General features: G+C 69.8%; 47 protein-coding genes and 1 pseudogene. 33 read left to right on the plus strand and 15 right to left on the minus strand.

Going from position 1 to position 56,032, the window contains the following annotated elements:
- The 3 genes from ACFVYN_RS09665 to ACFVYN_RS09675 form a co-directional block, all read left to right on the plus strand.
- Window positions 1–309: SCO6880 family protein (locus tag ACFVYN_RS09665; protein ID WP_389995000.1), on the plus strand; the 309-nt coding region annotated here is incomplete at its 5' end.
- Window positions 306–2,108, plus strand: coding sequence for an ATP/GTP-binding protein (locus ACFVYN_RS09670; RefSeq protein ID WP_389995003.1), 1,803 nt, complete (start codon window positions 306–308; stop codon window positions 2,106–2,108). The genes ACFVYN_RS09665 and ACFVYN_RS09670, both read left to right, overlap by 4 nt.
- Window positions 2,105–3,907 carry a type IV secretory system conjugative DNA transfer family protein gene (locus ACFVYN_RS09675; protein WP_389995006.1) on the plus strand — a complete coding sequence of 601 codons (1,803 nt, stop codon included), beginning with the start codon at window positions 2,105–2,107 and terminating at the stop codon, window positions 3,905–3,907. The genes ACFVYN_RS09670 and ACFVYN_RS09675 overlap by 4 nt, the downstream gene beginning before the upstream one ends.
- Here the strand turns inward: ACFVYN_RS09675 and ACFVYN_RS09680 are convergent.
- Together ACFVYN_RS09680 and ACFVYN_RS09685 are read right to left on the minus strand one after the other, a co-directional pair.
- On the minus strand, window positions 3,816–5,030 hold the full coding sequence (locus ACFVYN_RS09680) for a DUF418 domain-containing protein (protein WP_389995009.1): 1,215 nt from the start codon (window positions 5,028–5,030) through the stop codon (window positions 3,816–3,818). The genes ACFVYN_RS09675 and ACFVYN_RS09680 overlap by 92 nt on opposite strands.
- 8 nt (window positions 5,031–5,038) lie before the next feature.
- Entirely contained in the window at window positions 5,039–5,434 is a 396-nt protein-coding gene (locus tag ACFVYN_RS09685; RefSeq protein WP_389995012.1) for a hypothetical protein, read from the minus strand.
- A 164-nt stretch (window positions 5,435–5,598) separates the two neighbouring features.
- Here ACFVYN_RS09685 and ACFVYN_RS09690 point away from each other — a divergent pair, with 164 nt between their 5' ends.
- On the plus strand, window positions 5,599–6,633 hold the full coding sequence (locus tag ACFVYN_RS09690) for an NlpC/P60 family protein (RefSeq protein ID WP_389995015.1): 1,035 nt from the start codon (window positions 5,599–5,601) through the stop codon (window positions 6,631–6,633).
- Window positions 6,634–6,707: 74 nt separating this feature from the next.
- Here ACFVYN_RS09690 and ACFVYN_RS09695 read toward each other — a convergent pair whose 3' ends face one another.
- Window positions 6,708–7,193 (minus strand): DUF4913 domain-containing protein, encoded by a 486-nt coding sequence (locus tag ACFVYN_RS09695; protein ID WP_389995018.1) that lies wholly within the window; start codon window positions 7,191–7,193, stop codon window positions 6,708–6,710.
- 205 nt (window positions 7,194–7,398) lie between these two features.
- The gene (locus ACFVYN_RS09700) at window positions 7,399–9,021 is read right to left on the minus strand and encodes a hypothetical protein (protein ID WP_389995021.1); all 1,623 of its coding nucleotides are present in this window, start codon (window positions 9,019–9,021) and stop codon (window positions 7,399–7,401) included.
- 1,011 nt (window positions 9,022–10,032) lie between these two features.
- On the opposite strand from ACFVYN_RS09700, the gene ACFVYN_RS09705 reads away from it, so the two are divergent.
- Window positions 10,033–11,610 (plus strand): glycosyl hydrolase, encoded by a 1,578-nt coding sequence (locus ACFVYN_RS09705; RefSeq protein WP_389995024.1) that lies wholly within the window; start codon window positions 10,033–10,035, stop codon window positions 11,608–11,610.
- A 106-nt stretch (window positions 11,611–11,716) separates the two neighbouring features.
- On the opposite strand, the gene ACFVYN_RS09710 is transcribed toward ACFVYN_RS09705, so the two are convergent.
- Entirely contained in the window at window positions 11,717–14,626 is a 2,910-nt protein-coding gene (locus ACFVYN_RS09710; protein WP_389995026.1) for a BTAD domain-containing putative transcriptional regulator, read from the minus strand.
- 191 nt (window positions 14,627–14,817) lie between these two features.
- Between ACFVYN_RS09710 and ACFVYN_RS09715 the strand changes: the two genes are divergently transcribed.
- The 4 genes from ACFVYN_RS09715 (at window position 14,818) to ACFVYN_RS09730 (ending at window position 18,681) form a co-directional block, all read left to right on the plus strand.
- Window positions 14,818–16,431: a hypothetical protein gene (locus ACFVYN_RS09715; RefSeq protein WP_389995029.1), complete on the plus strand. Its 1,614-nt coding sequence runs from the start codon at window positions 14,818–14,820 to the stop codon at window positions 16,429–16,431.
- On the plus strand, window positions 16,428–16,619 hold the full coding sequence (locus ACFVYN_RS09720) for a hypothetical protein (protein WP_389995031.1): 192 nt from the start codon (window positions 16,428–16,430) through the stop codon (window positions 16,617–16,619). Before ACFVYN_RS09715 ends, ACFVYN_RS09720 begins: the two co-directional genes overlap by 4 nt.
- A gap of 353 nt (window positions 16,620–16,972) precedes the next feature.
- On the plus strand, window positions 16,973–17,635 hold the full coding sequence (locus ACFVYN_RS09725) for an RNA polymerase sigma factor (protein WP_389995034.1): 663 nt from the start codon (window positions 16,973–16,975) through the stop codon (window positions 17,633–17,635).
- Entirely contained in the window at window positions 17,635–18,681 is a 1,047-nt protein-coding gene (locus ACFVYN_RS09730) for a hypothetical protein (RefSeq protein ID WP_389995037.1), read from the plus strand. Before ACFVYN_RS09725 ends, ACFVYN_RS09730 begins: the two co-directional genes overlap by 1 nt.
- A 234-nt stretch (window positions 18,682–18,915) precedes the next feature.
- On the opposite strand, the gene ACFVYN_RS09735 is transcribed toward ACFVYN_RS09730, so the two are convergent.
- Complete coding sequence (locus ACFVYN_RS09735; protein WP_389995040.1) at window positions 18,916–19,746, minus strand: L,D-transpeptidase family protein; 831 nt, start codon at window positions 19,744–19,746, stop codon at window positions 18,916–18,918.
- Window positions 19,747–19,869: 123 nt separating this feature from the next.
- On the opposite strand from ACFVYN_RS09735, the gene ACFVYN_RS09740 reads away from it, so the two are divergent.
- Window positions 19,870–21,450, plus strand: a complete 1,581-nt coding sequence (locus tag ACFVYN_RS09740) for a methylmalonyl-CoA mutase (protein WP_389995043.1) — start codon at window positions 19,870–19,872, stop codon at window positions 21,448–21,450.
- Between the two features lie 179 nt (window positions 21,451–21,629).
- Here ACFVYN_RS09740 and ACFVYN_RS09745 read toward each other — a convergent pair whose 3' ends face one another.
- The 3 genes from ACFVYN_RS09745 to ACFVYN_RS09755 form a co-directional block, all read right to left on the minus strand.
- Complete coding sequence (locus tag ACFVYN_RS09745; protein WP_389995046.1) at window positions 21,630–22,790, minus strand: acyltransferase family protein; 1,161 nt, start codon at window positions 22,788–22,790, stop codon at window positions 21,630–21,632.
- 180 nt (window positions 22,791–22,970) lie between these two features.
- Window positions 22,971–24,314: an alpha-2,8-polysialyltransferase family protein gene (locus ACFVYN_RS09750; protein ID WP_389995048.1), complete on the minus strand. Its 1,344-nt coding sequence runs from the start codon at window positions 24,312–24,314 to the stop codon at window positions 22,971–22,973.
- The gene (locus ACFVYN_RS09755) at window positions 24,314–25,300 is read right to left on the minus strand and encodes a glycosyltransferase family 2 protein (RefSeq protein ID WP_389995051.1); all 987 of its coding nucleotides are present in this window, start codon (window positions 25,298–25,300) and stop codon (window positions 24,314–24,316) included. The genes ACFVYN_RS09750 and ACFVYN_RS09755 overlap by 1 nt, the downstream gene beginning before the upstream one ends.
- Window positions 25,301–25,498: 198 nt before the next feature.
- Between ACFVYN_RS09755 and ACFVYN_RS09760 the strand changes: the two genes are divergently transcribed.
- The 10 genes and pseudogenes from ACFVYN_RS09760 (at window position 25,499) to ACFVYN_RS09805 (ending at window position 38,460) form a co-directional block, all read left to right on the plus strand.
- Window positions 25,499–26,842 carry a DUF6716 putative glycosyltransferase gene (locus ACFVYN_RS09760; RefSeq protein ID WP_389995054.1) on the plus strand — a complete coding sequence of 448 codons (1,344 nt, stop codon included), beginning with the start codon at window positions 25,499–25,501 and terminating at the stop codon, window positions 26,840–26,842.
- A gap of 35 nt (window positions 26,843–26,877) precedes the next feature.
- On the plus strand, window positions 26,878–28,128 hold the full coding sequence (locus tag ACFVYN_RS09765; RefSeq protein ID WP_389995057.1) for a cytidylyltransferase domain-containing protein: 1,251 nt from the start codon (window positions 26,878–26,880) through the stop codon (window positions 28,126–28,128).
- A 14-nt stretch (window positions 28,129–28,142) separates the two neighbouring features.
- Window positions 28,143–29,084: an N-acetylneuraminate synthase family protein gene (locus ACFVYN_RS09770; protein ID WP_389995060.1), complete on the plus strand. Its 942-nt coding sequence runs from the start codon at window positions 28,143–28,145 to the stop codon at window positions 29,082–29,084.
- Between the two features lie 103 nt (window positions 29,085–29,187).
- Entirely contained in the window at window positions 29,188–30,252 is a 1,065-nt protein-coding gene (locus ACFVYN_RS09775; protein ID WP_389995133.1) for a hypothetical protein, read from the plus strand.
- Between the two features lie 65 nt (window positions 30,253–30,317).
- A complete protein-coding gene (locus ACFVYN_RS09780; protein WP_389995063.1) occupies window positions 30,318–30,725 on the plus strand; it encodes an SseB family protein in 408 nt (135 codons plus the stop codon).
- Window positions 30,722–31,327, plus strand: coding sequence for a hypothetical protein (locus ACFVYN_RS09785; protein ID WP_389995066.1), 606 nt, complete (start codon window positions 30,722–30,724; stop codon window positions 31,325–31,327). Before ACFVYN_RS09780 ends, ACFVYN_RS09785 begins: the two co-directional genes overlap by 4 nt.
- Window positions 31,327–36,056 (plus strand): annotated as a pseudogene (locus ACFVYN_RS09790) (putative T7SS-secreted protein). The gene ACFVYN_RS09785 and the pseudogene ACFVYN_RS09790 overlap by 1 nt, the downstream one beginning before the upstream one ends.
- A gap of 20 nt (window positions 36,057–36,076) precedes the next feature.
- The gene (locus ACFVYN_RS09795) at window positions 36,077–36,430 is read left to right on the plus strand and encodes a hypothetical protein (protein WP_389995069.1); all 354 of its coding nucleotides are present in this window, start codon (window positions 36,077–36,079) and stop codon (window positions 36,428–36,430) included.
- A 236-nt stretch (window positions 36,431–36,666) separates the two neighbouring features.
- Entirely contained in the window at window positions 36,667–37,071 is a 405-nt protein-coding gene (locus tag ACFVYN_RS09800; protein WP_389995072.1) for an SMI1/KNR4 family protein, read from the plus strand.
- A gap of 738 nt (window positions 37,072–37,809) precedes the next feature.
- Window positions 37,810–38,460, plus strand: coding sequence for a DUF1266 domain-containing protein (locus ACFVYN_RS09805; protein WP_389995075.1), 651 nt, complete (start codon window positions 37,810–37,812; stop codon window positions 38,458–38,460).
- 293 nt (window positions 38,461–38,753) lie between these two features.
- Here ACFVYN_RS09805 and ACFVYN_RS09810 read toward each other — a convergent pair whose 3' ends face one another.
- Window positions 38,754–39,632, minus strand: a complete 879-nt coding sequence (locus ACFVYN_RS09810; RefSeq protein ID WP_389995078.1) for a helix-turn-helix transcriptional regulator — start codon at window positions 39,630–39,632, stop codon at window positions 38,754–38,756.
- 105 nt (window positions 39,633–39,737) lie between these two features.
- On the opposite strand from ACFVYN_RS09810, the gene ACFVYN_RS09815 reads away from it, so the two are divergent.
- Window positions 39,738–40,436: an SDR family NAD(P)-dependent oxidoreductase gene (locus ACFVYN_RS09815; protein ID WP_389995081.1), complete on the plus strand. Its 699-nt coding sequence runs from the start codon at window positions 39,738–39,740 to the stop codon at window positions 40,434–40,436.
- 51 nt (window positions 40,437–40,487) lie between these two features.
- Here the strand turns inward: ACFVYN_RS09815 and ACFVYN_RS09820 are convergent, their stop codons facing one another.
- A complete protein-coding gene (locus tag ACFVYN_RS09820) occupies window positions 40,488–41,147 on the minus strand; it encodes a class I SAM-dependent methyltransferase (protein ID WP_389995083.1) in 660 nt (219 codons plus the stop codon).
- Between the two features lie 168 nt (window positions 41,148–41,315).
- On the opposite strand from ACFVYN_RS09820, the gene ACFVYN_RS09825 reads away from it, so the two are divergent.
- Entirely contained in the window at window positions 41,316–41,768 is a 453-nt protein-coding gene (locus tag ACFVYN_RS09825) for an SRPBCC family protein (RefSeq protein WP_389995086.1), read from the plus strand.
- On the plus strand, window positions 41,765–42,118 hold the full coding sequence (locus ACFVYN_RS09830; protein ID WP_389995089.1) for an ArsR/SmtB family transcription factor: 354 nt from the start codon (window positions 41,765–41,767) through the stop codon (window positions 42,116–42,118). The genes ACFVYN_RS09825 and ACFVYN_RS09830 overlap by 4 nt, the downstream gene beginning before the upstream one ends.
- Before the next feature lie 13 nt (window positions 42,119–42,131).
- Here ACFVYN_RS09830 and ACFVYN_RS09835 read toward each other — a convergent pair whose 3' ends face one another.
- Both ACFVYN_RS09835 and ACFVYN_RS09840 read right to left on the minus strand, forming a co-directional pair.
- Window positions 42,132–42,332 (minus strand): DUF397 domain-containing protein, encoded by a 201-nt coding sequence (locus ACFVYN_RS09835; protein WP_389995091.1) that lies wholly within the window; start codon window positions 42,330–42,332, stop codon window positions 42,132–42,134.
- 8 nt (window positions 42,333–42,340) lie between these two features.
- Window positions 42,341–43,192 carry a helix-turn-helix domain-containing protein gene (locus ACFVYN_RS09840; RefSeq protein WP_389995093.1) on the minus strand — a complete coding sequence of 284 codons (852 nt, stop codon included), beginning with the start codon at window positions 43,190–43,192 and terminating at the stop codon, window positions 42,341–42,343.
- Between the two features lie 203 nt (window positions 43,193–43,395).
- On the opposite strand from ACFVYN_RS09840, the gene ACFVYN_RS09845 reads away from it, so the two are divergent.
- The 9 genes from ACFVYN_RS09845 to ACFVYN_RS09885 all read left to right on the plus strand — a co-directional run bounded on the left by ACFVYN_RS09845 (window position 43,396) and on the right by ACFVYN_RS09885 (window position 53,505).
- Window positions 43,396–43,803 carry an ATP-binding protein gene (locus ACFVYN_RS09845; RefSeq protein ID WP_389995095.1) on the plus strand — a complete coding sequence of 136 codons (408 nt, stop codon included), beginning with the start codon at window positions 43,396–43,398 and terminating at the stop codon, window positions 43,801–43,803.
- Window positions 43,804–44,322: 519 nt separating this feature from the next.
- Complete coding sequence (locus tag ACFVYN_RS09850) at window positions 44,323–45,543, plus strand: M20 family metallopeptidase (RefSeq protein WP_389995136.1); 1,221 nt, start codon at window positions 44,323–44,325, stop codon at window positions 45,541–45,543.
- Between the two features lie 287 nt (window positions 45,544–45,830).
- Window positions 45,831–46,889: a BMP family protein gene (locus tag ACFVYN_RS09855; protein WP_389995098.1), complete on the plus strand. Its 1,059-nt coding sequence runs from the start codon at window positions 45,831–45,833 to the stop codon at window positions 46,887–46,889.
- A gap of 167 nt (window positions 46,890–47,056) precedes the next feature.
- Window positions 47,057–48,649 (plus strand): ABC transporter ATP-binding protein, encoded by a 1,593-nt coding sequence (locus ACFVYN_RS09860; protein ID WP_389995139.1) that lies wholly within the window; start codon window positions 47,057–47,059, stop codon window positions 48,647–48,649.
- Window positions 48,646–49,773: an ABC transporter permease gene (locus ACFVYN_RS09865; RefSeq protein ID WP_389995101.1), complete on the plus strand. Its 1,128-nt coding sequence runs from the start codon at window positions 48,646–48,648 to the stop codon at window positions 49,771–49,773. Before ACFVYN_RS09860 ends, ACFVYN_RS09865 begins: the two co-directional genes overlap by 4 nt.
- Entirely contained in the window at window positions 49,773–51,056 is a 1,284-nt protein-coding gene (locus ACFVYN_RS09870; protein WP_389995104.1) for an ABC transporter permease, read from the plus strand. Before ACFVYN_RS09865 ends, ACFVYN_RS09870 begins: the two co-directional genes overlap by 1 nt.
- Window positions 51,053–51,454 carry a cytidine deaminase gene (locus tag ACFVYN_RS09875; protein ID WP_389995107.1) on the plus strand — a complete coding sequence of 134 codons (402 nt, stop codon included), beginning with the start codon at window positions 51,053–51,055 and terminating at the stop codon, window positions 51,452–51,454. The genes ACFVYN_RS09870 and ACFVYN_RS09875 overlap by 4 nt, the downstream gene beginning before the upstream one ends.
- A 27-nt stretch (window positions 51,455–51,481) precedes the next feature.
- Window positions 51,482–52,759 carry a thymidine phosphorylase gene (locus tag ACFVYN_RS09880; RefSeq protein WP_389995142.1) on the plus strand — a complete coding sequence of 426 codons (1,278 nt, stop codon included), beginning with the start codon at window positions 51,482–51,484 and terminating at the stop codon, window positions 52,757–52,759.
- A 71-nt stretch (window positions 52,760–52,830) separates the two neighbouring features.
- Window positions 52,831–53,505, plus strand: a complete 675-nt coding sequence (locus tag ACFVYN_RS09885; RefSeq protein ID WP_389995109.1) for a Uma2 family endonuclease — start codon at window positions 52,831–52,833, stop codon at window positions 53,503–53,505.
- On the opposite strand, the gene ACFVYN_RS09890 is transcribed toward ACFVYN_RS09885, so the two are convergent.
- A complete protein-coding gene (locus ACFVYN_RS09890; protein ID WP_389995112.1) occupies window positions 53,409–54,332 on the minus strand; it encodes an AEC family transporter in 924 nt (307 codons plus the stop codon). The genes ACFVYN_RS09885 and ACFVYN_RS09890 overlap by 97 nt on opposite strands.
- Before the next feature lie 133 nt (window positions 54,333–54,465).
- Between ACFVYN_RS09890 and ACFVYN_RS09895 the strand changes: the two genes are divergently transcribed.
- Window positions 54,466–54,852, plus strand: a complete 387-nt coding sequence (locus tag ACFVYN_RS09895; RefSeq protein ID WP_389995145.1) for an STAS domain-containing protein — start codon at window positions 54,466–54,468, stop codon at window positions 54,850–54,852.
- On the opposite strand, the gene ACFVYN_RS09900 is transcribed toward ACFVYN_RS09895, so the two are convergent.
- Window positions 54,736–55,749: a sigma-70 family RNA polymerase sigma factor gene (locus ACFVYN_RS09900; protein ID WP_389995115.1), complete on the minus strand. Its 1,014-nt coding sequence runs from the start codon at window positions 55,747–55,749 to the stop codon at window positions 54,736–54,738. The genes ACFVYN_RS09895 and ACFVYN_RS09900 overlap by 117 nt on opposite strands.
- Between the last annotated feature and the right edge of the window lie 283 nt (window positions 55,750–56,032).

A 56,032-nucleotide genomic window follows, 5' to 3' on the forward strand; every position in this document is an offset into this window, starting at 1 on the left:
GCCACGTCCGGCAAGGGCATGGTGCAGGCACGCGCGGCCTCCGAGGTGCGGGCGGCCGAACAGACCGCCAACGAGGAGGCGTCCGGCGCCGGGCTCGTCGAGTTCTCGCTGATGCTGACGGTCACCGTCGACACCATGGCGGAACTGGCCGACGCCAGCGTCACCGTACGCAACCTGACCGCGGCCTCCCGGGTGCTGATGCGCCCCGCCGACCGGATGCAGGCGGCGGCCTTCAGCTGCACCCTGCCCGCCGGGATCCTTCCGTGGGAGCAGACCCTCGTCCCGCACGAACTTCAGGAGGCGCTGTGAGCCGCCGTAGCGAACAGAAGCAGGCCGAGCGGGAGGACCGCCTGGCCGAGGAACAGTCGTTCGGGGAACTGGGCGGCGGGCCGGTCCTGTTCGGCCCGGACGTGTTCGGGTCGCAGACCTCCGGGAAGAAGTCCGCGCAGGCCAAGGCCACCTCCGATACCAAGCGAGGCGGCAGGCAGAAGGCCCCGGCCAAGCCCAGGGAGCCGTACGTCCCGGCCCGCGGCTGGCAGGGTGCGGGCGGCGGACGCGTCGGCTACATGGATCCGCCCACCATGTGGCGTGCCACCACCGTGCAGGCCTGCGGTATGTGGCCGTTCGCCGCCGGATCGGGCTCACCCATGACTGGAGTGCCGCTCGGACAGCACCTGTTCACCGGAGCCACGGTCTGCGGCGACCCGCTGAACTGGTTCACCCGGGCCCGCTACATCTCCAACCCCTCATTGTTCATGCTCGGCATGCCGGGCCTGGGCAAGTCCACCCTCATCAACCGGATGCTGATCGGGCTCGCCGCGACCGGTGTCGTCCCGCTGGTCCTCGGCGACCTCAAGCCCGACTACGCCGACACCGTCCGCGCGCTGGGCGGCCAGGTCATCTCCATCGGCCGCGGCCGGGGAGGCATCAACGTCCTCGACCCGGGCGCCATGGGCGAGGCCGCCGCGAAGATCGGCGGCGAGGCCGGCGAGGTCCTCAAGGCCGAGGCCCACGGCCGGGTCCTGAACATGGTCGCCGCCCTCATCACCATCGTGCGCGGCCGTCCCATGGACGACCACGAGCAGTCCGTACTCTCCGCGGTCCTGCACCACCTGCGCGAACGCACCCTTCCCGGCCGTACGGTGCTGCTGCCGGACGTGCTGCGAGTCCTCACCGAGGGTCCCGCCCGGGTCCGCGCGGTCACACTCGACCGGGGTGACGACTCCCGCTACCGGGACGCTGTCGACCCGCTGCACCGCTCCCTGCTCGGCATCCTCGACGGCCCGCTCGGCGACACCTTCGCCTCCGAGACGTCCACCCGGATCGACTCGAACGCGTCCGCCGTGTGCATCGACATCTCCGGCATCGGCGAGGCCGACACCCAGCTCACCGCTGCCGCGATGCTCGCCGCCTGGTCCGACGGGCTGGGCACGGTGGCGGCCTCGCACGCTCTCGCGGACGCCGGACTCGCGCCCCGGCGCTGGTTCTTCACCGTGCTCGACGAGCTGTGGCGCCCGCTGCGCGCCGCCTCCGGCATCGTCGACCGCATCGACGCCCTCACCCGCCTCAACCGCTCCCTCGGCCTCGGCGACGCCAAGATCACCCACACCCTCAAGGACGCCGAGGCACTCGGTACCGACGCCGACCGCGCCAAGGCGCGCGGCTTCGTCGAGCGGGCCGGGATGGTGGTGTGCGCCGGTTTGCCGAAGACCGAGATGGTGGACCTCGGCAAGGTGGTCGGACTGTCCCGGCGCGAGATCGAACTCGTGTCGTCCTGGTCCTCGCCCCCGGGCTGGGGCGTCCGGGGCGAGGACGAGGAACCTCCGGGCCGGGGCCGCTTCCTCATCAAGGTCGGTGGTCGCCCCGGCATCCCCATCAAGGTCGCCATCACCGACGCGGAGCGCGAACTGCACAACACCAACACCCGCTGGACGACCAACGAGGCGGCCATCGAGCAGGCCGCGGCCCGCGCCGCAGCCGATGTCGCACGGGCCGCCCAGGAAGGGCCCATTCCGCTGGGCTTCCCCGGAGACCCGGCTCCCCTCGGCGTCCCCGGCGACCCCGGGTTCTCCGCCGTCGAGGCGTCGGCCGGGGGGTGGACCGGATGAGCGGGCCCCGCAGCGGCGACCTCGGTGAGCAACTGCCGTGGGCCATCACCGCCGTCGCCGGCACCAGCCTCCTCGCGTTCACCATCGCCTGGGCCGGCGGCACCTTCGGCGCCGGGCTCTCCGGCCACGGCTGGAACGCCCCGCCGTTCACCAGGTCCAGCATCGCTACCCTGGTCGTCCACGGACCGACCGCGCTGTGGCCCGGCACACCGGCCGCCGTGCTCTACGCGGGCATGTTCGGCATGCTGGCGCTCATTGCGGTGCCCGCCGCACTCCTCGTCAACTTCTTCATCGACCGCGGCAGAGCGCCCAAGGGCCTCGCAGGCCGGCGCGAACTCGCCGCCATGTGCCCCAAGGGCATCGAGGCCCGTGCCCGCGAACTCCGCCCCACCCTCAAGAGCCGCGAACACCTCCACCCCGACGAGACCGGCAACCTCCTCGGTGACCTCGACCCCAAGGGCCCCGAACTGCGGAGCAGTTACGAGGACGTGGAGCTCGACCTGATGGCGCCCCGCGCCGGCAAGTCCACCGGCATCGCCGTCCCCCGGGTGCTGCGCGCCCAGGGCGCGGTCCTGCTGACCTCCAACAAGTCCGACGTGTATGCCGTCACCCGCGTCGAGCGCGAGAAGGCGGGCACGGTATGGACGTTCGACCCGCAGGGCATCGCCCACACCCCGCGCGCCATGTGGTGGAACATCCTCGGAGAGTGCCACACCATCGAAGGGGCCCGCCGGATGGCCGGCCACTTCGTGGCGTCCGTCAACGACGACACCGCGAAGAAGGACTTCTGGATCTCGGCCGCGCAGAACACCCTGACGGCTCTCTTCCTGGCCGCCGCGCGCAGCCGGACCCCGTTGCCGGAACTCCTCGGCTGGCTCGCGGACCCGGCCGACCGCACCCCGGTCGACCTTCTCCGCGAGGTCGGACTCATCGCGATGGCCGAGCAGCTGCAGGGCACGGTACGAGGCGCGGTCGAGACCCGGGACGGCATCTACGAGACCGCCCGGCAGACCGCCTCCTGCCTCCTGGACCCCGAGATCCTCGCCTGGGTCACACCCGACCCCGAACTCCCGGAGTTCCGCCCGGACCGGCACGTCCTCGGCACCGACACCCTCTACCTGCTGTCCAAGGACGGCGGTGGTTCCGCGGCGGGTGTCATCGCGGGGCTCGCCGACGCCACGATGCGGGCCGGCGTCGTCGCCGCCGAACGCATGGGCGGCCGGCTCGACCCGCCGCTGACCGCGGTCCTCGACGAGGCCGCCAACGTGTGCCGCATCTCCGATCTCCCCGACCTCTACTCGCACTTCGGCTCGCGCGGCATCAACGTCGTGACGCTGCTGCAGAGTTACCGCCAGGGCGCCCGTGTGTGGGGCGAGGTCGGCATGGACGCGCTGTGGAGTGCGGCGACCATCAAACTCCTCGGCGCGGGCCTGGACGACGCCGACTTCGTCCAGAAGATCTCCACGCTCGTCGGCCAGCACGATGTGAAGACCCCGAGCGTCTCCCGCAGCAAGGACGGCACTTCACGCTCGTACTCCTACCGTCAGGAGTCCGTCCTGCCGCCCGACAGGATCCGCGCCCTCCCCAAGGGCACCGCCCTGCTCCTCGCCACCGGCGTCAAGCCGGCTCTGATCCGGCTGCGCCCCTGGTACAAGGAGCCCGGCGCCAGCGAGATCTCGGCGGCGGCGAGGGCGGAGACGGCGGCCATCACGGAACGCGCGGCGGCTCGTCTGCTGCCGGGGCTGACCTTGGAGAAGGAGAACGCCGTGCAGAGCCACCGGGACACCGCGTCGGCGTGACCCTCCGCAGTGCCAGCTCGGCCGGTGCGTACCGGACCCGATCCATCAGCCATGCCCCGAAGGCGAGTTGGGCGCCGTACAGCATCACGCACCCGCCGAGGACGACGGCCGTGCCGACCCGGTCGTAGAGACCGAAGCCGTACCCGGTGAAGACGAGCGCGAGGACCAGCGACTGGGTGAGGTAGTGGGTGAGGGCCATGCGCCCGGAGGCGGCGAGCACGCGGGTCGCCGCCGGGTGCACGACGCTCAGCAGCAGAAGCAGCCCGCAGGCGTACGACGCGGTGAGCGCGGGCGCGGTCAGCAGGGACACCGCGTGTCCGACCAGGAACCACCGGTTGTCCAGCGGCCCGTTCGCACAACACGCGGTTACCACACCACCGGCCAGGCCGACCGGCAGCCACCGTACGACGACGCCTCGCAGCCACCGCCGGTCCCGCCCACGCCGCTCCAGCAGCCCCGCCTTGGCGGCCGCGAGGCCGGCCAGGAACGCGGCCAGCATGTCGGGGGTGTACATCAGGTTCGCGCCGAGAGCCGTCGGCAGCTCGCACAGATGGGCCCCGACCACCGACAGGAAACCGCCGCGGTAGGCGGCCACGGAGCGCGCTGCCTCGGGTGCGTACTGAGCCGGGGTGACCGGCTCGGTGAAGGCGACGGTCAGCAGCCCGTACCCGAGCAGCAGTACGGCGAGGCCCGCCACCAGACAGACCGCGACCCGCAGGGCGGCCCGGGGGGAGAGGCCGCGCAGGCCGTACAGGATCAGCCCCAGAGCGGCGTACGTCATCAGGATGTCGCCGGGAAAGAGCAGCACGGCGTGGACGAGACCGAGGCCGAACAGTCCTGCGGTACGTCGGAGATGGTGCGGGGCGGACGGGCTTCCCGACCCCCGGGCGGAGCGCTCCCGGAGGGCGAAGCTGTAGCCGAAGAGGAAGGAGAACAGCTGGTAGACGGTGGTGGTCGCGGTCACCGCCCAGGCGGCGGCCCGGTCGACGCCGGAGGCGTGCGGACCACCCCCGAAGGCCGTGTAAGGCCCCGCCATCAGCTGGGCGTTGACGAGCAGGATGCCGAACAGGGCGAACCCGCGCAGCACATCGACGTCCTGGACCCGCCCGGAACGGACCGCCACGCGCTCCCTCACCGCGTCACCAGGGTGGTCCCGCCGGCGAAGGCCACGGTCGACGAAAGGAACCACCCGAGCGCCGGTGACAGCAGATACCGCGGGGTCCACAACCTGGCCGCCGCGGGCTGGTCGCGCGGATAGACCACGGGCACGGTCCCGCCGACCGGCGGCATTCCGCTCAACGACCCGTACGCGCCCGGGTCGATGACGAAGGTCCGCCCCAGGTGGTCGTCGAACACCACGAGTCCGGTCCGCCGTCGGTCGCCCGACACTCGCGGTGTCACGACACCCGTCACGAGCACTCCACGTGCCCACAACCGTGCCGCGGTCACCAACTGCCGGACGGCGAGCAGGAGAAAGCCGAGGCCGAGCCCCGTGCTCAGGGCAAGCAGCAGCAGCTTGGCGTTCATACATTCCCCTTCACCGACCCGTGCACCTCTTCTCGGCGCACAACGGATGCCGTGGTGCCACTGGTTCACTCCCCCCTTGAACCCCCGGACGGGTGGCCCCCGTTGTGCGGACGGATCGCACGGTCCAACCCCGACCGACGCATACGAAGGGAGCTCCGGCCCAGATGAGACGGCCCCTGCGCACCCACGGCTACCGGGCGGCGGCAGCAGTCGCCCTGGCCTGCGCCCTCACGGCGGCGACCCAACAGGGCGCCCAGGCCGACCCCCAGACCCTCACCGAGGTACAGAAGGAGCTTGAGAGCCTGTACCACCAGGCGGAGGTGGCGACCGACAGGTACAACGCGGCTGACGGCAAGGTGAAGGCGCAGAGGAAGCGGGTCGGTTCACTCGACTCCCAGGTCCGCACGACCGAGGAGAAACTGACCCGCCTCAACGCCCTTGCCGGAGCGGCGGCCAGGGCCCAGTACCGCAACGGCGGCATGCCCGCCGAGCTGCAGTTCGCCCTGGCCAGCGAACCCGGACGGGCCCTGGACAACGCGGGGTTGGCTCTCCAGGCACAGCAGAGCACGCAGAATTTGCTGACCGACCTGAAGACGACGAAGTCGGCCCTGCGCACCCGCACGGACGAGGCGGCGGCCGAACTGAAGCGGTTGCAGGCGAGCCGCCGCGCGATGGCGAAGCAGCGCAGGACGATCGAACAGCACATCGCCGAGGCACAGCAGTTGGAGTCCTCGCTGGCGGCGAAGGAACGCCAACGCCTCGCCGACCTGGAGAACAAGCAGTCCGAGCAGGCCCAGGCGAAGTGGGAGGGCACGGGCATCCTCAAGAAGGTCGGCACCGACGCGACGACCGCCGGGCAGAAGGCCATCGCCTTCGCCACGCAGCAGATCGGCAAGCCCTACGTCTGGGGCGCCGAGGGCCCCGACTCCTTCGACTGCTCCGGCCTCACGAGCCAGGCGTGGCTGGCGGCGGGCGTCACCATCCCCCGCACGTCGGAAATGCAGTGGGCCCAGCTCAAGCACGTCCCGGTCGAGGACATGCGACCCGGTGACCTGATCATCTACTTCTCCGACGCGAGCCATGTGGCGATCTACGTCGGGGGCGGGAACATCATCTCGGCGCCGCGGCCGGGGCGGAACGTGTACGAGTCGCCGGCGGCGTCGATGCCGATACTGGGGGTGGTGCGGCCGGAGGCGTAGATCGGTTACCCGACTACGACGAGGGGCGGACCCGGGAGGTCCGCCCCTCGTTCTTCGGGCCCTCGGCTCGTTCGTCAAGCCCTGGCAGGCCGACGTGCAGGCGGTGGCGCGAAGGGATCCGGCAGGTCGACGGTAGGAGCCTCTTTCGGACGGTGGGTACCGGCCTTGCAGCCGGCGAACGGACCCGACTGATCCCGCAGGGTGTTCATGACCGGTGACAGGAAGTCCCGGTGCCAGGTGGCGGGACCGTTCACGCCGGAAGAGGCACTTGTGTCGGTCAAATTCGTCCACGCGAGCCACAGACCGTGCATCTGGGCCACCGCCTCCGGGTGTTCCCACCAGCTGGAGCACCACGGGGCCGTCGAGGTGACCTCACGGCCATACACCGGCAGCAGTACATGGTGCACCCAGAGCGTCAGACTCCGTAGTGCCCGCCCGTACTCCTCTCCCTGCAAATAGAGGATGAACGCCGGTACGCCAGGGCGTGGTTGTGAGGCCGTGGCGGAGGGTTGCGGGGACGCACCGGTCGCCTGGCCGGTGCTGGTGGTGTCGGCCGTCATAGTGCTCCTTGCAGGCGTGCGCCAGGGGTTGCCCAACCATGTGCCGAGGCAGCCGTTGAGCATGAGGTCGAGGTCCGGATACGAACCACGACGGGCCGTCGTCGTCAACGGTTCAACCGGCCGCCGCGTACCGGGCGGCGGAGGACGGAGGCGGGGAACGAGAGCCTGCCGACCTCCGCCGACAGGCCCTCGAACAAGACCGGTACTACCTCCTCTGCATCGCGCGGTGGGTCGCGCTGTGGTCCGTGGCGGGAGAGGCCGGCGGGGGAGTGTGCCCCTCGTGCGCGTCGGTCCGGGCCAGAGGTGCACCGAAGTCGCTACTGGCCGAGTCGGTGCTGCCCTGACTGCCGTAGCCCCCGTAGCCGCCGTAACCAACCGGGTTGGCGCTGCTGGTGCTGCCGTAGTAGCTGCCCGTCGGATTCGTCAGGGAAGCCAGGGGCCTGGTGTAGGTGCTTGCAGGGGTGGTCGACGCCGTGTCCCCGCTGCGCGTGTAGTGGTTGGTGTCGTCGGGCGCGATGGTCATCCTGCTCATGTTGGTCGTGGTGCGGTTCAGCACCCAGTTCGGGTCGGTGAAGACGGGCGCCGGCCTGGTGTCGGTGGTCGAGTAGTAGAGCTGCTGACCGCCCGTCGGGAGATGCCCGGTGTTCGTGTTGGTCGCGTAGAGCCCGGCCGAGGCCGTGGTGTTCACCGGAACGAGCCCCGAGCCGCGGGAGGAGATGGAATCCATGCTGTGGAGACCCTGGACCGGGGCGGAGGACGTGGACGCGGACGACATGCTCCCCGTCCCCTGCTGCTGCGAGATGCTGTAAAGCCTCTGGTGCAGCTTCTGGAGCGGTTTGTAGTCCTGCAGAGCCGCGATCTGGTCGCGGGACGCCGACATCTGGGGCAGTTCCTCCCCCTTGGGCGTCACGAAGACGAGCCTGTCGGGGTGGATGAAACTTTCGAATCCGTCGAGCGAGGTCTGGAGGCCCTGGCGGTTACGAATAATCGCACGCCCCACCTGCTGGGTTATGTACTCCCTGTTCTGCCTCTGCCGGAAGTCGTTCATCTCCTCCGGCGACTGGTACCTCTCCGACACCGTCGGAAGGGCGTCGAAGGACGCCTGAGAGTGGACCGTGAAAGTCTGGACCTCCTTCAGGATCGATGTCTCCGCATCCCGCTCGCGCACGTGGATGGTCACGCCGTCGACTTTGTTCTGATCAATCAGTTTCTCCAGTTCCTTGATTTCGATCTTCGCCAGGACGCTGTTGGGATCCACAGCCTCGAAGATGTCCGCGTCGACGTGCCCATGAGCCTGACCCATGAACGTGGCGGAGAGGGTGCCCCACGCGTAGCCCATAGTGGGCGACGGAGCACTCCGGGGGAATCCGTCGGGTATGGCGTCGACCACCGCCGCTGCCGGTGAGCCTTCGAGCGTGACGCCGTCCTGCGCGTCCGCCCTGGATTCCGCGGGCAGCCCGGTCAGTTTCGACCATGCGCCGACGTGAGCGGTGTGTCTCTTCGCCGCCTTGGTCAGTTCGGCCTGGAAAGAGCTCGTCCTGAGGTGATCGTTCTGGTGCCTCAGCCACCAGTTGCCTCGGACCGCGAAAGCCTTCGACTTTTGCAGCTCCTTCACGAGATTGTCGACCACCTCGCGGTTGGTCCAGTTCTCGTTGGGTGTGTGTCCCTGGTTGATCCACCTTCCCTCTTGCTTCAGCTGGTCAAAGTAGTTGTTGAACGCCGTGTGGAGCGACGGGTTGTCGGACTTCCTCAGACCCCGGTACCTCTCCAGGCGCTCGAAGGTCTTCTTTCGGCCTCTCTTGTGTGCTGCCTCGTCGAAAAAGGCCATCGTGGTGCCTTCCCTTTCCGTGTGACGAACAGTCGTGTCCCATCCGCGTCGTGGGTGGGACAGGTTGAAACCACTGATCGCCTCATCTTGTGGGGTGGTCGGACGGAGAATCCTGCCGAACTGTCCGTCTTGACAGACCACAACGCGGGGTGCCCCGGCCGGGGTTCATCCGCCCTTGGAATATCTTCCGCGTTCGCTGGTGGCGGTGGTGGCAGCGCGTGAACCGTCGGGAGCACCGGACGGGTGAGCTCGGCACTGGGTCATGAAAAACACGAGGGAGGGGGCAACGGCATCAGTGGTGCCCGTCGCCCCCTTCCTCCTGCGGGGCTGCCGCCCCGGCAGCGTGGTTGCCGCCTGCACCACCTTGTGCCTCGCGGCCGTAGCCGAAGCCGGGGCATCGGGGAGGTGCGACGACTCCGGAGACGGCGTCCGGGGCATCGGCGGCGCGGCCACGTCAATGGGGTCCGCCCCCTGCTCTCGGCCGAGGAGGACGACGGACTCGGCGTGCGGCGGGGGGAGTTACCGGCCGACGTGGAGCGCTTCACCGTATAAGGCAGGTGGGCCGGCTTGTTGAGAAGTGGGCCGAGCCTCTCCGTGGCCCGAGCCACGGCGGGAGGTCACCGCCGCCGAGGCCATGGAGAACGCCAGGGCCGCCATCATGGCCAACGACGAGGCGCAGTTCGCCAAGCTCCGCGCCCGCTGGGAGCGCAATGCCCCCCTGAGCCGAGCAGGCGACCGTCGCGCGGATCACCGCCGGTTCCGTGGGCCGGTTCCTCGGACGCGGCCCGCCGTTCCACACCTCATCGGCGAGGCCGGTCATCAGGTGCCGCTCCCACCCCCGTCCGCTCCAACACCGCCTCCTCCAGGGCGGTTCGGTAGCCGCAGGAGCAACTTCACGGCCGGCTGAACCTTCCACCGCACCCCGCCCGTCGTGCCTGCGCGAGTGAAAACCCAGTCGTCCACCCCCACGAGCCCCAAGGAGAGGCATCCGCCATGCGCACCTTGCGCTCCATGCGCAGACGCACATCGTTCCTTCTGGCACTGCTCCTGGTCGTCGCCGGTGTCTCGGGCACCGCCGTTCTGGTCCAGGCACACCGCTCAAGCGACACCGGTATCAGCGAAACCACGGCTGCCGCCGTCGCCGGCCACACCGTCACCCTGCAGAACCGCACCGACAGCCGTATCTGGGTCGGCAGCGAGGTCAACGCCGACGGCTCGGCCGCCCTCACCGGTCTGCCGGCGCTGGACCCGGGGCGGTCCGCCACGATCAGCATCCCCGAGCACGAGGGCGCCGGGCACTGGCGCGGTACCTTCTTCGCCCGCCAGGGCTGCACCGGCGACAGCGGCAGCACGTTCCACTGTGCCGTCGGTGACTGCGGACCGTACGCCGACCGCTGTTTCCTCGGTCAACAGCCCACCGGACTCGCCGAGTTCAACTTCGACCCGGCCGACTCCGCGGCTCCCTGGTACGACGTCAGCTACGTGGACGCCGTCGCCACCGCGGTCACCATCACGCCGAACGACGTCACACCGCCCGCGAGCGGCGAGTGCGCGGTGGCGGGGTGCGTCGAGGATCTGCTGTCCGCCTGCCCGGCCGACAACCTGACCAAGGACCCGGGCACCGGGCGGCCGCTGGTGTGCGTCAATCCGAACCGGGACGCGAAGACCCCGTACAGCGACATGGTCAACCAGAAGTGCCCCACGGCGTACGCCTGGTCCAAGCAGGACGCCGAGCCGGGCAACAAGGTCATGTACCAGTGCACCAGGTGCAGCGGCCTGACCGTCGCCTTCGGAACCGGCGGCACCGCCCCGGCCGGCCCCGCCAACATCCCCGCCAACACCCCCGTCACCACTGCCGCCTCGACCCGCAAGGGCGTCAGCCTCAACCCCGTCGACGGTGCCTCCCAGGCACTGGCCGGGTCCGGCGCGTCCTGGTACTTCAACTGGGCCTCCTCCACCGGCGCGGTCACCAAGCCGGACGGCGTGGACTACGTCCCGATGATCTGGGGTGCCGGCTCGGTCACCGACGCCGAACTGGGCGCGGCCGCCCAGAACGGCAGCAAGGAGCTGCTCGGCTTCAACGAGCCCGACAACGGCGGGCAGTCCGACATGACGCCCGAGCAGGCCCTGGACCTCTGGCCCCGGTTGGAGTCCACCGGCCTGCGCCTGGGCGCACCCGCGGTCGCCTCCGGCGCCGATGTCGCCGGAGGCTGGCTGGACCGTTTCATGCAGGGGGCCTCCGCCCGCGGCCTGCGCGTCGACTTCATTCCGCTGCACTGGTACGGCGCCGACTTCGGCCCCGACGCCGCCAACCAGCTGCGCAGCTACCTGCAGGCCGTCTGGGACCGCTACCACAAGCCGATCTGGCTGACCGAGTACGGCCTGATCGACTTCTCCCAGAGCACTCCCCGCTACCCCAGTGAGCAGGAGCAGACCGACTTCATCACGTCATCGGCGCAGATGCTGGACGGCCTCGACTTCGTCGAGCGCTACGCGTGGTTCACGCTGTCCACGCAGACCAGCCCGACCGGCCTCTACGACGGAACGACCGCCAACGCCAGCGGCCGTGTCTACCACGACGTGACCTGACCCGGGAGTCGAACCGTCCTCACCTGTCATCCGTTGTTCGGGTGCAGCCTGGTCGTGTCCCCGCCCCCGGGGTCACGGCCAGGTCGTGACCGATCGGAGACCCATGTCAGGCACCCCGCCCCGCGTTGGCGCCCTGCACGTCGGAGTCCGGCGGACCGTCCTCCGGTCGGCCGAGTCTCTCGCGGATCTTCTCGGCGTCCTGATGGTCGAACTCCACGAAGATCGCCAGTGCCTGCCGCCAGCTGTCGCGGGCGGCCTCCGGTTCACCGGCCGCCAGTTGGGCGTCACCCAGGTTGCCCAGAGTGTGACCCTCTCCCCACCGGTTGCCGATGTCCCGGTGTGTTTTGAGCGCCTGGTGGTAGTACTCGACGGCGTCGTCGTAACGGTGGAGCCGGCGTTGGGTCGTGCCGAGGATGTCGAGGGCGACGCCTTCGACCCAGCGGTTGCCGTTGGCGCGCAGGAGGTCCAGGGCCTGCTCCAGGCAGTCGACGGCCTCGTCGAGCCGGCCGAGCTGCTGGTAGACGTCGCCCAGGTTGCACAGGGAGATTCCCTCCCCCCAGACGCTGCCGATGGCCCGTTCGTTCGCCAGCCCCCGGCGGATGTACTCGACGGCCTTGTCGAGCCGGCCGGACTGCAGATACGCGTCGCCCAGGTTGCTCACGGCCGACCTTCTGCCTTCCGCGTCCCCGATCTCTCGGTAGGCGACCATCGCCTGGAAGATGTGGTCGATGGCCTCGTCGAGCCGGCCCGAGCAGCGCAGCGCGGCGGCCAGGTCCGCGAGACCCTGCGCCTCGCCACGGCGGTCGTCGTTCGCGCGGGCGGCGGCCAGTCCTGCCCGCGCGGTGTCGACCCAGTCGTGCGTATGGCTTCGAAGGTAGAAGAACCCCCACAGGACCGCAGGCAGTCGCCACGCGATACCCGGCAGGCCGGACCCGGCTGCCTGGTGCACTGCGGAGACCAGGTTGGCCCGTTCGGTCTCGCACCAGTTCAGAGCCTGGTCGTGCGTCCTGAACTCCAGGGGCCGGCACCGGGGCGGTGGCGGTTCCAGGCGGATCCGGCGACGCTGCGGGGTGATGTGCGGGTAAGCGGCGTCAGCGGTGTGCAGATACCAGGCGAGCAGCCGCTCCACGGCCCGCTTCCGCTCCTGCGGCGACTCCTCGGCGCCTACGCGTTCGGCGGCGTAGACGCGCAGCAGGTCGTGCAGGGTGTAGCGGCCCGGGAAGTACTCGGTGAGCAGGTGGGCGCGGGTGAGCTCGACGAGCAGACCGCGGGCCTCCCGTAGGGGGAGCCCGGCGAGGGCGGCGGCCGCGGGTGCGGAGATGTCGGGTCCGGAGTGCATGGCCAGCAGGCGGAACAGGCGGGTGGCCGGGGCGGACACGGCCTTGTACGACCAGGAGAAGACGGCCCGTACGTCGGTGGTGATGTCGTCGCCGCCGGCGAAGGCGTCGAGGCTGCCGTGGCTGTCGCGCAGTTCCTCGGCGATGGCACTGAGCGGGAAGCCGGGGTGGGCGACGGCATGGGCGGCGACGATGGCCAGCGCCAGTGGCAGCCGGGCGCACCGGGTGATGATCTCGTCCGCCGCCTGAGGTTCCGCCGCCGGCCGGGCGGTGCCGAGACGGCGCGCCAGGAGGTCGTGGGCCTCGGCGGGCGTCAACTGGTCCAGGGTCAGCGGATGCGCCCCTTCGGCGGCGACCAGGCCGGTGAGCTGGTTGCGGCCGGTGACGATGACCAGGCAGCCGGGGGCCCCGGGCAGCAGCGGGCGGACCTGTTCGGTGTCGCGGGCATTGTCGAGGAGGACCAGCATTCGCCGCCGGGCGAGCATGCTGCGATAGAGCGCCGTCTGGGCGTCGAGGCCGGCGGGGATCCGCATCGGCGGGACACCGAGCGCGCCGAGGAAGGCGCGGATGGCCTCGTCCGGCGTCACGAGCGAGCCGGTCGGATCGAACCCGCGCAGATTGACGTAGAGCTGTCCGTCGGGGAAGCGGTCGGCTATCTCATGCGCCCAGTGCACGGCCAGGGTGGTCTTGCCGATGCCGGCCATGCCCCCGATCGCACTGATCACCACGGTGGCCGGGGCACCGCCCTGCGCGGGCAACAGAGCTCGGACCTGGTCGAGTTCGGCGGATCGGCCGACGAACGTCGGCAGGTCGGCGGGAAGTTGTGCCGGGCGGGCCGCAGGTAAGACGGCCGGGGAGGCAGGGGGCACCGGGGAAGCCGGCCCGTCGGGCGGGCGGGGGTCCAGGGTCGTGTCGGCCGCGAGTATGCGGTCGTGCAGATCCCGCAGCGGCGCGCCGGGTTCGATGCCCAGTTCGGCCACCAGTGTGCTCCGCGTACTGCGATAGGCGGCCAGTGCCTCGGCCTGCCTCCCGGACCGGTAGAGCGCCAGCATGAGCAGTCGGCACAGTTGTTCCCGCAGCGGGTGCTTGCCGGTCAACGAGATCAGTTCGGCGATCACTTCGCCATGGCGTCCGCGTTCGACTTCGATGTCCAGCCAGGTCTCCAGCGTGGCCAGTCGCTCCTCGTTCAGCCGGGAGCCCTCGGACTCGGCCAGGGGGCCGGGGAGACCGCCCAGTGCCGCTCCCTGCCACTCGTCGAGCGCTGCGCGCAGCAACTCCGCGGCGGCGGACAGCTCCCCGGCGGCGCGCAGCTTTCTTGCCTCCCTGACCCGCTGCTCGAACACGGCGAGATCCAGTCCGTCCTCCGGCAGACGTATCAGGTACCCGTCCCCGACCGACACGACCATCGGTCGGGTCTCGGCCGCCTCCGGCCCTGGTTCAAGTACCTTGCGCAGGCGCGACACATAGGTCCGAAGGACGGACACGGCAGCCGTCGGCTGCTTCTCGCCCCAGACCGCGTCGAGGAGTTCGGCGAGTGCGACAGCGCGTCCCCGCCGCAACAACAGCGCCGCCAGGACAGCCCGCTGCTGTGGCGAACCGAGGTCCAGTTCCTGTTCACCCCGCCATGCCCGGACCGGCCCGAGCACGGCGAAGCGCACGCAGTTCTTGTAGCCGCTCACCCCTCGACTGTACTCAACAGCCGTCCCACCAAACCCATCTGACGGAGCGTGCTCCTTTCGGCGCGGTCGTCGCTGTCCTGTCGGCTGAGGGATTGAACCGTTCCCGTACGGCCCCCGTTGCGATAGCCGGGGACCGTCACGGCGTTCCCGACCGGGGCCATGCGGCCGGGAAGCGTCAGAAAGGAAAAGCCATGAGCCGGGGTGAAGAGACGGACGAGCGGACCACGGGGGACGACCACGCCGTGTCCGGGGAACCAGTGGGTCTCGGTAAGGCGGAATCTGCCGGGGACGTGTCCGAGCCGGCCCCACGCTACGCGGTGGTCATCTCCGGAGACGGCTCGGCCGCCATCGACGGCGAACCCGTACCGGTGACTGGAGGAGTGGCGGTCGACGCCGCGATCCTCGACACATTGCACGGGTACGCACGCGACCGGAACACCACCGTGACGGCGACCATCTCCGATCCCTCGGCGGGGTACGTGGCGTTCGTCGAGGTCGCCCCCGACGGTTCCAGCAGCCTTCTAGAGCAGCAGCAGCAGGAGCAGGTGGTCGAGCCCGCCGAACACGCGGAGTCGTACGGACCCGTAGCGGGTTCCGGAGCCGGAGCCGGAGCCAGAGCCGGAGCCGGAGCTGACGATGACGTCGATCTCACCGAAGCCGACGATCTCGATCTCACCGAATGCGACGACGAAGCCCAATCCGACGCCGAATCCGACGCCCAATCCGACGCCGAATCCGACGCCCAATCCGACGCCGAATCCGACGCCGAATCCGACGCCGAATCCGAAGCCGGCGACGATGATGACGACTTCGACGGAGAGGCGTACACACTGGAGCAGCAGCGGCAGCGCCGACTCACCGGGCCGCCCCCGCGCCTGGCCGCCCGACCGAGTTCGAGGGTCGCCCTGGGGAACGGATCACGTCAGTCGGACGACGAGTACGGGTCGCCCGGTCTGCTCCACAAGCCGCTGGTCGTCGGACCGGTGGCCCTCGGGGTGGCCGCCCTCGTCATCGTTCCGCTGGTGATCCTGGGCAGTGGTGCATCGGACGACGGAGGGCACCAGAAGCAGGCGGCGCGTTCGAGCGCCGAGACGAGCGGAACTCCTCAGGCCGAGGAGGCGGCGCCTACCGCCTCCCCTTCCACGAGCAGACTGTCCCCACTGCCCGGCGTGACAGCCACCTCGCCGTCGGCCAGGCCGAAGGCCTCGAAGAGTGCGAAGGCCCCGAAGAGCGGGGGAGGGGTGGGAGGGGTGGGAGGGGTCACAGTCACCGTGACGGCGAAGCCCCCGCGGGCCACCGTGACCGCGAAGCCCCGGCAGGACACCGCCGCCACCGCTGTGAACCGGCTCCACCGGAACGACCCGTCCGGGCGGCACATCTGCTATCGCGCATACCTCTCCGGACAGGGCTGGCAGAAGCCGGTGTGTGACGGCACGCTGGCCGGAACGACGAGCGGAACCCACCCGATCAAGGCCCTCAACATCGCGGTGTACGGCGGCGACGGCTCGTCCGCCAACGCCTTCGTGCACGACGCCCGGTCGACCGACGGCCGGGGCAAGTGGGCGCCACAGTGGACCGCCGTCATCGGCGACGGCAAGAACAACTACATCGGCAGCACGAAGTCGAGCGCCCCGTACATGACGGGCTTCGCCATCAACATCGGCAGCGGCCACGTCTGCCGGACCGCCAAAGTCCACGGCTACGACTGGGGCAGTTCGGATTGCGCCGACCCACGCCCCGGCTTCGTCTTCGGTGGCGCCCTCGAGAACACGCGCTGGCTCGAAGCCGTCAAGCTCTGGGTGTGAACGGGAAGGCGCACATCGACCCGTCGCCGGACTGCTTCATCGCTCCGTGTGCGGAGCGCGGACGGCGGCGGGGCGTTAGGGAACGTCTGGATCTTCCCGAGCGGTTCCGCCTCCACGACTGGCGACACGACAAGGTCACCAACGACCTGGACGCAGGGGAGAACCCCTTGAAGGTCTTTGCGGCGTGAGGCACCGCTTGCCGGGCACTGTGGCCCGGTGCGGCAAACGCCGGGTCGAAGGCGCGCGATGCGTACCGCGGAGACGGCCGGGGCCGCCACCCCCCACAGGAGAGGCCCCGGCCGTCGCGCGGTACGGGCCGCGCGGCGGCCCGTACTCCCTTCAGCGTCATGAGTGCGGTTTCTGTCACACCCAGCCGAACCCCCGCCGGATCACGAGCCAGTTGCATTTTGTACGGACATGGACGAGCAGCGGTTTCAGGTCGTAACGTGCCTTTCGCGCCGAGCGCGGAAGTTGAATGATCAACCCCTCGACGGCTCGAAGCGGCGACCATCGATCGCGACCACGTATTGAGGATTCACGGGTGCTGGGGGACGACGCGGAGTTGACTGCCGCGGTGCTTGCGGCACAGGACGGGGACGAGACCGCGTTCCGGACTGTGTACCGCGCGGTGCACCCGCGGCTGCTCGGATACGTCCGGACGCTGGTCGGCGATCCGGACGCCGAGGACGTGGCCTCCGAGGCGTGGCTCCAGATAGCCCGTGACCTGGACCGTTTCGACGGGGACGCGGACCGTTTCCGCGGCTGGGCGGCCCGGATAGCCCGCAACCGCGCCCTGGACCACATCCGGATGCGCGGCCGCCGCCCCGCCATCGGCGGCGACGAGACCGAGCTGACCGGGAAGCCCGCCGAGTCGGACACCGCGGGAGAGGCCATCGAGGCGCTGGCCACCGACACCACCCTCTCGCTCATCGCGCGGCTGCCCCAGGACCAGGCCGAGGCCGTGGTGCTGCGGGTGGTGGTCGGCCTGGACGCCAAGACCGCCGCCGAGACCCTCGGCAAGCGTCCCGGCGCGGTACGGACGGCCGCGCACCGGGGTCTGAAACGGCTAGCGGAGCTCCTCGGCGAGGATCCGGAATCGGCCGACGCGCTCGATGCCCTGCCGCCGCAGCGAGAACCGCAGGACAGTGCGGTGACATCCGCGAGTGTGACGCATATGCGTCCGCGGACGCAGAAGGACATGTGATGGCCGACGAGAGCTACGGGTGGCTGGACCTCGAGACAGCGGAGCGGTTGCTGCGCGGCGAGTCACTGGAAGCTGTCGACGAGGCCGCCCGCGACCAGGCCGAGCGGCTCGCGAAAACGCTCGACGCGCTGACCGTGGAACCCGCTCCGACCAGCGGCGAACTGCCCGGCGAGGAGGCCGCGCTGGCCGCCTTCCGCAAGGTGCGCGCGGATCGTGCGGACGACTGGGTGAGTCCGCCCGTCCCGGGCCGGCGCCCGGCCCAAGCCGGTTCCGGCGACGCCGGTCTCGTCCGGATCGGCGCCCCCGACGGGAGGTCCGGCCGGGCCCGCCGTCGGCGTCCCGCACACCTCGGGCTCGCCGCCGTACTGGCCGTCGGGATGGTGGGCGGAGTGGCCGTCGCGGCCGGATTCGGAGTCCTGCCGCACGTCGGGGACGGCGAACCGGAACCCGCGTCGACGGTGTCGGCCGCCGCCACCCCGGACCGCCCGGGCGTCTCGCCGTCGACCCCGGCCCCCCAGGTCGCGCCCTCGCCCGAGGGCTCCCCCTCCGGTGGGACCGGCTCCCGGGACACGGCACGCGGCGACACCGGCGCGGTCCCCGACACGGGCTCCGAGGGGCGCGGCGTACGGCCCCGCGGCGACGGGAACGCAGCCGCCCCGGCCTGCCGTGACCTGCGCGCCGGCAAGAAACTCGACCCGCTCCGCAAGCGCTCCCTGGAGGGTGCGGCGGGCGGCACCTCGCGGGTGTGGACGTACTGCAAGGGCGTCCTGTCCGGCGCCGGCATCCAGAGCGACGCCAAGCCCGCCCCCGACGACCGCAAGAACGGCCACGAGGACGACCACAACGGCGACGGCAAGGGCGAGGACACCGGCGACCACCTGGACAACGACAACAACCGGCACGGCCGGGGCGACGACGGCCGGTTCACGTCCCCCCGCAAGAACCACCACGCCCCCGACGGCGGCACCTCCGGGGCCCCGCTCTCCCCGATCCGGGCAACGATGTCACCGGCCCCCCGGCCGAGCCCGTCGTACAGCGCCCTCTGACCGCCGCAGACATCGCTGACCTGCGCTTTTCCCACCCGTCGCGGTTTCGGTCGCGGCGGGTGTGACGTTTTCGGCCGCCGCGGCGCAGTATGGAGTGAGCCGACTGGTCATCGGCCGTCGCACAGAGCCGGGGTTCCCCCCGTACCTACGGCTCGTGCATCTCGGCGCGGGCGGGACACGTTCCCCCGGTCCCGTCCGCGCCCCCAACCCCTCCTCGCGGAACCGAGCCGGAACTCACCAGTGGACGACGACCTTGTCGCCGTTCCTCACCTGGTTGAACAGGTCCGCGATCGCCGCCTCGTCCCGCACGTTGACGCAGCCGTGCGAGCCTCCGGCGTATCCGTTGGCGGCGAAGTCGGCCGAGTAGTGCACCGCCTGGCCGCCGCTGAAGAACATCGCGTACGGCATCGGGGAGTCGTAGAGCGTCGACACATGGTGCCGTGACTTCCAGTAGACGCTGAACACACCCTCACGGGTGGGTGTGCCCACCGAGCCGAAGCGGACCGGCACGGTCATGACCGTCCGGCCGTCGATCATCCAGCGCAGTGTCCGGCTCGTCTTGCTGATGCACAGCACCCGCCCGGTCAGACAGCGCGCGTCCGGAGCGTCGGCCGGCTGGCCGCCCATCAGATACAGCTCCCACTTGCCCGGCTCGCGCGTCATATCCTTCAGCCGCTTCCAGGTGACCGTGTCGGTCCTCCCGGTCCTCGGCAGCCCGCGCTTGCCCTGGAACCCCTTCACCGCCCGCTCGGTGAGATCGTCGTACGACCCCGTCGGCCCGTCGTAGAGCCAGGCGACCTGACGCAGCCGGGCCTGCAACTCCCGTACGTCCCGCCCGGAGTCGCCCCGCGACCACAGCACGGCGGGCGCGGGGGTCTCACCAGACGTGGACGTGGACGGTGTCGCGCTCGGCTTCTGGTCGTCGTCGGCCGGCGGTGTGCTGTGCTGCGGGACCTCGATCCGCACCGGCAGACGCCGCTTGCCGTCCCCGTCGCCGTCCGCGCTCCGCACCGTGCAGCCGCAGGCCAGCGCCAGGACCAGCAGCGCGGCGAACGATCTCCCCATGCCCGTACTACGCATCCGGACCCCCTGTCGTCTCACCGGCATCCCCTGAGATGTCTCCCCCCGGACGGCCGGTTGCGAACGGCCCGGCGGCGCTTCGCCCGGGACCGCAATACGGTGGTGGGCATGACGCGTGAGTCGGAGTCCGGACTGCCCATCGAACCCGTCTACGGTCCCGAGGCCCTGGAGGGCTGGGTTCCCGAGGAGAAGCTCGGCGAGCCGGGCGGGTACCCCTTCACGCGGGGCGTGTACCCGTCGATGTACACGGGCCGCCCCTGGACCATGCGCCAGTACGCCGGTTTCGGCACGGCCACCGAGTCCAACGCCCGGTACCGGCAGCTGATCGCCCACGGCACGACGGGCCTGTCGGTCGCCTTCGACCTGCCCACCCAGATGGGCCACGACTCCGACGCGCCGATCGCCCACGGCGAGGTCGGCAAGGTGGGTGTCGCCGTCGACTCGGTCGAGGACATGCGGGTGCTGTTCGGCGGGATCCCGCTGGACCAGGTGTCCACGTCGATGACGATCAACGCACCCGCCGCGGTGCTGCTGCTCCTGTACCAACTGGTCGCCGAGGAGCAGGGGGTGCCGGCGGACCATCTCACCGGCACCATCCAGAACGACGTGCTGAAGGAGTACATCGCGCGGGGCACGTACATCTTCCCGCCGAAGCCCTCCCTGCGTCTGACCGCGGACATCTTCAAGTACTGCGGGGCCGAGATCCCCAGGTGGAACACGATCTCGATCTCCGGCTACCACATGGCCGAGGCGGGCGCCTCCCCGGCGCAGGAGATCGCGTTCACGCTCGCGGACGGCATCGAGTACGTGCGCACGGCGGTCGCGGCCGGCATGGACGTCGACGACTTCGCACCCCGCCTGTCCTTCTTCTTCGTGGCCCGTACGACGATTCTGGAGGAGGTCGCCAAGTTCCGTGCGGCCCGGCGCATCTGGGCGAAGGTGATGCGGGACGAGTTCGGCGCGATGGACCCCAAGTCGCTGATGCTGCGCTTCCACACGCAGACGGCCGGGGTGCAGCTGACGGCCCAGCAGCCGGAGGTCAACCTGGTCCGGGTCGCCGTCCAGGGGCTGGCCGCGGTCCTGGGCGGCACCCAGTCCCTGCACACCAACTCCTTCGACGAGGCCATCGCGCTCCCGACCGACAAGAGCGCCCGGCTGGCGCTCCGTACCCAGCAGGTCCTCGCCCACGAGACCGACGTCACGGCCACCGTGGACCCCTTCGCGGGCTCGTACGCCGTGGAGAAGATGACCGACGACGTCGAGGGGGCCGCACTGGAGCTGATGCGGAAGGTCGAGGACCTCGGCGGCGCGGTCGCCGCCATCGAGCACGGCTTCCAGAAGAACGAGATCGAGCACAACGCCTACCGCATCGCCCAGGAGACCGACTCCGGCGAGCGGGTGGTCGTCGGCGTCAACCGCTTCCGGCTCGACGAGGAGGAACCCTACGAGCCGCTCCGCGTCGACCCCGCCATCGAGGCCCAACAGGCCGAACGCCTCGCGAAACTGCGCGCCGAACGCGACCGGGCGGCGGTGGACGCGGCCCTCGCCGCCCTGAAGAAGGCGGCGGAGGGCGAGGACAACGTCCTGTACCCGATGAAGGACGCGCTGAAGGCCCGGGCGACGGTCGGCGAGGTGTGCAACGCCCTGCGCGAGGTGTGGGGCACGTATGTCCCCTCGGACGCGTTCTGAGTGCGCCACTCGTCCCCGTGTTCGGTGGTGCGACACTCGTCCCCATGTCCGGCGTCGCAGCCGTGAAGCAGTCGCTCGCTAGCGCGCGATCCCGCGGCCGATGTACCCCATCAGCTTCGAGGCGTCCTCGCCCGCCCAGCCCGCATAGCCGTCGGGCCGCACCAGGAACAGCCCCGAACTCAGCCCTGACCAGCCCGGTGTCCGCCCGTTCCCCGGGCATCGAGCGCCGCCCGCAACCGCGGGGTCAGCCGGTCCTCCACGAAGCGGTTGAGGAGCCAGGCGAGGGTCAGCATCGAGGCGACGGTCAGGGCGAAGGTCACGGCCGACGGCAGGTCCAGGTCACGGTGGAGGACCTTGATCACCACCCAGCCCAGGTGTTCGTGCACCAGGTAGAAGGGGTACGTCAACGCCCCGGCCACCGTCAGCCAGCGCCAGTTCGCCCACTCCAGCCGGCCGAGCGCGATCGCGGCGACGGCGAGGAACCCGAAGGCGACGACCAGGACGATGCCGAACGTCGTCCGGTGGGCGAAGGCGTTCGGGTCCGAGGCGTTCCACAGCTCGCGCACCGCGTAGTGCTGGCCGATCAGGAAGCTGACGGCGACGATGCCCCACGCGTAGGCGTCCTTGCGGTCGCGGTGGACCAGGTAGAGGCCCATGCCGCCGATGAAGAACGGCGCGTACTCCGGCATCAGCACGATGTCCAGCAGTGGCGTCTTCGCGCCCTGGGCGATCGCGGCCGCGAGGGTCCAGCACGCGCAGAACATGACGACCCGGCGCCGGTTCGCGCCCGGCAGGACCACGACCAGGGCGAACAGGGCGTAGAAGCGGATCTCCGCCCACAGGGTCCAGTCCACGCCGAGCACCCGGTCGACGCCCAGCGGCTGCTGGAGCAGGGTCAGGTTCACCAGGGCGTCGCTCGGCGAGACCGTCCTGTAGACGACCCAGGGGAGCGCGAACACCCCGGCGACGAGGATCACAGCCACCCAGTAGGCGGGCATCAGCCGGGACACACGGGACGCGAAGAACGAGCGCAGCGGACGGCCCCAGCCGCTCATGCAGATGACGAAGCCACTGATGACGAAGAAGATCTGGACCCCGAGACAGCCGTAGGCGAACGGTGTGTGCAGGGTGGGGAACTGCTGTTGTGCGGAACGTCCCCAGGCCCCGGTGACCTCACCGCCCCGGCCGCCGTAGTGGTACGCCGCCACCATCAGCGCGGCCACCAGCCGTAGCCCGTCCAGCGCGCGGAGTCGGCCGCCCGCGCGCTTGACCGGCGCGACCTGAACGGGTGCAGCCGTGACGGACTGCGGCTTGGTGGTGCTCACGACCGTCTCGGTCACGGTGGTACCCCTAGCAGGGAGAAGTGGCGTCCACCAGCAGGTTAGGCAGCGTCCCGGGCACTTGTGTTCGAGGAGATCGCTCTTCGCTCAGCTCTCTCCAAGGGTTCACCTGGCCGACGGACAGGATTCCCCCGGTGTTCCCGGCCCACCGGAGCAACCCCCCGCCCGTGTCCTCGGCGCCTATCGCCGTACGGACTTCTTCAGGGCCCGTGCCCTGCGCACCACCCGGCGCGCGGTCGCGTTGTGCGGCAGGAAGGCCAGCCGCTCCGGGATCCCGCCCGGCAGCCCGAGCGAGGTCAGGCGCTTCTTGCGGAAGTAGCGCCGGGTGCGGGGGCCGAAGTGCCGGGAGAGATAGCGTTCCGCGGCCGGGCGCAGCGGCGGGTGGAGCTGCGCCTGCATCGTGAAACTCAGTGCGGTGACCAGGTCGTTGAGCGTGTCGGCGGGCACCGCCTCCTCGCCGGCGCGGCCCTCCAGATCTGCCAGCACCGCGTCCGCCAGCACCACCGGCACCCGGTTGCTGTTCTGGTACGGCGTCAGCCGCTGCAGCAGCAGCTCGGTGCCGATGCGGGCGGCCGGCAGGTCGTAGAGGGCGGAGGCCGTGAACAGGGCGGTGGAGAAGCAGCCGACGACCAGTGCGGGCCGGGCCTTCTCGAACAGCACCTCGGCGAGCACCGGGGTGTCCAGCACGGTGAGGTCCACGCCGAGCTTCTCGGCCTCGGCCTCCAGGGCGCGGCTGAAGCGGGCCGGTGCGCTGGGGTGCGGCTTGAAGACGACCGCACGGTGTCCCTTGGCGACCGCGCCCTTCAGCATCCGCACGTGCAGGGCCTCCTCCTCCTCGGGGGAGAGGATCTCCAGCGCGGAGAGGTACTGGCCGAGCAGCAGCGCCGCGTCGTCCGGCAGCGGCGGCAACTCCTCTACGGCGGCCGTCAGTTCACCCATCGCCTTCAGGAAGGCGGACGTCGGCACCACGACCGGCGGTACGCCGAACTCGGTCAGCAGCATCGGCGTGAGGCCCGCGATCAGGTCCAGGTGGAGCAGCCGTCGCACCCGGGTGCCGACCAGCGGGTCGAGCCTGCTGCGGGTGGGGCCGTAACTCATCAGCCCGTCGGCGTAGACGTCGACCGGGGCGCCGGTGAAGATCTGGGCGACGGTGAGGGCGGGGGCGACCTGGAGGGACTCCAGGACCAGTTCGACCCGGTCCTCGCCCAGGCCCCACAGCAGCCGCAGATAGCGCTCGAAGAGGGGGATGTCGTCCGGGCGGGGCGTCCAGGAGCCCGGGTGGAAGGGGCGGATGGCCTCGTTCCAGGACAGCACCTCGTCGAAGTGGTCGCGCAGCGGCGCGAAGCCCGGCATCTCGTCCAGCGGTGTCGACGTCTCCGGTGTCGCCGTGTTGTTGAACACCAGCAGCACCCGCCGCTCGGGCTCCTCGAAGAGGTCGGAGTCGATCGCGGCGGCCAGCGTGACCGCGCCGTACAGCGTGGAGGCGCAGAAGATCTGGGTCGTACGGGAACCGGTCGGGGGCATCACGCGGCCGCCTTCGCTGTGGTGACCCGTCGCCGCAGCCGCCGCAGCTTGGCGGAACGGCGCAGGTCCATGGTGTCGAGTACGTCGCCGAGCGCGTCCTGCGGCATCCGCCTCATGGCCGCCGCGCTCATCGCCCGCAGCTGCCTGGCCACGGACGGCTCCCACTTGGACTCGTCGGAGAGATGGTGGGCCATGATCGCGCAGTAGGTGCGCACCGCCTTGGGCAGCAGCTTGTCGGCGTCCCGGTCCGCCGCCGTCTCCTCGATGACCTGGTCGAAGGCGCGGATGAAGTCGAGCTGGCGGGCGTCGCCGATCTGGGTGAGGGAGGAGGCCACCCCGCGCCGGTAGAACACCCCCAGCAGGCTCACCACGGCGAACGACTCGGCCTCACGGTGCAGCTTCCATATCCACGGCCGGTCCTCGGCCGTGCGCAGCCCGTCGGTGAAGTGCAGCAGGCCTTTGTCGAGCAGACGGCGGTGGTAGGCGCCGGCCCACGCGTACGCGTAGTCCACGGAGGTCGAGCGGTCGGCGGGCAGGATCGCGTCCCGCGGGTTCAGCACCTCGCCCCGCCGCCCGATCGGGACCCGGTGCACGGTCCGGGCCCGCGCCACGGTCTGCACATGGTCGGTACGGACGAAGTCACAGCCCAACTCCTCGATGGCAGCGACCAGTTGTGTGAGATAGCCCGGCGCGAGCCAGTCGTCGCCGTCCAGGAAGGTCAGATACTCGCCGCGCGCCGCGTCCAGGCCGGTGTTGCGCGCGGTGGCGAGCCCTCCGTTCGTCTCGTGGTGGAGGACCCGCACCTGGGCGACGTCCGACAGCTCCTCGGCCGCACGGTCGAGAATCGCCGGAGTTTCGTCCTTGGATTTGTCGTTCACCAGGACGAACTCGAAATCCCGGTGCGCATTCATGCGAAGACTTCGGAGGGTGTCGGGGGCGTATTGCTGCACGTTGTAGAACGGCACGATGACGGAGAGCTTGGGCACCCGCAAAACGCTAGAAGGCGGTCCGGCAGCAGAACTTTCCGGAAAGGAGACTGCGGGTGAACTCGATGTGTCGGATCGGTGCATCCCGTGTACTTCCTGGTCCTGGGCGGGCCAGTTCGGCTCTCGGTGGTCCTTTGTTAACTTCTCGTTGATTCACGGTTGGGCGGGACCTAGAAATCCCTTCCTAACGTCGTCGTCGTGCCGCCAAGTACACCGAAGTCCCTTCGAATCGCCGTCCTCGCGGACTCCGACACCCGCTGGAAATGGGGTGCGCTGACCGCCGACCGCATCGCTCCGGATCCGTCCATGGAAGCCGCACCCCGAGGCGGGGCGCAGGCCGGCCCCGCGCTGGACGGATTCCTGCTGCGCGGCCGGGCCACCCCCACCGCACGCCAGCTCGACGAGGTCGGGGTGCGCGCGGACTCCCTGCGGGAGGTGACCGCGGCCGAGTTCCTGCGGGCCATGGCCGAGACGTCGTACGACCTCGTCGTGCTGGCCCTGGTCGGCGGCGGGGTCCAGGCGATGCTGCACGGGCTGGGGCGCGTCTGGGAGGGCCTCGAGAAGCGTCCCGTCGTCGTCACCGGCTATGTCGGCGTCGTCTACGAGAAGCTCGCCGACGGCCTCCTCCTGCGGCACGGGGCCGACCTGGTCCTCGCCAACTCCCGCCAGGACGCCGAGCGATTTTGCGCGGTGTACGAGGGCGTGGGCGCCGATGCCTCGTCGGTCACGGAGGTGGCGCTGCCGTTCCTCGGCGGTGCGGCCTACCAAGGTGAACACACCCCGTACACCGTGGTCTTCGCGGTCCAGCCCTCGGTGCCGGACAACCGCGGGGACCGCGTGTACCTGCTGAACCGGCTCATCCGGCACGCCCGGCTGCACCCCCAGCGCGAGGTGCTGCTCAAGTTGCGCTCCCGGCCCGGCGAACACACCACGCACATCGAGGAGTTGCCGTACCAGAAGCTGGTCCAGCGGCTCGAACCACCGGCCAACTTCCGTCTGGTGTACGGCAACATGGGCGAGGTCCTGGACCGGACCGACCTGCTGGTCACCATCAGCTCCACGGCCGCGCTGGAGTCGCTGCACCGCCGGATCCCGACGGCCGTACTGACCGACCTGGGCATCCGCGAGGTCCTCGGCAACCACCACTTCGTGGGCTCCGGCTGCCTCGCCTCCTGGGACCAACTGGACGCCGGTCACCGGCCGGTGCCCGACGAGGAGTGGGTGGCCCGGCAGGGAGTCGTACCGGACGGCTCGTACGCGCACGCCTTCGACGCGGCGCGCGAGCGCATCACCAAGCTGCTGGCCTCGCCCGGGCTGCCCCCGCTGACCCCGTACTACACACCCGTCACCGCCCCCGGCTACCTCCCCGGCATCCTCGCCCGCCACCACCTCGGCCCCGACGGCACACCGCTGCCCGGCGCACCCGCCCACGAGAGGGAGCCGGGTCCGGTCCGCCAGATCGTCCGCCGGGCGGCCCGCGGCGCCTACCGGCACGGGGTGCAGCGCGTGGCCCCGGTGATCCGGCGGATGGGGGAGCTGTGAACACCTTCCAAGGCCTCTCGCAAGGAGCAGACCCCATGTCCCACCCGCAAGCGGGCCAAGGCGCTTCGGTGCGCCGGGTGCTCGCGGTGATTCCCGCACGCGGCGGCTCCAAGGGCGTGCCCGCGAAGAACCTCGCCCCCGTGGGAGGTGTGCCGCTGGTCGCGCGGGCCGTGCGCGAGTGCCGGGCGACCCGGCTGGTGACGGACGTCCTCGTCTCCACCGACGACCAGGCGATCGCCGCCGCCGCCCGCGAGGCCGGCGCCGAGGTGGTGCTGCGCCCCGCCGCCATCGCCGGTGACACGGCCACCTCGGAGGCCGCCGTCCTGCACGCCCTGGACACCCACGAGGCCCTGCACGGCGCGGCCGTCGACGTCGTGGTGTTCGTGCAGTGCACCAGCCCCTTCGTCGTCCGTGAGGACATCGACGGGGTCGCCGCCGCGGTCGTCGAGGACGGCGCGGACACCGCCGTCACCGTGGCGCCCTTCCACGGCTTCATCTGGCGGGACGCCGAGGCCCCCCAGGACGCGGCGGGCTCGACCACCGGCGGGGGCTTCGGCGTCAACCACGACAAGTCCTACCGCCCCCGCCGCCAGGACCGCCCCCAGGACCTCCTGGAGACCGGCGCCGCCTACGCGATGGACGCGCCGGGCTTCCGCAAGCACCAGCACCGCTTCTTCGGCCGTACGGAACTCGTCCGCACGGACCCCGCGCGCGTGCTGGAGATCGACGACCCGCACGACCTCGCCCGCGCCCGCGCGCTGGCCCCCCTGTTCGACGCCGACCGCGCCGGAGCACTGCCGTCCTTCGACGACATCGACGCGGTCGTACTGGACTTCGACGGCACCCAGACCGACGACCGGGTGCTGATCGACGCCGATGGAAAGGAGTTCGTCTCCGTGCACCGCGGCGACGGACTCGGCATCGCCGCCCTGCGCAAGTCGGGCCTGAAGATGCTGATCCTCTCCACGGAGCAGAACCCGGTCGTCGCCGCCCGCGCACGCAAGCTCAAGATCCCCGTGCTGCACGGCATCGACCGGAAGGACCTCGCGCTGAAGCAGTGGTGCGAGGAGCAGGGCATCGCGCCCGAGCGCGTGCTCTACGCCGGCAACGACGTCAACGACCTCCCGTGCTTCGCCCTCGTGGGCTGGCCCGTGGCGGTCGCGAGCGCCCACGACGTGGTACGCGGCGCCGCCCGTGCGGTCACCACCGTCCCCGGTGGCGACGGCGCGATCCGAGAGATCGCCAGCTGGATCCTCGGCCCCTCTCTCGACTCCCTCGACAGTTAAGGAACGTTCCCCTCATGTCTGTCAACACCCGTCTGCGCACCTTCGGCACCGAGCGCATCGCCGGCCCCGGTCAGCCCGTCTACATCTGCGGCGAGATCGGCATCAACCACAACGGCGAGCTGGAGAACGCCTTCAAGCTCATCGACGTGGCCGCCGAGGCCGGCTGCGACGCCGTCAAGTTCCAGAAGCGCACGCCCGAGATCTGCACCCCGCGCGACCAGTGGGACATCGAGCGCGACACCCCCTGGGGCCGGATGACCTACATCGACTACCGCCACCGCGTGGAGTTCGGCGAGGACGAGTACCGCCGGATCGACGCGTACTGCAAGGAGAAGGGGATCGCCTGGTTCGCCTCCCCGTGGGACACCGAGGCCGTCGCCTTCCTGGAGAAGTTCGACGTGCCCGCCCACAAGGTGGCGAGCGCCTCCCTCACGGACGACGAGCTCCTGTCCGCCCTGCGCGCCACGGGCCGCACGATCATCCTGTCCTCCGGGATGTCCACCCCGAAGCAGATCCGCCACGCGGTCGAGGTCCTCGGCTCGGAGAACATCCTTCTCTGCCACGCCACTTCGACGTACCCGGCGAAGGCCGAGGAGCTCAACCTCCGGGTCATCAACACGCTCCAGGAGGAGTACCCGAACGTCCCGATCGGCTACTCCGGCCACGAGACGGGCCTGCAGACCACGCTGGCCGCGGTCGCCCTCGGCGCGACCTTCGTCGAGCGCCACATCACCCTGGACCGCGCGATGTGGGGCTCCGACCAGGCCGCGTCGGTGGAGCCGCAGGGCCTGCAGAGGCTCGTGCGGGACATCCGCACCATCGAGGCCTCCCTCGGCGACGGCGTCAAGAAGGTCTACGACTCCGAGCTCGGCCCCATGAAGAAGCTGCGCCGCGTCACCGGCGTGGTCGCCGAGGCGGAGATCGCCGCGGCGGCGGGCGAGCCGGTCTCGGTCTGAGCCACGAGGTGCCGGGTCCTCAGGTGTCGTCTGCCTGAGGACCCGGCGCGCCCCTGTATACGAGCGCCGCATGAGCGCCTTACGACGGGACGGTCGTACGTCGATGAGCCCCCGCGCCGGGAACACCGGCCCCCACACCCTCGCGTTCGTGGAGAGCCCGGTCCAGCTGCTCAACGTGCTGGAGTGGGCGCACGCCCACGCACCCGGCGTGCGGCTCACCCTCGTCGTGCTGTCCCCGACCGACCCCATGACCCGCGGTCAGCTGCGCCGGATGGCGGAACTCGCCCGCGAGGAGGGCCACGAGGTCCGCTGGGAGGAGGCGAGGGGCGGCCCCGCGGCCCCCTTCCAGACCATCGGCGGCCTCGCGGGCATGCTCCGCAAGGCGAGCCGTGTGGTCCTGGGCGACCCGTTCTCCCGCTATGTGCAACTGCTCCTGACGATCACTCGCGCGACCGACCTGGTCGTGGTCGACGACGGCACGGCGACGATGGAGCTCGTCTCCCAACTGGCCGGCGGTGAACGCCTGGTGCGCTGGCACCGCAAGGGCGGCCGCCCGAGCCCCCGCGACCTCGCCTTCGCCCCGATATCGGCGGCGGCCCGCAGGCGCCTGACGCCGGGGGAGGGCAGGGGAGTCGAGATCTTCTCCTCGATGCCGATGACGCAGGCGCCCACGGGAGTGACGCTGTCGGTGCACTCCTTCGCCTGGACCCGCGTCCGCTTCGGCCCGCCGCGCATCACGAAGGGCGCGGACATGGTCGGCACCTCGCTGGTGGAGACAGGCGTGGTGGACGCCGACCGCTATGTGGAGGCGGTCACCCGCCTGGCCAAGACCCACGGCGCCACCCGCTACTTCGCCCACCGCCGCGAGGCGACGGACAAGCTGCACCGGCTGGCCGTGGAGACGGGGCTGGAGATCGTCCGCCCGGACCTCCCCCTGGAGCTGATCGCCCGCCGCGGACCCATCGGCCGTACGATCCTCAGCTTCCCGTCGACCGTGGTCCACACGCTGCCGCTGGCGCTCGCCGGGACGGGGGTCCGCGTGGCCGTGTGCGACATCGACCCGGACTGGCTGACGGAGACGGCCTCACCGCGGGCGCAGGGGTTCTTGTCGGGGGTCACGGGGACGGCCCGGGATGTGCACCGGCTGTCGGCGGTGGCGACGGGCTGATTCTCAGCCGCATCGTCTAGCATCGTCGTTCACTTGTGCGACGTTCGATGAGGGCTACGGCGGGGGTGGCTGGAGTGAGTGCCGAGGCGTTGCGGGGACGGCTGACGGACTTGGCGGCCGTGGGGCAGGGCAACCTGCGTGAGGCAGTGGGGGAGTTCCGGCGCAGCGAGGTGCTGGTGCCGGTCGTGGACGGTTCGTTGCTGTCGGCGGAGTCGGGCGGGATTCGCTGGCTGTTCGCGTTCACGGATCTCGCGGCACTGGAACGATTCGCCGAGGCGCGGGGTGAGGCCGTGCCCGGGTGGGTGCCGGTGTTCGGGGCGCGTCTGCTGGACCAGGTGATCCCGAGGGTGGACGGTCCGACGGGGATCGCGGTGGACGCGGGGAGCCCGACGGGTCTCGTGCTGCCGCCGGTTGCGGGGATCGTGCCGGACGCGGTGGCAGTGGACATCGCTTCGACGGAGCCTGCGGCGTGAGCGCCGGTGACGGCTACCAGGTCGATCCGCAGGCGATGGAGCGGATCACCCGGGGCATCAACCAGGCGATGGCGGAGCTCAAGGAGTTCGGCTTCGACATCGAGGCGAACCTGGGCCGAGGCTTCGACGACCTCGCGATGACCGGCCTGGAGGTCGGTGACGACGGCCTCCAACAGGTCTTCGCCGACTTCTGCGACCGCTGGGGCTGGGGCGTGCGCTCGCTGATGCAGGACGCGAACGAGTTCGCGGGCCGACTGGGCCTGTCGGCGGGGATCTACCACGAGCAGGAGCAGTACGTCTCCGACACCCTGAAGTCGGTGTGGACGGCGGGCACGGGCAACCCGTATCTGTCGCCGGACGAGGTGAAGGCACGTTCCTGGTCGGAGACGCTGAAGGACAACCCGGTCAGCCAGGTGGCGAACGCGGACTACAGCGCGGAGTCCTTCACGTCGGGCCAGGACGAGGTGAAGGCGGCCTGGACGCAGGCGGCGGAAGACGTTTCGACATCGACGGTGACGCCGGACGCGTTCTTCGACCCGGATACGGACTGGCAGTGGAGCGGGCCTCCCTCTTCGGCTGCTGACGGGGAGGGGGAGGGCTGATGGGCATCGGGGATTTCGTGGACGGCCTCGGGGACGGCCTGGAGAGTGCTGCCGAGGGTGTCGGCAAGGGCGTGGGCGAGGCGGTCAACTGGACTTCCGACCATGTGGCGGACGGCCTGTCCGAGGTCGGCGCGGACGGCATGGCCGAGGACGTACGGGACTTCGGCGAGGGCGTGAACAACCGTCTGGGCGGCACGGTCGCCGAGCGCGCGCTGGGCGAGAGCGAGGACCCGAAGGAACTCGTCCACGGCAGCGAGCCGGCGCTCCGCGAACGGGCGGGGCATCTGCGAAAGTTCGCGGCCGCCTTCGAGAACGTCGGCCAGGGCATGCGCTCCCTCGACCCGGGCGAGTGGCGGGGCCAGGCGGCGGACGCGTTCCGCGCGAAGTTCGACGTACAGCCGAAGCAGTGGCTGACGGCGGCGGACGCCTGCACGGCGGCGGCTTCCGCGCTGGACACGTACGCGGACACGGTGGCCTGGGCACAGGAGCGGGCGCAGGTGGCGATCGAGAAATACCGGGCCGCGCAGGACGCCTCCCGGCGGGCGGCCGACACCTACGACGCGCAGGTGTCGGCGTACAACCGGGCGGCCGAGCGATACAACGCGACCGCCGAGGCGGGCGGCGACCCGGGCGTGAAGCCGACGAAGCCCGGCGATTTCACCGACCCCGGGACGGCGGGCCGCAAGGAGGCACAGGAGATCCTGTCCGACGCGCGGCGCCAGCGCACCGACGTGGCGCAGGAGGCCCGCGGCAAGATAGCCGCAGCGATGGAGTCGGCCCCGCCGAAACCGGAGTTCACCGACCGCCTGGGCGCGGGCGCGACGGACCTGTTCGTCGGCACCCAGCTCAACTCGGTCCACGTCCTGGGCGGCCTGCTGCGCGGCGGCACGGACATGCTGAAACTGGCACGCACGGTCAACCCGCTGGACCCGTACAACCTGACCCACCCCGGCGACTGGTCGAAGAACTCCCAACTCCTGCTGGCGGGCCTGGTGGGCACGGCAGCCCACCCGGAGCGGCTGCCGATGTCGCTGTTGGGGACGGGGTGGTCGAGCGATCCGGGGGACGCGTTGGGGTATCTCGCGTCGAACCTGATCGGGGGGAAGGGCGCGGGGGGTGTGGGGCGTGCGGTTGGGCGGGATGCTCTGCGCGGGGTCGCGAAGGACGCGGCGACGGGAGCCGCACGGCAGGGCACGCGCCGGGGACTCATGGACGTCGCCCGGGAACTGAGGTGCAAGCTCTTCGGCAGCGACCCGATCGACATGGCCACCGGCCGCATGTCGCTGCCGCAGACGGACGTGTCGCTCCCCGCGCGGCTGCCCCTGATCTTCACCCGCCAGTTCGAGTCGTCGTACCGGGCGGGCCGCTGGTTCGGCCCTTGCTGGACGTCGACGGCGGACCAGCGCCTGGAGATCGACGCGGAAGGCGTCATCTTCGTACGCGAGGACGGCTCGTTGCTGGCGTATCCGCACCCGGCGCCAGGCGTCCCGGTGCTACCGCTGGAGGGCGCTTCCTGGCCGCTGACGGTGGACGAGTGGGGCGACTACACGGTCACCGACCCGGAGTCCGGCCGTGTCTGGGACTTCGCTGGCCCGGGCGGCGACGGCATAGCCCTGCTGTCCCAGCTCATCGACCGCTCGGGCAGCCAGTGGCTCACCTTCGAGTACGACGACGAGGGCGCCCCCACGGGCATCGTGCACTCGTCCGGCTACGACCTGAGGATCACAACCGAGGACGGCCGGATCACGGCCCTGCACCTCACCGACGACATCGAGTTGGTCCGCTTCACCTACGACGCGCATGGCCACCTGTCGACGGTGACGAACTCCTCGGGCCTGCCGACCCGCTTCACCAACGACTCCACCGGCCGGATCACCGCCTGGACCGACACCAACGACTCCTCGTACCACTACGTCTACGACGACGAGGACCGCTGCACGTCACAGGGCGGTGAGGCGGGCCACCTGAGCTACACGTACTCCTACGGCGACCCCGACCCGACCACCGGGCACCGGACGGTCACGGCGGTCGACTCGCTGGGCCACAGCACCCGTTACGAGGTCAACGGCGACCTTCAGGTGGTGGCGGAAACGGCCCCGGACGGCGCCACGACCCACACCACCTACGACCGGGCCCACCGCCCGCTGACCATCACCGACCCACTGGGCCGCACGGTGGGTTACACCTACGACGGGGCTGGCCGCACGGTCCTGGCAGTCCGCCCGGACGGCCGCTACACCAGCGTCGCCTACGACGACCAGGGCTTGCCGATCGCGGTGACCGGCGCCGACGGCACGCATGTCACCCAGCAGTTCGACGCGTATGGCAACCGCACGGCGGTGACCGACACCTCCGGGGCGACGACCCGCTTCACGTACGACGACCGGGGTCACCTGGAGTCCGTCACGAACGCCCTGGGAGACACCACAAGGGTCCGCTGCAACGCGGCGGGCCTGCCCCTGGAGATCACCGACCCCCTGGGCGCGGTGACCCGCTACGAACGCGACGCCTTCGGCCGCCCGGTGACGATCACGGACCCGACGGGCTCCGTGACCTGCCTGGAGTGGACGGTGGAGGGCCGCCTGTCCCACCGTACGGCGGCGGACGGCACGACGGAGTCCTGGACCTACGACGGCGAAGGCAACTGCACCACCCACACGGACGCGTCGGGCGCGGTGACCCGCTACGAATACACACACTTCGACCTGCTGGCCGCCCGCACGGACCCGGACGGCGTGCGCTACGAGTTCGCCCACGACACGGAACTACGCCTCACGCAGGTGGTGAACCCGCAGGGCCTGACGTGGAGTTACGAGTACGACCCGGCAGGCCGCCTGATCGCGGAGACGGACTTCGACGACCGCAGGCTGACGTACGACCACGACCCGGCAGGACAACTGAGAGGCACCACAACCGCTACCGGCCAGTCGATCCACTTCACGCGGGACGTACTGGGTCAGGTGATCCGCAAGGAGGCGGCCGGTGCGGTCACGACGTACGCGTACGACCTGACGGGCGCCCTGACGGAGGCGACGGGCCCGGACGCGACCCTGATGCTGCACCGGGACGAAGCGGGCCGCGTGCTGTCGGAGACGGTGAACGGCCGCACGCTCACCCACACGTACGACGTGCTGGGCCGCCGCACCAGCCGCACCACGCCGTCCGCCGCGACGACGACGTGGTCGTACGACGCGTCGGGCAACCGCACCGGCATGGTGGTGTCGGGCCGCACCCTCACCTTCACGCACGACGAGGCGGGCCGCGAACTGACCCGCCACGTAGCCGAGTCGGTGACCCTCACCCAGGCGTTCGACCCCTGGGCCGCCTGACGAAGCAAGACATCATCGGCCCGGCCGGCAGCCACCTCCAGCACCGCGCCTACACCTACCGAGCCGACGGCAACCTCACGGCCATCGACGACCACCTGAACGGCACGCGCCACTTCGACCTGGACATGGCGGGCCGTGTCACGGCCGTCCACGCGGCGAACTGGACGGAGACGTACGCCTACGACGAGGCGGGCAACCAGACGGCGGCGAGCTGGCCCTCCAGCCATCCCGGCCAGGAGGCAACCGGGACCCGCTCCTACAACGGAACCCGCATCACCCGCGCTGGCTCCATCCGCTACGAACACGACGAAGCGGGCCGCATCACCCTCCGCCAGAAGACCCGCCTGTCCCGCAAGCCGGACACCTGGCGCTACGAATGGGACGCGGAGGACCGCCTGACGGCGGTGACAACCCCCGACGGCACACGCTGGCGCTATCGCTACGACCCGTTGGGCCGCCGTATCGCGAAGCAACGCCTGGCGGGGGACGGCACCTCGGTCCTGGAACAGGTGGACTTCACCTGGGACGGCACGACCCTCTGCGAACAGACCACGACATCCCCGTCTCTCCCCAACCCGGTCACCCTGACCTGGGACCACCAGGGCCTGCACCCGATCGCCCAGACGGAACGCATCACAGCCGCCGACGCCCCCCAAGACGAAATCGACGCCCGCTTCTTCGCCATAGTCACCGACCTGGTCGGCACCCCGACCGAACTCATCGACGAGACCGGCGACATAGCGTGGCGCATGCGCAGCACCTTGTGGGGCACAACGGCCTGGGCTGCCGACAGCACGGCCTACACACCCCTCCGCTTCCCGGGCCAGTACTTCGACCCCGAAACGGGGTTGCATTACAACTACTTCCGGCACTACGACCCCGAAACGGCGCGCTATCTCACTTCCGATCCGCTCGGGCTGGGACCCGCGGACAACCCGACGAGTTACGTCCAGAACCCCCATACCTGGACCGACTCGCTCGGCCTCGCTGGATGTAAGCCGGGCGCTGAGGTTGACCCCCGCAAGCTGGACTACCTGTTCAATAAGAACATCAAGCCGGATGCGCACAACTCGCCACGAGCACTGCAGAATGAAATGCAGCTGCGACGGATCGGCATCCCTGACACCCCAACAATGCGGCAGCATGTGACCGAGCACTTGGTAAGTGCGTCCCAGCAGCCGTTCGAGAGGACCTTCTCCAAGCAATGGGACGGTGGGAGCGGTGAATTCGGTGTGACAAGTTCCGTCATTCACGGGCCACGCGGGGCGCTAGGTGTCGAGAGCACCTGGGAGGTCTTGAGTGATGGCACGCGCCGGCTGTCTACCGTAATCTTCCGTGGCAGCGGCCCAGGCGTGAGCATTGTCAAACACGCAGATCACTGGCCACCCTATGGCCACTAGTCCTGTGAGGAAGAAGAAGCATGTATAGAGAGTTCATTGCCCCCAGCGACCAGGAGATCATCGAACAGCTCGGTGAGTGGCCCGAGACGGAGGAAGAAAGCGGGGCCCGTGTGCTCACTTTGCGAGGGTCGAATGGTGAGTCCATGTTGGTCTCCTACGACACGCTCGCCCGGTCGGTGCGAGTCCGCTGGGAAAACAGAGAGGGAGAACAGATCCTGGATCTATTCCGTGAAAGCGCTACAAGCATGACTGTGCATGCTGATGGCACCTCCAGTCGAATCCTCATCGACTTCGATATGGGTGAGTGTGGGGGAAGAATGGAGGTCTCCATCCTTCCAAGTATGAGCATCAGGGATCACCTCATGTTCACTTGATGTGACGGCACTGCAAGTCGGTAGAAGTGACGAGACGGCGAAAAGTGGCCCGGCAAAGTGATGCAGTCAGGAAGCAATCGGTCTCACGATCCCGAATCCGTTGTCAGCAACCGTGCAGAATTTTCCCAGACGTGGCTGCAGAGTAAATCTGTTGCTCCCATCGAATGAAATGCATCCTATCGGGCGGATCGGCACCGTCGGAGAATTCGCATGTGGCGTGAAATAGCCTTTGAATTTTGAATATAGAGCTCCACAGTCCTACCGCCGAAGAGGCCCTGGTGCTGCTCGAAGAACGACTTGGGCAGTCGGTTCCGCCGCCACTTCGATCTCTTCTTGCGGAGACTGACGGAATCAATGCCGAATATGGTGTCGAGGTTGTCTGGTCGGCTGATCGAATTCTCGCTGAGAATATCTCGCTCCGTAACGATGAGCAGCTCCGGAACCTCTACATGCCGTTCGATCCGCTCCTCTTCTTCGGCGACAACGGTGGTGGAGATCAGTTCGCCTTCATCCGGACGCCTGAACGGGATGATGTGTTCGTCTGGGATCATGAAACGGATAGCAGGAACTGGATCTCGCCGTCCCTTGAGAGCTTCTTGCGGAGCGCCCTGGGGAGCGGGGGCGGGGACTGGTATCGCTAACAGACCGCAACGTACCCCCGGCCGGGGGGGGGAGGCTGACGTGGGGCGACCACGAAGTCACGCTCAGGGCCCGGCGGACATGCTCGAAGGTAATAAGATGCGTTCAATTTCCTGAGAAGCAACAGGTGAAGAATGTCGTTCGGTCCCGCTCCCACGGGCTTCAGCCCTCCCACTCCGCCTTCCTGGACCCCTCCCTCAGAAGTCGAGCAAGCGCTGCTGGACGCCAAGTCTCGTGACGACTGGCCCGCGTACTTCGATGCACTTGCGCAGAGTCGGGTGTACTTCGAGATCCGGCGCGACAAGGTGGACGCCAGGTCCACTGACATTCGCCCCCTCTTCGAGTCCGACCCCCGAGTCGCCGGTGGGAGGATCTGGGCTGTCTACACCGAGGGCATGTTGCCCGTGCCCGAACCGCATCGCGTGTTCGACTGGTATCCGCTTTCGTGGTTCGCAAAGGTATGGGATCCGACAGACCCGCCGATGATCGTTGTCAATCCCAGGACACCGTGCGAGGCATTCCTTCCCTCCGCGCCGCCGCACTCCCACGCCTGGGGCCAGTACACCGACCGAAAGAAGGGCCCTTCGGACGAGGCAGCCCTGCGGACTCTTCGGGTGGGCGGCCCATTGCACGGGCCCGTGGCACATGGGCTGGCTTGCGGTGCTCACCTCATCGTCCGCCAGGGCCTACCGTGGAACGCCCTGGCGTACCACGGTCAGGGCTACCCCGCGGAACGCGAAATGCTGCGAACCTCGTGGGGCATAACAAGCCATCAGCAGTGGCAGGCCCAGCAGCACGCCCTGCTGTCCACCGACGGCGCCAACCCGGTCTGGGAATTCGCTCTCGGTCTGCGCCGCGTCATCGCCCGTGACTTCGGCGGATACGTCGAGACCGCCTTCTGGAGGGACTCGGCCGCGCGGGTTCTGCGCCAGCGTGATGAGGGCGAGACCCTTCTCACCCCGGACGGCATCACGAAGACCGAACCCGTCCCTGCGGCGGAGACCGAGGCGCGCATCAAGGGCGTCCAGCACCTCATTGGCCGTATCACCCGCTACGAGGCCCGTATGCGCGCCGACGGCATCCTCGGCGACGGGCAGTACGTCACCTCCGCCGACGCCTGGGACCTGGGCCGCGCCTCCTGCATGGCCCGCTGGGGTCTGAGCACGCGCTACTGCGACCTGCCGGAAGCGGAGGCCGCCGTCGTCGAGGCCGGGTACAACGCAGCCCGCTGCTATGAGTCCTGGGAGGAATTCTCCGCAGCCTTCATCCTCGGCCGCTGTCTGCAGTTCGACAACGAGAAGTTCGGCAGTTGGTACCAGGACATGGTCACCGTCCACAGGATCCTGACCTCGGAACCCGGCAGTCCCTGGCTCAACATCCCCTTCCGATAGGGCCACCGGGGCTGCCATGCCCGTACAAGATCCTCCGGCCCCCCATGCGCGGTCAGCGGCAGACCGCCTGTCACCCCGCAGCGTGAGACCGCGACACGCGGGGTGTCGGGATCGGTACCGGGGACGGCAAGCAGGTCCCGGACGAGAGCGTCGTACTCATGGCGGCGGAAGGGCTGCTTCTCAAGCCACTTGACCGACCCGACGAAGTGCATCCACTTAACGTAGATCCAGTCTTACGTAGATTGAATCTTACTTACTGTTGCTGCCTTTCTTGGGTCCGCGCGTGGGGCGGATCAGTTGTGCGCGCCTGCCGGTGGGCCCACGACGGTGGTGAGGTGGAGTTTGGTCTCGTCCTCGCTGCCCGGCGCGGCGGTCATGATGACGATCTTGAGTTCGGTGTCGCCGTCGGTCAGGACGTCGCAGTCCACCGTGACCGGGCCCACCGACGGGTGGTCGACCGACTTGTGGACCCCGTGGTTCGCGGTGACCTCTCCCGCCGCCCACAGCTCGGCGAACCTCGTGTTGCCCGCGTTCAGGTCGCGGACCAGCGCGGCCAGGCGGCTGTCCCGGGGGAAGCGGCCGGTGGCGCGGCGCAGGTCGGAGACGAGGGCGGCGTCGGTGGTGTCGGGATCCGCGTCGGTGACCGGCCACAGCGCGAGGGAGGTGTGATCGGCGTCCACCGGGAACCTGTCGCGGGCGAAGTTGCGCATCCGCGGCGGCGCGGCCGAGGGGTCGCCCAGCAGGGCGGCCCACCGGGAGTTCCACCACACCAGTTGCCAGTCCGCCGCGAACACGGCCACCGCAACGTCTCCGAGGCGGACGAGCACGCGTTGCATGCCGGGCGGGAGATGGTCGCTGATCGTGCCGTCCGCCGGCGGCACGATCCGGGCCAGCCGGTAGAGGTGGTCCCGCTCGGCGGTGGACAGCTGCAGGGCACGCGCCAAGGACGCCACCACCGACGCCGAGGGTGTCGTGGCCCGCCCCTGTTCCAGGCGTATGACGTAATCGACCGAAACCCCGGCCAGATCGGCCAGTTCCTCGCGCCGCAGCCCGGCCGCTCGGCGCTTGCGGACGACCGGCAGCCCGGCGGCCGACGGGGGCAGCCGGTTGCGCCACGTGCGGATCATCGCGCCCAGTCCGGCCCCGGGGGGTGTCGTCGTCATGCCCTCCATCCTCCCGCCTCCGCGATCACCTGAAGGGGCGCGAGGGTGGTACTGGTCTTCCCACCGTCGAAGCGTCCCTGGTCCGGCTCGCTCGGCCGGGCAATCATCGAAGGCATGACGATCACCTTCATCACCGGAGCCAACAAGGGCATCGGCCGCGAGACCGCCCGCCGCCTCGTCGCGTGCGGTCACACCGTTCTGCTGGGAGCCCGCGACCGTGAGCGGGGCGAGGAGGCGGCCGCCGCGCTGGGCGCACGCTTCGTCCCTGTCGACGTCACCGACGACGCGTCCGTGGCCGCGGCCGCCGCGGACGTCGCCGAGCAGGAGGGCAGGATCGACGTCCTGATCAACAACGCGGGGGTGCAGGGTCCCTTCGTGGATCCCGGCGACCTCACCGCCGCCGACGCCCGCGCCGTCCTCGACGTCAACGTCATCGGCGTCGTCCGCACCACCGCCGCCTTCCTGCCGCTGCTGCGCCGCTCGGACGACCCCGTGATCATCAACGTCAGCAGCGGCATGGGCTCCCTCGCCTTCACCCACGACCCCGGCCGGTCCGAGTCGCACGTCGTCGTGCCGCTGTACGCCGCCTCGAAGGCGGCGCTGACGATGTTGACCACGCAGTACGCCAAGGGCCTCAAGGGCATTCGTGTCAACGCCGCCGACCCCGGTTACACCGCGACCGACCTCAACGGTCACAGCGGCCCCCAGTCCCTCACCGAGGGCACGGACGCGATCGTCGCCCTCGCCACGGAGGGGCCCGGCGCCGGCACCGGCCGCTTCATCGACCGCCATGGCGAGATCGCCTGGTCCTGAGACCGGCGGGCGGTGCCGGATCACCGGCGCTCAACGTGCGGGCGATGCGTCCTACGCCGGTTTCCTCGCCACCAGGTACGCCCGGGACAGCTTTTCCTCGCCGAGGGGCTCCCTGAGGACTCGGAGGATCACCTGGAAGCCTGCCTCGGTGAGGGGCTCGGCGACTGCCTCCGGGGCGCGCAGCCAGTAGTCGAGGGAGATCTTGTGGCCGAAGCGTTCGTCCAGGTGCATGTGGGTGCCGCCGGGCTCGTACTGGAAGCCGATCAGGGCGTGGGCGCCGGGGGCGAGGACGCGGTGGAACTCTGCGAAGGCCGTGGGGAGATGGTCGTCCGGGACGTGGATGATCGAGTACAGCGCGGTGATGCCGCCCAGGGTTTCCGACGGTAGGTCGAGCGACGTCATCGAGCCCACGTGGAAGCGGAGGTCCGGGTGGGCTCTGCGGGCCAGTTCGACCATCTTCGGGGAGACGTCCACGCCGAAGACCCGGACGCCGAGGTCGTGCAGCGCCGCGGTCACGTGCCCCGGGCCGCTGCCGATGTCGGCCACCGGACCCTTGCCCTGCTCCTTCACCAGCTCCGCGAAGCCGGTGATCTGGGTTCTGTCCAGCGTGGGGATGCCGGCCCAGTCGGAGAACTGCTCGGTGTAGGGCTCGGCGATCGTGTCGTACGCGGTTCGGGTGGCCCGTATGAAGTCGGGGATCTCGGCGTTCACGGGCTGCACCCTAGTGCTCTGACCGTGGAGGGTTCACCGGGTTGGTGTGGCCGTGTGTTCACGGCAGTGGGACCGTCGCCGAGCAAAGCAACTTACGCAACCAAGAGGTTGCGCTTCCTGGAGTGGACGTGCAACCATCGAGTAGCGCATCTAACGGAGGTATGCGGCATGGTTGCTGACAGCATCGAGCGTGAGATCGTCATCGCGGCGCCCGCGGACAGGGTCTGGGAGGTGCTGACCCGGGCCGAGTTCCTGGGTGCCTGGTTCGGCAGCGGCGGCCCCGCCGAGATCGACCTCCGCCCGGGCGGGAGGATGGTCTTCGACCACGGGGTGCACGGCGCCCTCCCGGCCCGGATCGAGCGGGTTGAACGGCCCCGAGTCTTCTCTTACCGCTGGTCGCAGGGGGCCGCAGGGGAGGAGCCGGGCGAAGGCAACGCGACCCTGGTCGAGTTCATCCTGAGTCCGGACGGCGAGGGCACCCGGCTGCGCATGGTGGAGAGCGGCTTCGCCGACCTCGTCATGCCGGAGGAGGACCGGCGTGCCCGGTACGAGCAGAACGGTGCGGGCTGGACGCGGAAGCTCGCGGAGTTCCAGCAGCACACCGAGCAGTTGCCGGTATGACGCTCGACCTCGACGCGGTCGACGACGTGCTGGGGGCACTTGCCGATCCCATGCGGCGCAGGATCCTGGCGGTCCTGGCCCGACAGGGGGAGGGCACCGCAACCACTCTCGCCGCCGAACTGCCCGTCAGCAGGCAGGCTGTGGTCAAGCATCTCGCGGTCCTGGACCGGGCGTGCCTGGTCGCCGGGCACCGGTCCGGGCGCGAGGTCCGCTACGTTCTGTCTCCGCAACGTCTGGACGCGACCGCCCAGTGGATGGCCGACCTCGCCGCCGAGTGGGACGTTCGGCTGCGGGCGATCAAGCGTCTCGCCGAGTCCGCCGTCCCTCTGGACGCCGAGACCGACGGGTGACTTCCCCTGGCGGTCATCGGGCGGCGGGGTGCGGTGTCTTCAGGGCTTCGAGGAAGGCGGTGAAGGCTCCGGCCGGGAAGGTGAGGTTGGCACCGGCCGGGGTCTTGGAGTCGCGGACGGCTATGTGGGAACGCAGGTCCGCGACTTCCACGCAGTCGTTGCCCTCACCTCCACCTGAGAAGGACGACTTCTTCCACAGGGTCACGGCGGTCATGACGGTCCTCACAGTTCCTTGGTCAACTGGTGGATGAGGTCACGAGACTGCTCCGGAGGGAGTGACCCCTCCGTCACCTTACGGAAGAGCTTTCGGAAGTGCTCCAGTTGGGCTTCGGAGTCCAAGAAGGCCGTTCCGTGCGGGGCATCACGAACCACAGTGTCAAGCCGGGGGACCGCTCCACCCAGGTGCACCAGGGCGCTTCCGGCCCCCGCGAAATCGTCCAGAGCGAAGGGGATGACCCGAACGGTGACGTGGTCGGCTTCGGACATCTCCAGGATGCGGGTCAACTGGGTCCGCATCGCGGCGCGTCCCGCCACTCTGATGCGAAGTGCCGCCTCGTGGATCACGGTGTCGTACGGCAGCGGGGCAGGGCCTTCAATGACGACCTTCCGCTTCATCCGGTGATCTACGCGGAGATCCACCTCGCTGTCGGGAAACTCCGGGTTCATGTAGGCGAAGAGGGCCCGGGCGTAGTCCTCCGTCTGGAACAGTCCCGGGACGTGGATGACGGCCACGTCGTGGCGAAACGTGGCGTGGTGATCCAACTCGGCGAGGTCCAGGTAGGCGGCGGGAAGGGCCCCGCGGTACTCCTCCCACCAGCCCTGGGTACGGTCGGTCGCGATCACCACCAGTGCCTCGATCAACTCTGCGTCGGCGCACGTGTAGTTTGCCGCGATCCGGCGTAGTCGCTTCTCGCTGACACCGGCCAGTCCGTACTCGATCTGGCTGATCTGTGCGGTGCTCACCCCGAGCAGGTCCGCTGCCTGGCGGTTCGTCAGTCCTGCAGCTTCGCGGAGCCTGCGGAGTTCGAGCGCCAGACGCAACTGACGTGCGGTCGGTTCGCGCCTCAGCGCCATCGCCTACTCCTCCCAACGCGCCTGGAAGCGCGACTCGTTCGGATTCAGATTACGGGATCGGCTTGCAAAACCTAAACGCTAATCCCTACCGTCGGTGATGCGAGGAACACTCTGCGGAAGTGCACCGCTTCGTCCTGTCGTGACGGCTGCGGCGATGCCACCGCGCGCTCATCCCGTACCAACGCCCGAACTGGAGCTGAGCCATGCCCGAAACCGACCCCTGGGAGTACACCCTGTACATCCCCAACGACGTCCGAGCCGTCACCGTCGCCCGCCGCACCCTCCGGCTCATCCTCACGATGCACGGACTGATCCGCCTGACCGACACCGCCGAGCTCCTCGCGGCCGAGCTGGTCTCCAATGCCGTACGGCATACGAAAGGGCCGGCCGCACTCAGGGTGCGCTGGTCGGCCGGGGTGCTGCGGATCGGGGCGTGGGACGCGGACCCTGGGCCTCCGGAGCCGCCCGGTGAGTTGGACACCATGGGGGAGGTGCAGGAGGGGCGGGGGCTGGCGCTGGTCAAGGCCTGTGCGGATGTGTGGGGCTGGCAGCCGTTGGCCCGGCACGGCAACCGGGGGAAGTTCGTGTGGTGTGAGCTGGGCGCGGCCTGAGGGGTGACCGTGGGGGCACCCGCTTATTTCGGCGCCGATGACCCTCCGGGCCACCCCCGACACGGCTCCCTCTACATACAGCGTGTGGCAGCGAGCGGACGGGGAACGCGGACGAACGGGGACGGCCCCCCAGACGCAAAGGGTGACCACAAGCACAGGCGGCGGCGAGGCGGCGGTGACTTCCAGCACCCTCGGCCGAGGCTCGCCGCAGTCGCAGGCTGCCTGTCCGTCGCCCAGGGTGGCCCCCACCACCACCGATCACCCGTCATAGCCACATCCGCACCCCACCGTGACGACCCCGACCCGCCCCAACCCCGTCCCGATCCCGTTTCGACTGATGAACAGAACCGCCGGACGCAAGCTCAGCATGGTATGTGTGGGAAAGATGGTTCTTACCCATCTCACATCACATCCATGCGTCGAGCGGCCAGATTTTCTTCCCGCTGTGGGTTGAAGTTTTGTTGATCGCGGGTCGGTTGGTCGCCCCGGCGTCCTACCCTTTAGAGGGTGAAGCAACTGATGTCACTGGAGTCCGAGGTCGATCTGCCCGGGGAAGCCGTGCTTCCCGGCGTGCTGAGCGATGAGCTGCACGCCGAACTGGTCCACTTCCGGCGCGACTTGCACATGCACCCGGAGCTCGGCAATCAGGAGTTCCGCACCACCGCGGCGATCAAGGAGCGGCTGGAGCGGGCCGGGCTGAAGCCCCGGGTGCTCGCCGTGGGAACCGGTCTCGTCTGTGACATCGGGGAGTGGGACGGCGAGCGGCCCATGCTCGCGCTGCGCGCCGACATCGACGGGCTGCCCATCCCGGACATGAAGACCGAGTGCTCGTACCGGTCGACCGTGCCCGATCGGGCGCATGCGTGCGGGCACGATGTGCACACGACCGTCGTGCTCGGCGCCGGGCTCGTCCTTGCCGACCTGCACAAGCGGGGGCTGCTGCCCCGACCCGTGCGGCTGGTCTTCCAGCCCGCCGAGGAAGTGCTTCCCGGCGGTGCCGCCGACGCCATCGACTGCGGGGTGCTGGAGGGCGTCGGGAAGATGCTGGCCGTGCACTGCGACCCCCGGGTCGACGCCGGGAGGATCGGGCTCAGGACCGGCCCGATCACCTCCGCCTGCGACCGGCTGGAGATCTCCCTCGACGGGCCCGGCGGACACACCGCCCGGCCGCACCTGACCACCGACCTCGTCACCGCCGCCGCCCGCGTCGTCACCGACGTGCCCGCCATCGTCGGGCGCCGGGTGGACACGCGGGCCGGGCTCGCCGTGACCTGGGGGCGGATCGAGTCGGGGCACGCCCCGAACGTCATCCCGCAGCACGCCGAGCTCTCCGGGACCGTGCGCTGCCTGGACCTCGACACCTGGCAGCAGGCCCCGGACATCGTGGTCGCCGCGATCGACGAGGTCGCCAATCTGCACGGGGCCAAGTCCGAGATCAACTACGTACGGGGCGTGCCGCCCGTCGTCAACGACGCGGACGTCACCGAGCTGATCCGTGCGGCCATGACCGCCCGGCGCGGCGCCGACTCGGTCGAGAGCACCGAGCAGAGCCTCGGCGGCGAGGACTTCTCCTGGTACCTGCAGCACGTGCCCGGCGCCATGGCCCGCCTCGGCGTGCGCACGCCGGGGGAGCGGATCGTGCGGGACCTGCACCAGGGCGACTTCGACGCCGACGAGTCCGCCATCACCGTAGGGGTGGAGATGTTCACGGCGGCGGCCCTGCTGGATGCCGCACAGTGACCCGAGCGTGACGGAACGGCCCCTCGGGGCCGTTCCGCCGACCGGCGCAACATGGTTGTAAGCCAATTGTGCGCACATCGAAATCACGGCGTGCGAAGCCTGCAGAGCCTGAGTTCAGACGCTGTTTGCCTCGAATCGATAACGGCTTCGGAAGAGGTCTGTTTCCGACATCTACGCGCGTTACGATGCCGCGAAGCCAACGCCGCAGGGGCGTACAGGCCCGGGCACTGGCATGGTGCTCACATGAAGCGCCGACAAGGCGCTCAGGTCAGGTGAAGGAGCCTCCCGTGCGCCGGGTAGCCAAGCTTTCCGCTGCGTGTATCGCCACCGCAGCTCTCGCACTGACTGCCACTGCTTGTGGCAGCACCTCCTCCGAGAACGACAGCTCGTCGTCCGCCTCCGCGGGCAGCGGCAAGGGCGGTATCAAGATCGGTCTCGCCTACGACGTCGGCGGCCGTGGTGACCGTTCCTTCAACGACTCCGCCGCCCGCGGCGCCGACAAGGCCGCGAAGGAGTTCGGCGGCTCCCTCAAGGAGCTGACCGCCAAGAGCTCCGACACGGAGGCCGACCGCGAGCAGCGCCTGACCGACCTCGCCGACGCCGGCTACAACCCGATCGTCGCCGTCGGCTTCTCCTACGCCACCTCGGTCGACAAGGTCGCTCCCAAGTACCCGAAGGTCAACTTCGGCCTCATTGACTCGGTCGCGAAGGCCACGAACGTCGACAGCATCACCTTCACCGAGGAGCAGGGTTCCTACCTCGCCGGTGTCGCCGCGGCGCTGAAGACCAAGAAGGCCCACGTCGGATTCATCGGCGGTGTGGACACCCCGCTGATCAAGAAGTTCGAGGCGGGCTACGCCCAGGGCGTCAAGGACACCAACCCCAAGGTCAAGGTCGACGTCCAGTACCTGACCCACGGCTCGGACTTCTCCGGTTTCGCCGACCCCGCCAAGGGCAAGGAGGCCGCGTCCGGCATGCTCGACAACGGCGTCGACGTGATCTACGCCGCGGCCGGCTCCTCCGGCAACGGCTCGATCGAGGCCGTTTCCGGCGTCAAGGGTGCTTGGGCCATCGGCGTGGACTCGGACCAGTACAACATCCCGGGCCTGGCCAAGTACAAGAACTCGATCCTGACCTCGATGGTCAAGAACGTCGACGTCGGCGTCTACGACTTCATCAAGTCCGTCAACGACGGCAAGCCGCTGACCGGCAACCAGATCTACTCCCTCGCCAAGGGCGGTGTCAGCCTCTCCACCAGCGGTGGCTTCATCGACGACATCCAGCCCAAGCTGGACGAGGCGAAGAAGAAGATCGTCGACGGCACCATCAAGGTCAAGACCAGCTGATCTGACGGTTCCCGCCGGAACCCGGGCTCGGCGAGGGGGCCTCGACAACCCCCTCGCCGAGCCATAACAATGTGTCAACTCTACGCGTGTAGCGTGGAGTTGCCGCGCTAGCGTCGCCGACGCCTGCCCCCTCCTACGCAGCCCCTTTCCCCTCAGGAGAGTGCGCCATCAACGCGTCCAGCCCTCCCGCTGCCGTCGAACTGCGCGGCATCACCAAGCGATTCCCCGGCGTCGTCGCCAACAAGGACATCGACATCACCGTCCGCACGGGCACCGTGCACGCCCTGTGCGGGGAGAACGGTGCCGGCAAGTCCACCCTGATGAAGATCCTCTACGGCATGCAGCAGCCGGACGAGGGCACCATCACGGTGAACGGCGAGACGGTCACCTTCCACACCCCCGCCGACGCCATCGCCCGTGGCATCGGCATGGTGCACCAGCACTTCATGCTCGCCGACAACCTCACCGTCCTGGAGAACGTCGTCCTGGGCGCGGAGAAGCTGTACGGCATCGGCGCCAAGGCCCGCGCGAAGATCAGGGAGATCTCCGAGGCGTACAGCCTGAACGTCCGGCCGGATGTGCTGCTGGAGGAGCTCGGCGTCGCCGACCGCCAGCGCGTCGAGATCCTCAAGGTCCTCTACCGCGGCGCCAAGACCCTGATCCTCGACGAGCCCACCGCCGTCCTCGTGCCGCAGGAGGTCGACGCCCTCTTCGACAACCTGCGCGAGCTCAAGGCCGAGGGCCTCACCGTCATCTTCATCTCGCACAAGCTCGGCGAGGTCCTGTCGGTGGCCGACGAGATCACCGTCATCCGGCGCGGCACCACCGTCGGCACGGTCGAGCCCGCCGGTACGACCCCCAAGCAGCTCGCCGAGCTGATGGTCGGCAGCGAGCTGCCCACTCCGGAGACCGAGGAGTCCACGGTCACCGACGTCCCGCTGCTGAAGCTGGACGGCCTGCGCCTGGCCCAGACCGACCTCGACGGCATCGAGCGGATCATCCTCGACGACATCTCCTTCACCATCCACAAGGGCGAGGTTCTCGGGATCGCCGGCGTGGAGGGCAACGGCCAGTCCGAACTGGTCGAGGCCATCATGGGCATCCGCGACCCCGACTCGGGCACGGTCACCCTCGACGGCACCGACATCTCCCACCTCCCCACCCGCCACCGCCGCGAGGGCGGCGTCGGCTACATCCCCGAGGACCGCCACCGCCACGGTCTGCTCCTCGAGGCCCCGCTGTGGGAGAACCGCATCCTCGGCCACGTCACCGAGAGGCCCAACTCCCGCGGCCAGCTGCTCGACATCAAGGCGGCCCGCACCGACACCGAGCGCATCATCAAGGCGTACGACGTCCGCACCCCCGGCATCGACGTCACCGCCGCCTCCCTGTCCGGCGGCAACCAGCAGAAGCTGATCGTCGGCCGCGAGATGAGCCACGCGCCCAAGCTGCTCATCGCCGCCCACCCCACCCGCGGTGTGGATGTCGGCGCGCAGGCCGCGATCTGGGACCACATCCGCGAGGCCCGCCGCGAGGGCCTGGCCGTGCTGCTGATCTCCGCCGACCTGGACGAGCTCATCGGCCTGTCCGACACCCTGCGGGTGATGTACCGCGGCCGACTGGTCGCCGACGCCGACCCCGCCACCATCACCCCCGAGGAGCTGGGCTCCGCCATGACCGGTGCGGCCACCGGCCACCTGGAGCACGCACAGGACTCCGCAGCGGACTCCGCAGAGGACGACGAGGACGACGCCCGATGAACAAGCTGACCCAACGCATCGACAAGGAGCGGCTGCTCCTCGGCATCGCGGCCCCGCTGCTCGCGGTCGTCGCCGCGCTCGTCGTCACCACCCTGGTGATCCTCGCGACCGGCAAGAACCCGGGCGCCGCCTTCAGCGACATGCTGACCTACGGCTCCGCCAGCGACAGCCAGGTCTACATCCTCAACAAGGCGACGACGTACTACCTGGCGGGCGTCTCGGTGGCCATCGGCTTCCGCATGAACCTGTTCAACATCGGCGTCGACGGCCAGTACCGCATCGCCGCGTTCTTCGCCGCGGTCCTCGGCGGCGCGCTGACCACGCCGGGCTGGATCTCCATCCCGCTGATCATCCTGTGCGCCATGGGAACCGGCGCCGTGTGGGCGGGCATCGCGGGCGTCCTGAAGGTGACCCGCGGTGTCAGCGAGGTCATCTCGACGATCATGCTCAACGCGATCGCCACCGCGATCATCGCCTACCTGCTCCAGCCCGGAAAGCTCGCCGAGCTCCAGGCCGGCGGCACGGTCGTCTCCACCAAGCCGCTGCCGTCGTCGTCGTACTTCTTCCAGATCGACACCGGCGCCGCGGGCGAGCTGTGGGGCTTCATCGTCATCGCCGTGCTCGTCGGCATCGCGTACTGGTTCGTCCTCGGCCGCACCCGCTTCGGCTTCGACCTGCGCACCGTCGGCCAGTCCGAGAGCGCCGCCGCCGCGAGCGGTGTCTCGGTCAAGAAGATGATCGCCACCAGCATGCTCATCTCGGGCGCGGTGGCCGGCCTGATCGGCATGCCGACCCTGCTCAACGACAGCCACCAGTTCAGCAACGACTTCCCCGTGGGCATCGGCTTCACCGGTATCGCCATCGCCCTGCTCGGCCGCAACAACCCGGTCGGCATCGCGCTGGGCGCCCTCCTGTGGGGCTTCCTGGAGCGCACCACCAACCACCTGGAGTTCGAGGGCTACGACAAGGAGATCCTCGGCGTGATCCAGGGCGTCATCGTCCTGTCCGTCGTCATCGCCTACGAAGTCGTACGCCGTTACGGACTCAAGCGCCAGCAGCAGCGGGTCGGCGCCGAGCTCGCCGCCCAGGCCGCAGCCCCGACCCAGAAGCAGGAGGTGGCGTGATGACTGCCACGACGACCCACACGCCGCCCCCCGCGGCACCCAAGGCGGACACCGCCACCCGGTCCGGCCGCTCGCTCGGCCAGATCCTCATGATCGTCGCCGGTGCGCTGCTGCTCGTCGCCGCGGTCCGCGTCATTTCCGGCTCCGACCAGCTCACCTCCGAGGGCCAGGTCTCGGCGGCGCTCAGCCTCGCCGTGCCGATCGGCCTCGCGGGCCTCGCCGGTCTGTGGTCCGAGCGGTCCGGCGTGGTCAACATCGGCCTCGAGGGCATGATGATCCTCGGCACCTTCGGCGCCGGCTGGATCGGCTGGCAGTCCAGCCCCTGGCTCGGCCTGCTGTGCGGCGTCGGCTTCGGCGTCGTGGGCGGCCTGCTGCACGCGGTCGCGACCGTCACCTTCGGTGTCGACCACATCGTCTCCGGTGTCGCGATCAACCTGCTCGCGCTCGGCACCACCCAGTACCTCGCCAAGCTCTTCTTCGTGGGCGGCAAGGCGGAGGAAGCGGGCGGCAACCCCAAGCAGTCCCCGCCCGTGGACACACTGCCCAGCTTCGACGTCCCGGGCATCTCCAGCGGGCTGCACTCCGTCGAGAACCATCACTGGTTCCTGATCTCCGACATCGCGGGCATCCTCGGCGGTCTGTTCACCAACCTGTCCATCGTGACGGTCCTGGCGTTCGCGCTGTTCGTCGGCAGCTGGTGGCTGCTGTGGCGCACCGCGTTCGGCCTGCGGCTGCGCTCCTGCGGCGAGAACCCGATCGCGGCCGAGTCCCTCGGCGTCAACGTCTACAAGTACAAGTACATGGCCGTGGCGATCTCCGGCGGTCTCGCCGGACTCGGTGGCGCATTCCTGGCCCTGGTCACCTCGCACACCTACCTGGAGGGCCAGACCGGCGGGCGCGGCTACATCGGCCTCGCCGCCATGATCTTCGGCAACTGGCGGCCCGGCGGACTCGCCATGGGCGCGGGCCTGTTCGGCTACTCCGACGCGCTCCAGCTGCGCAACGGCGGCGAGACCGTCCACGCGCTGCTGCTCCTGCTGTTCGTGCTGCTCCTGGCGATGGCCGGCTGGAAGCTCTACAAGAAGGCGCACTGGCAGGGCGGCATCAGCCTCCTGGTGGCCGCGGGCGTCCTGGTCTGGTACCTGGTCACCGACGAGGTCCCGAGCGACTTCGTGGGCGCCACCCCGTACGTCGTCACGCTGCTGGTGCTGTCGCTGTCCGCGCAGCGCCTGCGGATGCCCAAGGCGGACGGCATGCGCTACCGCAAGGGCCAGGGCAAGTGACCGCCCGGTCCGACGTCGACTGGGAGTCGCTGCGCGAGCGGGCCCGGGACGCCATGTCCCGGGCGTACGCCCCGTACTCCGGCTACCCGGTCGGCGTGGCCGCCCTGGTCGACGACGGCCGTACGGTCACCGGCTGCAACGTCGAGAACGCCTCCTACGGCATCGGCCTGTGCGCCGAGTGCGGTCTGGTCTCGGAGCTGCAGAACACCGGTGGCGGCCGCCTCACGCACTTCACGTGCGTGGACGGCCGGGGCGAGATCCTCGTCCCCTGCGGCCGCTGCCGGCAGCTGCTGTACGAGTTCGGCGGCCCGGACCTGCTCCTGGAGACCCCGGCGGGCATCCTGCCGCTGTCGGAGATGCTGCCGCAGGCCTTCGGGCCGGGGCATCTCACCAAGTAATTCCCGGAAGGAAAGCCCTGCATGGCCATGGACGCCATCTCCGTCATACGCACCAAGCGCGACCGCGGTGAACTCAGCGACGAGCAGATCGACTGGGTCATCGACGCGTACACCCGCGGGGAGGTCGCCGACGAGCAGATGTCCGCGCTTGCGATGGCGATCCTGCTCAACGGCATGAACCGCCGCGAGATCGCCCGCTGGACCGCCGCGATGATCGCCTCGGGCGAGCGCATGGAGTTCTCGTCCCTGTCCCGCCCGACGGCCGACAAGCACTCCACGGGCGGCGTCGGCGACAAGATCACCCTCCCGCTGGCGCCCCTGGTGGCGGCCTGCGGCGCGGCCGTCCCCCAGCTCTCCGGTCGGGGCCTCGGCCACACCGGCGGCACGCTCGACAAGCTGGAGTCCATCCCGGGCTGGCGGGCGCTGCTGTCGAACGAGGAGATGCTGAACGTCCTCGACACCACCGGCGCGGTCATCTGCGCGGCGGGCGACGGCCTGGCTCCCGCCGACAAGAAGCTGTACGCCCTGCGGGACGTCACCGGCACGGTCGAGGCGATCCCCCTGATCGCCTCCTCGATCATGTCGAAGAAGATCGCGGAGGGTACGGGCTCCCTGGTCCTGGACGTCAAGGTCGGCACCGGCGCCTTCATGAAGACCATCGAGGACGCGCGTGAACTGGCGTCCACGATGGTGGGCCTGGGCACGGACCACGGGGTGAAGACGGTCGCGCTCCTGACGGACATGTCGACCCCGCTCGGCCTCACGGCCGGCAACGCCCTCGAAGTCCGCGAGTCGATCGAGGTCCTGGCCGGCGGCGGCCCGTCGGACGTGGTGGAACTGACCCTCGCGCTGGCCCGCGAGATGCTCGACGCGGCGGGTGTGAAGGACGCTGACCCCGCGAAGGCCCTGGCCGACGGCTCGGCGATGGACGTCTGGCGCCGGATGATCGCGGCGCAGGGCGGCGACCCGGACGCGGAACTGCCGGTGGCCCGCGAGCAGCACGTGATCAAGGCGTCGGCCTCGGGCGTCCTGACCCGCCTCGACGCCTACGGCATCGGCGTCGCCGCCTGGCGCCTCGGCGCGGGGCGCGCCCGCAAGGAGGACCCGGTGCAGGCGGGTGCGGGCGTGGAACTGCACGCCAAGCCCGGCGACACGGTGACCGAGGGCCAGCCCCTGCTGACCCTCCACACCGACACCCCGGAACGCTTCGAGTACGCCCTGGAGTCGATCGAGGGTTCCTACGACATCGGGGCACCGGGGACGGACTTCTCGGGGTCGCCGGTGGTGCTGGAGCGCATCGCCTGACCTGGGGTTCCTTTGAGTGAACGGGACCGGCGCACCTGCGCCGGTCCCGTTCGGCATGTTGGGCTGTCCTCATGGATGAGCAGGACGGCGACTACGTCATGACCGACAACGAGTGGGACGAACTGGTCTGGGTCCGGCAGCGGACGGACGTCCCCAAGGGCTGCCGAGTGGAGATCCTGGCAGGGCTGATCACGGTGACGCCCTACTCGGCGGGGACTCACCACGGCATCGTGGAGCGCATGCAGCGGTGCCTGTATGAGGCGATCCCGGAGGGCTGGGGCATCTACCAGTGGCTGGCCATGGCCGTGCCGTCCCGGCTCGGGCTGTACGTGCCCGACCTCGCCGTCGTCCCCCGGGAGGCGCTACGCGCGGGCGACGGGCCGGTGTGCTTGGACACCGCCGAACTCGCCGTGGAGATCACCTCGGAGACCACCGCACTCCATGACCGGACGACGAAGGCCGTCGGGTACGCCGCCGCCGGTGTACCGCTCTACCTCCTGGTCGACCGCCTCGCACCGGACGGACCTGCCGTCACGCTCTACGGAGAACCGGACGACGGTGCCTACCGCGTCCTTGGGACCTACGGGTTCGGCGACCCGGTCACCCTTCCCGAGCCGTTCGCCCTCACTCTCGACACCGGATACCTCGCTCACCCCAACAACGCCGCCACCGCCACCAACACCGGCACCGACAACACCGTCGACACCAGGATCGAGTCCCGGGCCAAGCGCTCGCCCACACCGTAGGTGGACGCGTACGTGTAGAGGTTCTGCGCGGCCGGCAGGGCCGAGGTCACCACCACGTCGAGGAGTTGCGCCCCGTGCAGGCCGAAGACCCCGGCCGCCAGCGCCCAGGCCGCAGCTGGCTGTCCCACCGACTTCAGCGCGACCGAGAGCAGGACGAGCTCTCGGTCCGGGCCCCGGCCGGGCATCGTGCTGCCGCACAGGGAGATGCCGAAGGCGAGGAGGACGGCCGGGACCGACATGCCGCCGATCAGCGTCAGGGGGTCCATGACAGGGGCCGGGACCTTCAGACCGGCCGCCGATACCACCACACCCGCCAGCGAGCCCACCGCGATCGGATTGCGCAGCGGCGCCAGCAGTCTCCGCCACAGCGGGCCCTTCTCGCCGTCGCCCGACGCCAGGTCCAGGACCGTCAGCGCGAGCGGAGTCACTCCCACCAGCTGGAACAGCAGCACCGGCGCCACCAGTGAGGCATCGCCCAGGACGTACACCGCGATCGGGATGCCGAGGTTGCCCGAGTTGACGTACGACGAGCACAGCGCGCCGATCGTCGTACGGCCCAGCCCCCAGCCCCGTACGACACCCACCGCCACGAAGACGCCCGCCGCCGCTGCCGTGCTCAGCGCGGTCACCAGGAGGCGGCTGGAGAAGATCACCGACAGGTCGGCCCGGGCCAGCGTGGTGAACAGCAGGGCGGGGGAGGCGACATGGAAGGCGAGCTTGGTCAGGACCTCCCGGCCCTGGTCGCCGAGGTAGCCGCGCAGACCGATGAGATAGCCGACCCCGATCACCACCGCGATGACCGCGAAGCCGGTCAGCACTCCCTGCACGGGGACTCCTCAAGGACGAGGAGGGCGTGGCGTATCCAGGGAGGTGCTGATGGGTGGCGCATACAGGCAACCCTCGGGGGCAGATGCCACCCAGGTCAACGTGATCCTTCCCGCGCGGACGGGGCGTCGGCCGATGAGTTACGCCCGCCCGCCAGGTCTACCGATCGTGGACGCCATGACACCCGCTGTACTCGTGCTGGCCGGCCCCGTCACCCGGGACGAGGTGGCCGGGCTGAGCGACGAGGTCCGGGCCCTGTTGCGGACGACCCGCGCCGGGGTGGTGGTGTGCGATGTCGCCGGGCTGGGACCACCGGGCCTCGCCGTCGTCGATCTGCTCGCCCGGCTGCAGCTCGCGGCCCGGCGCGCCGGGGGCCGGATCAGACTGCGCGACCCCGACCCCGGCCTACACGCCCTCCTCGACCTCGTCGGCCTCCGCTTCGAGACGGAGGGGCAGGCCGAACAGGGGGAACCAGCGCTGGGTGTCGAGGAAGAAGTGGAACCCGGTGAGCCGGCCGTCTGAGATCTCCAGCACCTGGACCGCCCACGGGATGTGACCGCCCTTGTCCGGGTCCGGCTTGTACTGGGCGAACCCCGGCATGCCGTTGACCTGCACCGGCACCAGACGGGAGCCCTCGCAGGCCGAGCCGAGGGTCGTCATGAAGCCCGTGATGTCCTCGTGGCCCGTCAGCCACAGGTCGAACGGCGGCATCGTCATGATGGCGTCCTCGTGGAGGAGGGCCGTCAGGGCCGTCATGTCGTAGCCCTCGAACGCCTTCACATAACGCTCCAGGAGCTTCTGCTGCTCCTCGTCCAGCGGGTCGGAGACGGCCGCGTCGGCGCCGTGCTCCTCCCGCTCGGCGAGGGTGGCGCGGGCGCGCTGGAGGGCGCTGTTGACCGAGGCGACGGAGGTGTCGAGCAGCTCGGCGACCTCGCTCGCCTTCCAGGCCAGCACCTCGCGCAGGATCAGCACCGCGCGCTGCTTGGGCGGAAGCTGCTGCAGGGCGGCCATGAAGGCGAGCCGCACGGTCTCCTTGGCGACCGCCGCCTCGGCCGGGTCCTCGACGCTCGGCAGGATGCGGTTGTCCGGCATCGGCTCCAGCCAGGTGTGGTCCGGGCGGGGGGACAGGGCGGCCTGGGCGAGGGGCGTCGACTCGGTGAGGTCCATGGGGCGGGCGCGCTTGTTGCCCGCCGTCAGCATGTCCAGACAGACGTTCGTCGCGATCCGGTACAGCCAGGAGCGGAGGCTGGAACGGCCCTCGAACCTGTCGTAGCTCCGCCAGGCCCGCACCATCGTGTCCTGCACCGCGTCCTCGGCCTCGAAGGAGGAGCCGAGCATGCGGTAGCAGTACCCCGTCAGCTCGGTGCGGTGTTTCTCGAGCCTGATGTCGAGGTCTGTCGTAGCCGTAGCATCCGTCATCGTCCACCCACCCCTGTGGCCGTGCTGTGCCGCGCCTTTGCGCCCACTACCCGGAAACTACCGCAGGGGTCTGACAATGGCGTGCCGAGTGGGGAAACGTACAGGTCAGAAGGTTCTCGACCCCGCCGCCCCTACCCGTCCCGTCCTCAGGGGCGCTGCCCCTTCCACCCCAGACGGGCTGGGATCGACCGGACCGTGGAATTCAGCCCCTCCGGCGTTTGAGGAGCGGGGGTCCAGGGGGCAGAGCCCCCTGGGAGCGGGGGCGTGGGGGTGGCAGCCCCTG

The organism is Streptomyces sp. NPDC058307, assembly GCF_042880295.1.
Taxonomy (GTDB): domain Bacteria; phylum Actinomycetota; class Actinomycetes; order Streptomycetales; family Streptomycetaceae; genus Streptomyces.

Coding starts and splice junctions, on each gene's coding strand:
- ACFVYN_RS09675 (WP_389995006.1), top strand. CDS start 2,105: ATGAGCGGGCCCCGCAGCGGCGACCTCGGTGAGCAACTGCCGTGGGCC.
- ACFVYN_RS09685 (WP_389995012.1), bottom strand. CDS start 5,434: ATGAACGCCAAGCTGCTGCTGCTTGCCCTGAGCACGGGGCTCGGCCTC.
- ACFVYN_RS09690 (WP_389995015.1), top strand. CDS start 5,599: ATGAGACGGCCCCTGCGCACCCACGGCTACCGGGCGGCGGCAGCAGTC.
- ACFVYN_RS09695 (WP_389995018.1), bottom strand. CDS start 7,193: ATGACGGCCGACACCACCAGCACCGGCCAGGCGACCGGTGCGTCCCCG.
- ACFVYN_RS09700 (WP_389995021.1), bottom strand. CDS start 9,021: ATGGCCTTTTTCGACGAGGCAGCACACAAGAGAGGCCGAAAGAAGACC.
- ACFVYN_RS09705 (WP_389995024.1), top strand. CDS start 10,033: ATGCGCAGACGCACATCGTTCCTTCTGGCACTGCTCCTGGTCGTCGCC.
- ACFVYN_RS09715 (WP_389995029.1), top strand. CDS start 14,818: ATGAGCCGGGGTGAAGAGACGGACGAGCGGACCACGGGGGACGACCAC.
- ACFVYN_RS09730 (WP_389995037.1), top strand. CDS start 17,635: ATGGCCGACGAGAGCTACGGGTGGCTGGACCTCGAGACAGCGGAGCGG.
- ACFVYN_RS09735 (WP_389995040.1), bottom strand. CDS start 19,746: ATGGGGAGATCGTTCGCCGCGCTGCTGGTCCTGGCGCTGGCCTGCGGC.
- ACFVYN_RS09740 (WP_389995043.1), top strand. CDS start 19,870: ATGACGCGTGAGTCGGAGTCCGGACTGCCCATCGAACCCGTCTACGGT.
- ACFVYN_RS09750 (WP_389995048.1), bottom strand. CDS start 24,314: ATGCCCCCGACCGGTTCCCGTACGACCCAGATCTTCTGCGCCTCCACG.
- ACFVYN_RS09765 (WP_389995057.1), top strand. CDS start 26,878: ATGTCCCACCCGCAAGCGGGCCAAGGCGCTTCGGTGCGCCGGGTGCTC.
- ACFVYN_RS09770 (WP_389995060.1), top strand. CDS start 28,143: ATGTCTGTCAACACCCGTCTGCGCACCTTCGGCACCGAGCGCATCGCC.
- ACFVYN_RS09775 (WP_389995133.1), top strand. CDS start 29,188: ATGAGCCCCCGCGCCGGGAACACCGGCCCCCACACCCTCGCGTTCGTG.
- ACFVYN_RS09795 (WP_389995069.1), top strand. CDS start 36,077: ATGTATAGAGAGTTCATTGCCCCCAGCGACCAGGAGATCATCGAACAG.
- ACFVYN_RS09805 (WP_389995075.1), top strand. CDS start 37,810: ATGCTGCGAACCTCGTGGGGCATAACAAGCCATCAGCAGTGGCAGGCC.
- ACFVYN_RS09810 (WP_389995078.1), bottom strand. CDS start 39,632: ATGGAGGGCATGACGACGACACCCCCCGGGGCCGGACTGGGCGCGATG.
- ACFVYN_RS09815 (WP_389995081.1), top strand. CDS start 39,738: ATGACGATCACCTTCATCACCGGAGCCAACAAGGGCATCGGCCGCGAG.
- ACFVYN_RS09825 (WP_389995086.1), top strand. CDS start 41,316: ATGGTTGCTGACAGCATCGAGCGTGAGATCGTCATCGCGGCGCCCGCG.
- ACFVYN_RS09830 (WP_389995089.1), top strand. CDS start 41,765: ATGACGCTCGACCTCGACGCGGTCGACGACGTGCTGGGGGCACTTGCC.
- ACFVYN_RS09835 (WP_389995091.1), bottom strand. CDS start 42,332: ATGACCGCCGTGACCCTGTGGAAGAAGTCGTCCTTCTCAGGTGGAGGT.
- ACFVYN_RS09840 (WP_389995093.1), bottom strand. CDS start 43,192: ATGGCGCTGAGGCGCGAACCGACCGCACGTCAGTTGCGTCTGGCGCTC.
- ACFVYN_RS09845 (WP_389995095.1), top strand. CDS start 43,396: ATGCCCGAAACCGACCCCTGGGAGTACACCCTGTACATCCCCAACGAC.
- ACFVYN_RS09850 (WP_389995136.1), top strand. CDS start 44,323: ATGTCACTGGAGTCCGAGGTCGATCTGCCCGGGGAAGCCGTGCTTCCC.
- ACFVYN_RS09865 (WP_389995101.1), top strand. CDS start 48,646: ATGAACAAGCTGACCCAACGCATCGACAAGGAGCGGCTGCTCCTCGGC.
- ACFVYN_RS09870 (WP_389995104.1), top strand. CDS start 49,773: ATGACTGCCACGACGACCCACACGCCGCCCCCCGCGGCACCCAAGGCG.
- ACFVYN_RS09880 (WP_389995142.1), top strand. CDS start 51,482: ATGGACGCCATCTCCGTCATACGCACCAAGCGCGACCGCGGTGAACTC.
- ACFVYN_RS09885 (WP_389995109.1), top strand. CDS start 52,831: ATGGATGAGCAGGACGGCGACTACGTCATGACCGACAACGAGTGGGAC.
- ACFVYN_RS09895 (WP_389995145.1), top strand. CDS start 54,466: ATGAGTTACGCCCGCCCGCCAGGTCTACCGATCGTGGACGCCATGACA.
- ACFVYN_RS09900 (WP_389995115.1), bottom strand. CDS start 55,749: ATGACGGATGCTACGGCTACGACAGACCTCGACATCAGGCTCGAGAAA.